Origin of the sequence: Bacteroides sp. 2_2_4, from assembly GCF_000157055.1 — a bacterium.
Lineage (GTDB): Bacteria > Bacteroidota > Bacteroidia > Bacteroidales > Bacteroidaceae > Bacteroides > Bacteroides ovatus.
In genome coordinates this window covers 44,859-102,529 of sequence record NZ_EQ973361.1, presented here as the reverse complement: position 1 = coordinate 102,529, position 57,671 = coordinate 44,859, and the positions used below count along the sequence as shown (strand labels likewise).

The following is a 57,671-nucleotide window of genomic DNA, read 5'->3' as shown; positions in this document are numbered from 1 at the left end:
TTATACCCAAATGAGCCAATATGTACATTTACTATCGTCAATGCCCATTGCCATGCCTACGGATTTATGGGTTCCGGTCACTAAAAAGATCAAGCCAATGCGCTCCCACCAATATTCATTGGGCGGATACTATACGGGAATCAAAGGATGGGAATTCTCGGTAGAAGGGTATTATAAGGATATGTATAATGTGCTGGAATATAAGGAAGGCGTCAGTTTCTTCGGTTCTTCCTCCGGTTGGGAAAACAAAGTGGAAATGGGCAAAGGACGTTCGGCCGGCATTGAGTTTATGGCACAGAAAACCCTTGGAAGAACAACAGGATGGTTGTCCTACACTTTATCCAAAAGTGATCGTCAGTTTGCCAAAGGCGGTATCAACAACGGTGAACGGTTCCCATATAAATATGACCGAAGACACAATATCAACCTGACAATCAACCATAAGTTCAGCGACCGTATCGACATCGGTGCTTCCTGGGTGTTCTATACAGGTGGAACAAGTACAATCCCTGAAGAGAAAACCGCTGTCATCCGTCCTAGTGACGGCACAAACAACGGATTTGGGGGAGGATATGGATATGGAGATTATTTTGATTCAAGCATAACTTCACCCACCATCGGAGAAGCTTCATATGTGGAGCATCGTAATAATTACCGGTTACCAGCCAGTCACCGGTTGAATGTGGGAGTCAATTTCAACAAAAAGACCAAACATGGTATGCGTACCTGGAATATCAGTCTGTATAATGCATATAATGCGATGAATCCTACCTTTGTATATCGCAGCACCAGCAAAAACGATCCCAACAAACCGATTATCAAGAAGTATACTATACTTCCATTAATTCCATCATTCACTTACACTTATAAATTCTAAACCCATTATGAGAACTCGTATATGTTATCCATTTATCCTGTTAATAGCATTGCTGACAACAGTTTCTTGCGAAAACGAACTCCCTTTTAGTGTAAAGGACAATCCCCCCAAACTAGTGATGAACGCACTAATCAACGCAGACAGTCTGACCAACGTTCTCTATCTCAATTTCACGGGAAGAGGATACGCCACTCATGTAGAAAATGCCACGGTGGAAGTACGCGTTAACGGACAGTTATCAGAAAGTTTACGTCCGCTCCCACCCCAAACGGAAGGAGATATGCAATGCCGCTTCCATATTTCCAGCAAATTTACTCCCGGAGATGTAGTTCGTATCGACGCCCTCACAGACGACGGACAATATCACGCATGGACTGAAGTGACCGTACCACAGCGTCCACATGAAATAGCTGATATCGATACGGTCACCATTCCAATGACAAAGTATTATTATACGCAGAATTTTCTCCGATACAAAATCAATATCAAAGATCGATCCAACGAAGATAATTACTACCGGCTTATCATGGATAAGCAAATGACAGTGAAAGACTATAATGAAGAAACAGGGGAATTTGTCAGCCGGACAATACATCGCTATCATTTTATATCCCGCGAGGATATTGTGCTGACAGACGGACAGCCCACCAACAGCGATGACGAAGACAACGGCATGTTCGACACCGTAAAGAATATATATGGTGTATTCGACGACTCACGATTCAAAAATACATCTTACACAATGACGGTTTACAACCAGACAGATATTGACGGATTTCCTGAATACGGCACCAATGTAAAGATGGATATTATTGTACGTCTTTTAAGCATCACGGAAACAGAATATTACTATCTGAAAGCACTTAACCTGGTAGATTCCGACGCTTACGATGAAACAATAAATGAACCAATCAAGTACCCCAGCAATGTACATGGAGGAATTGGGATGATTGGAATCAGTACGGAGACAAGTAAGATCATTCATATAGAAAAACCACAACGATGAAAACAAATCATAAATTATGGATAGCAGACTGCGATAAACCGTAGTTTTGAAGATTCACCGTCTGTCAATGCCGCTTGCGTGGATGATATGGTCGAATGTCTGTCAATAGCCATGAAAGAAATCGTGGAAGAGATTAGCCAAGATTTACATTTAATACTATCTTTGCAGCCAAAAAGCAGGCACTAACTATGTTTATCATTATTGGAATTATGCTGACAGGCATGCTTCTTGGCTACTTGTTACGCAGTAAAAGACTATCATGGATACACAAGATAATCACTCTCCTTATATGGATTCTTCTCTTTCTTCTCGGAATAGATGTAGGGGGTAATGAATCTATCATCAAAGGATTACACACTCTTGGACTGGAAGCTGTTGTCATCACGGTAGCTGCGGTCATAGGAAGTACTTTATGTGCATGGGGCTTGTGGTACCTATTATATAGTAAAGGAAAGGAGACAAAAGCATGAAAGGTAGTTTGATTATTGTCTCTTTTTTCATTATCGGCACTCTTTGTGGAGTTTACCATCTTATCCCATACGACTTCACCGACAGTAAACTTAGTTACTATGCCCTCTGCGGACTCATGTTCTGCGTAGGTATCAGCATCGGTAACGATCCGAACACCCTGAAGAGTTTTCGGTCCCTGAATCCCCGGCTTGTATTCCTTCCTATCATGACGATACTCGGCACATTAGCAGGCTGCGCCATAGCGGGAGCTTTTATGAGCCAGCGAAGTCCTTTAGACTGTATGGCAGTTGGAGCCGGATTTGGTTATTACTCGCTCTCCAGCATATTTATCACCGAATATAAAGGTCCCGAATTGGGAACTATCGCATTACTTTCCAATAATCATAAAGACATATATAAAATGAAAACAAGTTCCAAATAAATATAGATAAATCATCTATATATCAATAATTTATATACGAGTTTTTATTTTCGGTTGTTTTCTACGTTTTCAGTTGCTTTGCTCTTTTTAGGTGCATTTTTGTTTCTTGTTTGTTTCTTGATTTCGTTTTTTATTTGTACCTTTGTGATAGGAAATAACGAATAAAAGGACACAAATATGCCAAGGACCAGAAAGCCAATAAAAGTAAAGGAGCCGATTCGTCTTCGGACGAAGGAGTTGGCCAATGGCAGCAAGAGTTTGTATCTGGATATATACCGTAATGGTAAGCGGACATACGAGTATCTGAAAATGTATCTTATTCCGGAAACGGATCGTAATGCCCGCCAACAGAATGAAACGACAATGGCTGCCGCAAATGCAATCAAATCGAAGCGTATCATAGAGTTGACAAGTGGTGAAGCCGGTATCATGAATCACAAGGATAAGGTTTATCTGCTGGACTGGATGCAGCTCTATAAGGAGGAACAGAAGAAACGTGGCAAGAAAAACACGGGTCAGATAAAATCTGTTACCGATATCTTGAAAGAGTATGCAGGAGAAAGGTTCACATTAAATCAGATTGACCTCACTTTTTGCCACGGCTATATCGACTATATGCTGACAAGCTACCGTCCCAAAGGAAAGCCCCTCTCGGCTTCTACGCGTAATACCTATTACCAGATTTTCAACGGTGCGTTAAATGCCGCTGTCCGTGCGAAACGCATCTTAAAGAATCCATTCAACGAAATGGAAAAATCGGAGAAGCCCAAGATGCCGGAAAGTGTGCGTTCGTATATGACTATTGAAGAAGTGAGATCATTAATCGCTACACCAATGCAGAACGAGGGGGTAAAAAGTGCCTACCTGTTCTCCTGCTTCTGTGGACTACGTATCAGTGATATTATCGGATTGCAATGGAAGAACGTGTTTATTGACAACGGCCAATACCGCTTGGCAGTAGCCATGCAGAAGACAAAGGAGCCGATTTACCTTCCGCTCTCCAATGAAGCGTTGAAGTGGATGCCGGAACGTGGGGACAAGACAGCAGACGACCATGTGTTCGATTTGCCTTCAGGTATCAACCAGCTTATCAAACCATGGGCCAAAGCCGCCGGAATTTCCAAGCGATTCACCTTTCACACGGCCCGCCACACGTTCGCCACAATGATGCTGACATTGGGAGCAGATTTATACACTGTATCTAAATTGCTCGGTCATACATCTGTAAAGATGACCCAAGTGTATGCCAAAATCGTCAATAAGAAAAAAGACGATGCAGTAAATCTGACTAACGGTTTATTCGATTGACAATGCGATGAGCATCAGACCAGATATCTAAACACTTATTTAGGGTGTTGTTCCGGCAGGATTTTCTTTCGGGAGCAACACCCTTATAATATATTATAAATCCAATTTAAAGTATTTCATCATGAAAAGACCTAACAATGGCCCTCTCTCTTTTTGGAGGGAAGAAACATCTGCACCATTTTGTTGCAGAACAGGATGTAGCGAAAGAATTTTTCGCATTGCTCGTTGAAGCAAAAACAATGTATCTCCGTGATGTCGTGGCGGGTAGTAAGCAGTACCACCGTTACGTGGAGGATTTTGTAAACAGCCACCGGTATATCGACTGCAACCATGCGGTCTGCCGGAACTGCCATGAAATGAACATTCATATCGTCAAAGGATTATTAAACGATTGTTCCAATCTTATCCGATCACTTTTTACCGAAGCAGACTTCTCGTTCGAGAAGTGTATGGAACTGAAACGAATGTATGATATGTTTGTGCCACCATCACAGTCCATCACGTGCTGCAAAGACGGCCCGACAAGGATTTATCCTCTTTCTTTTGGATGCAATCTCACTCGTAAACAGATGATAGGTATTACGGCTTGTGCCAATGCTTATCATCTGTTTTGCGTTTCTACCCTACACGTGGAAGATATGGAAGCCCTGCTTTCCTGCAAGGAAGGATTCTGTATTCGTGTAAACAATATCCGTCATGTGGCCATCCTGTTCGATACACTCCTTGAGCACTCGTTCATCCAAGCCAAATGGCAGACCGTTCTCAGTAATGGACGGTTCTTACAAACCAAGGACGGAAAAGGATTCGTTTCAGCTTCAAGCCTTTCATCCGCTCTGTCTGCTCTACGCAACAACATGACATCAGCAGGTTACGGTATCAGGCGAGCCATTGATGAACTGAGAGAGTGGTAAGAAGTGCCAATAAGCGAAGTATGTGAAAGGTAAAAGCGTGATAGTTGCCGTGATACGTGGTTACTATCACGGTGCAAATTCATGCTGCCCTTTTGGGTTGTCCTATCTTTGCCCTCCGTTAGCGCGCTACATAACGGAGGGCATACTTCCATTGTCTAATTTTATAATAACTCATTTATGCAAAATAATAGATTGACATTCATGGAACGGCTGAGTGAACGGCTTACAAGCGTCGAAGCCATCCTAAAGAAATTAGATCCGATAGAGGGTCTGTTGGAACGCATCGCATTGCTGGAAAAAAATATATATACCACCAAACAGGTGTTTACCTTCCAAGAGGCTTGTATGTATATCGGAATATCCGAGAGTATGCTGTACAAGCTAACATCAGGCAAGGAGATTCCGCACTACAAGCCACGTGGCAAAATGATATATTTCGCCAAAGAAGATCTGGACGAATGGCTTTTGCAGAATTATGAACCAACCGTAGATGAAGCAGCACGTATGGCAAACGAGGCCGCTGCCACACAACCTTTCTTTAATCAAAGACGCCATGGAAAACGAAAGAAGAACTGAATATAATGTGGATATGAGGCCGGAGGAGGATTTCTTATCGGATATCCTCTCCGCCTCGCAGATTCGGGCGACGGATACCTATGAAACGCCGCCACAGATTATCTGGATAGACAACTCGACCATTGCTACGCTCGGCAACTTCAGCGCATCAACCGGCAAGGCGAAATCAAAAAAAACATTTAACGTTTCGGCCATTGTCGCTGCATCGCTGGCAGGGAAACAAGTGCTGAACTACCGGGCGCACCTCCCGGAAGGTAAACGCAAGATTCTGTACGTGGACACGGAGCAGAGCCGCTTCCATTGTCATAATGTACTGGAACGCATCTTGCGGCTTGCCGGACTGCCCACTACAACCGACAGTGAAAACCTCGACTTTATTTGCTTGCGCGAATACTCTCCGGCCATACGCATTGGGGTCATCGACTACGCCTTACGCCAAAGAAAAGGATACGGACTTGTAATTATCGATGGTATCCGTGACCTGATGCTTGATATAAACAGTACCGGTGAGTCTGTGGAAGTCATTAACAAGATGATGGAATGGTCATCAAAGTATGACCTGCATATCCACTGTGTGCTACACTTGAATAAAGGAGATAACAATGTACGCGGGCATATCGGTACGGAAATGAGCAACAAAGCGGAAACCGTACTGGTCATCAGCAAAAACAATGATTGTCCCAACATCAGCGAGGTCCATGCGTTACATATCCGTGAGAAAGAGTTTAAACCTTTTGCTTTCACTGTCAATGAGGGTGGGCTCCCGGTTCTCGCAGAAGGGCATTTGTTTGAGAATGCCCCACATCAGAAACCGAAACAACGGACGGGTTTTATGGAACTAAGCATCGAACAGCACCGTGAAGCCCTTTCCGCTGCGTTTGGAGACAAACCTATCCGTGGGTTTGAAAATATGCTGCAAGCCATGATGACTGCTTACGAGGCAATCGGATTTAAGCGTGGGAGAAACGTAATGGTCAAACTGCTGCAATATTTGACTGACACCTTAAAACTGGTTATCAAACGAGATAAACTTTTTTATTATGACATGACACAGGCAGAAACCATGCTTTTCGATGAAGAATGAGAGCGGGCGCGGGCCTATATAATTCAGTTTAATTTAGTATTTATATATATAGGGGCGCAAACTAAACTAAACCGCTTTTGTACAAACAAGTGAAAAGAAATTTAATATGACCATAGACGAAGCAAAACGAGTGCGTATCGTGGACTTTTTGGCCCAGCTCGGCCACCGTGCGCAGTATATGAAATCAGAGCAATATTGGTATCTTTCGCCTCTCAGGAAAGAGGTGACGCCATCGTTCAAAGTCAATGACCGGCTGAATGAATGGTATGATTTTGGTGAGGCCACCGGAGGCGACCTTGTGGAACTGGGTAAGTACCTTTGCGGAACTAAAAGTGTGAGTGAAGCATTAGCATACATCAAACGGTATGTCAATGGTGTGTCGCTGCCGAAAACCCGGGCGTTGCCCGCAACCTCTCGACCAGTGGAAGCCGACATGAAGAATTTGATTATCGTGCCGCTGCGACACCACGCACTGCTCTCATATCTCCATTCACGTATGATTGATTCGGATATCGGACGAATGTTCTGCAAGGAAGTGCATTACGAACTGCGCCAGAGACGTTACTTTGCACTGGCCTTTGGCAATATATCCGGTGGATACGAGGTACGAAACCCTTATTACAAAGGATGTATCAAGAACAAGGACATTTCCTTGATACCCCAATCGCGTGGTGAGGCACAGAGCCGTGTCTGCCTATTTGAAGGATTCATGGACTTTCTGTCCTATCTAACCCTAAAACAGACGGACGATAGTGCCATTTGCATTAATGCCCCCTGTGACTACCTTGTTATGAACTCGGTCAGTAATCTGAAAAGGACATTGACGTATTTGCAAAAATACACGTATATTCACTGTTACCTTGACAATGACCTTGCCGGACAAAAGACAGTGGAAACCATAGCCGGGATGTATGGCAGATGCGTCTATAACGAGTCCAACCGTTATGCCGGTTACAAAGACCTGAACGACTACTTACGTGGGAAGAAACAATGAAAAAACCGCTCCCTAAGCCCTCCTTCATCACGGAGGGCTTTTTTTTATATCCCGACTTTTCCTGTTTTCTTATCCAAAATCATATTTGAATATGATTTTGAAATATGATTTTTAGATTTTGAAAAAATATTATATTGAAACGATACGTTTTATAATCAATAATTTTATCTTTCAAATTATCCATTCTTATTTTGCACATACAACAAAATATAAAAATCATATTATACAAAAATATATGAAATCATATTTTATTTTCACCATTGTCCTGACGGTTGCCTATCTCGTCTATTATGCAGTTATCATCGTGCAGGACCTTTATGGAAAAAAAGGAAATGGCAAGCCGGAAGAAGAGGTATTTGACCTCGGTGCGCCAGAAGATGAACAGAGTGTGTACGTGACGGAGAGCGATACGGGATTCAATGTGGGTAATGAGAAATATGAAACAGATGTTGCCCCTACCGCTTCGCCTGCACCACAGGAGACGGAAACCGCAGACAATAATGGCGAGATAGCCGTGGCGGAGAAGCTAAAACGCCTGAAAGCCCAAGCGGAGGAACAGATGGAAGAAACCGAGACCTACCTGTCGGACGCATACACGGCAGACGAACTGTACAAAGCGATGCTTGCCAAAGGAAAGACGGGCAACCGTCCGGAACTGGTGTGGAAACCTCTCAAAGACCGATTGTAAAATGTCGAAAGCAAAAAAAATATTATGTGCATTGTGCTTTGTCCCTTATGCGGCATTCGCCAAAAGTGGCAGCGTAAACTACAGTTGGGGTGCAGACGCACTGGCAACGATGCACGACTTCGTGGTGACGATGATGCTGTACGTGCTGTACATCTGCTACGCTGTCGCCTCGGTTTTCGTAGTCGTTGCCGCGCTCCAGATCTATATCAAAATGAACACAGGCGAGGACGGCGTGGTGAAGTCTATCGTATCACTTGTCGGTGCGTGCCTCTTCATCATTGGAGCTTCAATCGTGTTCCCTGCTTTCTTCGGCTACCGCATATAGGTGGCTGATAGAAGTGTAAAATAAATTCAAAAACAAGAGTACCACAAAAATGTAATAAATATGTTTCAGAAATTTAAAAGAATGTGCCGAAAGGCAAAGAAAACTATCATGCAAGTTTCCACCAAAGTAAGAATGTTAATCATTGCCCTGTTGGGAGGCATACCTGCTATGGCTCAAAGTACGGCAGGCGATTACTCGGCCGGTACGACAGCTCTATCAACCGTAGCGGAGGAAATCGTGAAATACGTTCCTGTCATGGTCAAACTCTGCTATGCCATTGCTGGTGTCGTGGCCATCATCGGAGCCATTTCGGTGTATATCGCCATGAACAACGAGGAACAGGATGTCAAGAAGAAGATTATGATGGTAGTTGGGGCGTGCCTTTTCCTGATTGCGGCAGCCCAAGCATTACCTCTATTCTTCGGAATTAACGCATAAACAGCCAGGAGGAATGACTAAAAACGGACGTTATCCGGATTACCCGCTGTTCAAAGGACTGCAACGGCCTTTGGAACTGATGGGATTACAAGGTCGCTACATCTATTGGGCGGCAGGCGTGGCTGGTGGGGCCATTGTGGGCTTCATCGCCGCCTACTGTCTTATGGGCTTTGTGGCCGGACTGGTCGTATTGGCAACTGTCTTATCTGCGGGAATCGTGCTTATCATCCTCAAACAGCGAAAGGGGCTGCACAGTAAAAATGTAAAACGTGGAGTGTATGTGTATGCCTATTCGCACAAAGTATGACTATAAGAAAAACCATCACGGCAATGTGTGTGGCTGATTGATTGTTGAACGCGGGCGGGTCCGTCTCCAGCCGAGGCAGACCTGCCCCTATTTAATGAACGAATATCGGAATGACCCTATATATCATTTTATTTTTCATCGCTCTATGTACGGGTATGGCCTTGTCAGTCTATACGTTCGGTACGGGCGGCAAGCGCAAGCATATCTTTCAGAACATCTATTTCTCTGTGGAAGATACAGACGGTGTGGGTGTGCTGTACACCAAGACGGGTGAATATTCCGCCGTCTTGAAAATCGAAAATCCGGTACAGAAGTATTCGGCGGACATTGACAGCTATTACGACTTCACGCATCTATTCTCTGCCCTTGTGCAGACGCTGGGCGAAGGGTATGCTTTGCACAAACAGGACATCTTCGTAAGGAAACAGTTCGCGAACGAACCGGAGCATAATCAAGAATTTCTCTCGTCATCGTACTTCCGTTATTTTAATGGGCGTCCGTACACGGACAGCCTTTGCTATCTGACTATCACACAAGAAGCCAAGAAGAGCCGTCTTTTCTCTTACGATAGCAAGAAATGGCGCGATTTCCTCGTGAAAATTTATAAGGTTCGAGACCTACTACGCGACAGCGGTGTACAAGTGAAATTCCTGAACAAAGCCGAGGCAAGCGAATATGTGGACCGTTACTTTGCGATGAACTTCAAAGACCGTATGGTCTCGATGACGAATGTCAAGGCTGACGACGAAACGGTATCTATGGGTGACAAACGCTGTAAGGTGTACAGCCTCGTGGACGTAGACTGCGCCGCGCTCCCCTCGCTGATACGTCCCTATACCAATATCGAGGTGAATAATACCGAGATGCCAGTGGATCTTGTCTCGGTGGTGGATAATATTCCGAACGCAGAAACGGTGGTGTACAACCAAATTATTTTCCTGCCCAGCCAGAAGCGGGAACTGGCATTACTCGATAAAAAGAAGAACCGGCACGCAAGCATCCCCAATCCGAGTAACCAAATGGCTGTAGAGGACATCAAACAGGTACAGGACGTAATAGCCCGTGAAAGCAAACTGCTCGTGTACACGCACTTCAACATGGTGGTGGGCGTGCCTGCGGACACCGAGCTTCAAAAATGCACGAATCACTTGGAAAACGCTTTTGGGCGCATGGGCATACACATCAGTAAGCGTGCATACAACCAACTGGAACTGTTCGTCAGTTCGTTTCCGGGCAACTGTTACAGCCTGAACGAGGAATATGACCGTTTTCTGACCCTCTCCGACGCTGCGGTATGCCTGATGTACAAAGAACGGGTGCAGCATAGTGAGGAAACACCGCTAAAAGTTTATTACACTGACCGCCAAGGTGTTCCGGTAGCTATCGACATCACGGGAAAAGAGGGAAAGAACAAGCTGACCGACAACTCGAATTTTTTCTGCCTGGGGCCTTCGGGCAGCGGAAAGAGTTTCCACATGAATTCCGTCGTGCGCCAGTTACATGAACAGGGGACGGACGTGGTAATGGTCGATACGGGTAACTCATACGAGGGGCTATGCGAGTATTTCGGCGGCAAGTATATCAGCTATACCGAGGAACGGCCCATCACGATGAATCCGTTCCGCATCAATCGAGAAGAGATGAACGTAGAAAAAACGGGATTCCTGAAAAACCTCGTCTTGCTTATCTGGAAAGGTACGCAGGGAACGGTCACAAAGACGGAAGACCGTCTGATAGAGCACGTCATCACGGAATATTACGACGCCTACTTCAACGGTTTCGAGAGCTTCACACCCCAACAGCGTGAGGACTTGCGTAAGAGCCTCGTTATTGATGACCGCAACAGCAGTGAGAAGCGGCACGAAAGCGAACGGGAACGCGCGGCCCGCATCGAGGGTATCATTGACGAGATAGAGGGTCGGCGCAAGGAACTGAAAGTGGAGGAACTGTCATTCAACTCTTTCTATGAATATTCCGTGCAGCGCATCCCGGATATCTGTGAGGAGAACCGTATCACGGGCATCGACCTCTCGACATACCGCTATATGATGAAGGACTTTTATTTGGGCGGCAACCACGAAAAAACGCTGAACGAAAACATGGACAGCTCGCTGTTCGACGAGACGTTCGTGGTCTTCGAAATCGACAGTATAAAAGATGACCCGCTGCTTTTTCCTTTGGTCACGCTGATTATCATGGATGTTTTCTTACAGAAAATGCGCATCAAAAAGAACCGCAAAGTCCTTGTCATCGAGGAAGCGTGGAAAGCCATCGCCAGCCCGCTGATGGCGGAATACATCAAATTTATGTACAAAACGGCACGTAAATTCTGGGCCAGTGTAGGTGTGGTGACACAGGAGATACAGGACATCATCGGCAGCGAAATCGTGAAAGAGGCCATCATCAACAACTCGGATGTGGTGATGCTGCTTGACCAAAGCAAATTCAAGGAACGTTTCGACACCATCAAGGCGATTCTTGGCCTAACGGACGTGGACTGTAAGAAAATTTTCACCATCAACCGCCTCGAAAACAAGGAAGGACGCAGCTTCTTCCGCGAGGTATTTATCCGCCGGGGCACGACCAGCGGTGTTTATGGCGTGGAGGAACCGCACGAGTGCTACATGACCTACACGACTGAACGGGCAGAGAAAGAGGCTCTGAAACTTTACAAGCGCGAGCTACAATGCAGCCACCAAAAGGCTATCGAGGCATATTGCCGTGACTGGGATGCCAGCGGTATCGGCAAGGCATTGCCGTTTGCACAGAAAGTTAATGAAGCGGGACGTGTACTGAACTTAACCACTAAAATAACATCATAATGAAAACGAAAAGGATTTTAATCACCCTGTCACTGGACTACGGAATAAATATGATGGGGTTTGAAAGCAGCTTGACGCGCGAACAAATTTCTGTCAATAATCCGGAACTCACTGTTTTGTCCCTCCGGGAGTTTTGTATGCTATCCAAGGAGAACCTGCTCCGTATGGATGACATGACACCGGACAAGGTAGCTGCCATCGAACGGCTATTGGCGGAGTATTCCCTTCGGTTGGGTATGTCCGATGTAGAACTGGAAACGTACTTGAACCGATATTATGAAGAAAACCCCAAAGAAAAGGAGTTTTACGATATGTGCGACAGGCTGTGTAGCAGCAAACCTGCCTTCGATGAAAACAGATTTCGTGAAGAACTATTCCGGGAACTGAACAGCAGTCCGATGAGTGAAAAAAGACTGAGTGACTTAGGATGGCTACGCTATCAGACCGTGCGCGAAACTTATCTAAACCAGCCTTTCTTCTTGAGATGGTTCGGCTCCCAAGAAGCCCGGATCAAAAGGGCCATCAAGGATACTACCATCATACATGATATGTTCTGCCGACTTGTCACGGAGAATTGTATCGAATCTGAGCGGTGGTATTTCAATCACAAGGAACCGGAATACATAAAAGAGGTCTGAAACGATGAAACGGCTGTTTATCTTTTGGGTTATCCTATTGCCTGCCCTGACACAGCACGTTCACGCACAATATTACAGCGTGAACTATGACGCACGTACCGTGGCGGCCATGGCCGCCGCATTCGGCACGGAGGTAGTGGCTGAAAGCTACTACCGCGAGCAGGTGGATGATATTCTGAAACACTATACGGCAGCAGAGGTGGCAGCAGCAGGGATATTTTCTTCCAAATTTTTGGAACACAAGGCTCTGTCCGACCTTGGCATCTGGTGCAGCAGCACGGAAAATTACTACTATCGTCGAATTTATCATATGGTGGCGGAGAAAATCATGCCGAAAATATGGGTGGTAGCGAAACTGATGCTACGCTCACCACAAACAGCCATCCACTGGGGCAGTTACCTGATGAAAGTCTGCGATGATACGAAGAGCCTGTGTATGCAGTTCGAAAGCGTTGTGACCAACAGCACACTGACGTTCTCGGACATCGCTTTTCTGGAGATTGACCGCGACATCGCCAGTTTGCTGAACCTCGCAGAACTGGGCGGTACCGATTGGCAACGGATGTTGGACAACTTGGCCAAAGTGCCGGGCAATTTCACCATCGAGAACTTGAAAGGCGATATCGACAACCTTTATAACATGGGCGTAGGGCTGGCAACATCTGGTATGGAGAACCTCGGTGACGCTCTACTGCAAAGCAGTGCGTTCCATGACCTGTTGGGCGGCAAAGCCAATGAAATCGGCAACCTGTATGAACACTACGGTACTCTCTTCGAGCAGGCGGAACATGACATCGGTAGTCTGCTAATCGACATGGTGGGCGGTCAGGATAGCGTGGCCGCATTGTTCAATTTCAGCAACTACGACCTCACATCGTGGATGACCGACTACATGGACAATGCAATCGGGAACTATTACACGCAGCGGTGGTACATCGCACGGCGTGAGCAAGGAAGCATTTCTCTATGCGACTACTACCCACCGACAGACGACAACAGCATATTGAACGGGGGCGCATGGACACGCTTTAACACGAGTGAACCGGGATTTTATCCGAACGCTTCGCAACGGGAGCAGGCCCTCGCCAATTCAGAACGGTATGCCGGATGGTCAAGAAGTCGAGTACAACAGCTCAACAATAGCAACGATGGCTACACCTATACTATCAATACCCGACAACAGGCCTATATCATCAGTAAGGGTAACAAGCAGACAAAGAAGGCATACGCCTACGAGATACACGTGACACAGAGTTGGAATCGGACGGAGGTGGTCTATGAGGATGTCTTCGACTCCTATTCGATGGATTTGAATACGTTCAAAGCGCAGCTCAATGCCCGCCTCTCGGAGTTCAATGACAACGAGGAAGGCTATGTCTATTACATAGCATCCGATGCACGGAACTATTATCAGGCGACGGATGCCGCAAAATTGCAGGGATGCGAAAGCGTGACCATCAGTGTAACCTGTTCAGACGGGGCGACGCTGGGACAAGGCTCGACACAATACAAGTGTCGCAAGTGTGGCAGCTCACTGGATGCCCACTCCAAAGAGTGCGTCATGCAGACCTCGGTAACGGAGAACGAACTGGATCTTTCAGAACTGGACGCACTGATACGGGAAGCGGACAATCAAGTCGCCGTTCTTCAATCTCAGATTAGTGCCTTGGAAAAGGAAAACGCCGACCTTCTGAAAAAAATTGCCGAGGCGAGCGTGGAAGACGCAGCAGCTTACCGGCAACAATATAACTCCAACCGGACACGTATCGAGGAACTGAAAAGCGAACTTGCCGAGTGGCAACAAAAACAGAAGGAGTACGCAGATGCGAAGCAGGAAGCGGAAGCAGAGAACGATGTGCCGACAGATGATTACTACCGCCTACCGGCTATCATGCAGGATTGCAAGACAGCCTATAGCCTCACTTGGCAGGACGGAGGTACATGGAGCGGCTATACGTTCGTCCGTAAGGCGACGATGCCGAACATCAATGGTATCATTACGTTCCGTGCGACTATTTCTATCGCACGGAAGCCGAAATACTTTCTGGGTATCAAGATTCACCGTGCCATTATCCAAATCAGTTGGGAATTGACTTCGGCATACACAGACACGCACGTTGCCGATGTACTGACACTCGATCCGAACCTGCCGAACGAGGAAAAGACTAAAATCGTGAATAATCGCATATCGGAAATCGCACGGGAATATCCCAACTGTAAAATCACTACCGAGTATGCCCGTACAGAACCTATGGAAGAAGTACCGAACAGCGACGTGTACCACCTGCTTTGGTCAAGTGACCGCCTCGAAATCGCACGAGAAGTGGATTCACGTATCACGAAAATATACGCCGACCTCGTATCCTTGGAGAAGATGATGCACTACAAGCGGAACATCATCGACGTACTGAAGGATGTGCTACCGGGACTCGATACGGACGAGGGTCGTAGGCTGACACTCGTGGAAGAGTGCCATGACCGCTGGGTAGAAAACGCACGGACATCCCGAAGTGGCAGAAAGGAGGTACGGCCATGAAACGCACTATACTGATAGCCATTACGTTGCTTGCGCTACTACCCGATGTCGCCAAGGGCCAATGGACATTCGATATCGTGTCGGTGGAAGCGTACATAAATGACCACAAAAAACAACGCAGCCTGTTGCTGGCCCGAAGCACGCTGGAATACAGCAACCAACTGCTGCATGAGTACAGCCGTGAGGAGACGGGCAAATACAAGGAAGTAAATATCGACCTTGACCGCTATACCCGTGCCTTTGATGTCATCGACGTGATGTACCAATCCCTGCGGACGGTGCTGAACGTGAAGGATACCTACAGCTCGGTAAGTGACCGTATCGGTGACTATAAGACCATGCTGGAGGCTTTCCATGAGAAAATCCTGAAACATGGGAACATCGAGCCGTCAGACGCACTGATACTGACTATCAATGAAAAAGCAATACGGGACATCGCCAACGAGGGAGAACACCTCTATAAGTCGGTGAGCGACCTCGTACTGTATACCACGGGCGCAGCGGCCTGCTCGACCAGCGACCTGCTGATGGTACTGGAGTTCGTGAACAAGTCGCTGGACAGCATTGAGCAACACTTGAACCGGGCATACATCGAGACATGGAGATACATACAGGTACGTATCGGCTACTGGAAATCGAAGATTTACCGGGAACGTACCAAACGGGAAATTATTGACGGTGCTTTCGGACGATGGCGCAATGCGGGGCGACTGGATTATTGACGGTAAAAGAGGAAGGAGGTAAATAATGCCACAAGTTAGATTATGACTTCTATGTACCGAAATTGATAAGGAATATCTTAAAACGCAGGAAAAGCGTTTCGTCCTGAATGTTCGGAGAAGTACAAACAGAGAAAGAAACTTTAAGTACAAACAAGTCTATCTGGCCTATAACCAAGAGGCAAATGGACATTTGGATTAATAAAAGATGTAATGAAAAAGATCGTTTTTGAAAAAGACATTACGCTATATAAAGCCGATTGCCTTGAAGTAATGCCTCTTCTCCCAGAATCAAGTATTGATTTAGTTCTATGCGACCCACCTTTTGGAATTACAGCCTCGCAATGGGATAAGATAATACCATTCTCGAAAATGTGGGAGGAGATTAGAAGAGTGAGAAAGGATAATGCGCCTACGGCTTTATTTGGCAGCGAACCGTTCAGCAGCCTTTTACGCTGTGGCAATTTAGCCGAATTTAAATATGACTGGGTATGGGAAAAGTCAAAAGCAAGCAATTTCCTTCTTGCTAAAAAGCAACCTCTAAAAGCACATGAGCTAATCAGTATCTTTTGTAACGGCAGAACTCCTTATTATCCAATCATGGAGGAAGGTGAGCCTTATGAGAATCGTACAAAGAGAGGAAGTAACTGGACAGGAGTAAACAAGGTACCAAATCCTACATTCAGAAATGAAAACAAAGGAACGAGATACCCACGAAGTGTGAAATATTTTAAAACTGCGGAATCAGAGGGCAAAACGATTCATGTTAATCAAAAGCCAATCGCATTATTGAAATATCTGATAAAAACATACACGAAAGAGGGTGACACAGTCCTTGATTTTGCCTCTGGAAGCATGAGCACTGCAATCGCCTGTATTCATACGAATAGAAAATGTATTTGTATTGAAAAGGATGATATGCACTTCTTGCGGGGAGAGGAAAGGATTAGAAATGAATATAATATAAAAAGAAATGTGGAATAATCCTGGTGATTAACTGATTGAAACACATTGAGTATTAAAAGATTAATAACAAATAACCGAAAGTAAATATGGACAGAATACTCTTACTCGTGACGGTTACAATAATTGCAACCACGGCGGCAAAGGCACAATCCGTGACCTATAACCACGATTCGCCGAAACAAAACCAAGTAACAGTAATGGAAACCGGTACGGGAGCACTCTCGCCCGACCTCTACTATTCCATACTGCACAACAAGTATAAGAAGTCGGCAGCAGTCAAGAACAAACTGTCATTCCGCACACTGGCGGGCGTCAACCTATACAACCAAACGGACGAAGCTGAAGCCATCGACTCGGCATTGGTGAGCCGGGCAAAGATAGAAGCCTTGAACGTGGCTGACCGTCAAGCGGACATCGCATGGGTCGCTGAAGGCGATAAGGTCAACGGACAGATGGTACGGTTCAAACGAAACATAGACCGCATCTTGCCTGTCGGGGGGACACCGGAGGATAAAGACAGATGGACGGAATATTACCATATCTACCAGTGCGCCATTGATGCAACGAAAGATGCCTATATGCCCAACGCACAGCGGAAGAAAGAGTATCTGCGCATCTACGAGGATATAACTCGACAGAACGAAATCCTTGTCGGCTACCTTGCCAAACGGCAGAATACTACGATAACAAGTACGCTACTGAATGCTACCGCTGACCGTACTCTGGATAAGGAGAGTATTGTCCGCGATGCGGTGAACCGATGGCACGAATCGCGCTTTGCCGTGCGCGGCCCGCAATCAGGCAATAACACGGGTGGCAACGGCGACGGAGATGAAACAGTAAACAAAGGGAACTGAAAAAACAAAAACGTATGGCAGACGGAAATATACTCTCGGATTTCGGTATTAATATCCTTGAAGAAGAAATTGACGATGTGATTTTTCAAACGAACGAGTTCCTGACTGATGCGACTTTTACCGGCTCGCAGGGACCGTTCTGGTGGATACTACAAATGTGCATGGCACTGGCTGCCCTGTTCGCTATTGTGATGGCAGCGGGAATGGCGTACAAGATGATGGTGAAACATGAGCCACTGGATGTGCTGAAGCTGTTCCGTCCTTTGGCTGTTTCAATCATCCTCTGTTGGTGGTATCCGCCAGCAGACACGGGTATGGCTGGCAGTGGGAGCAGTTGGTGTTTCCTTGACTTCCTGTCTTACATCCCGAACTGCATCGGCTCGTACACGCATGACCTGTACGAGGCAGAAGCCACCCAAATAGCGGACAAATTCGAGGAAGTGCAGCAACTTATCCATGTACGTGACACGATGTACCAAAGCTTGCAAGCACAGGCAGATGTCGCTCACACGGGTACCTCCGACCCGAACCTGGTAGAAGCGACCATGGAACAAACCGGAGTGGACGAAGTGACGAAGATGGAGAAAGACGCAGCCGAACTGTGGTTTACCTCACTGACGGCAGGAGTCATCGTAGGTATCGACAAAATCATCATGCTTATCGCTCTGATTGTGTATCGTATCGGATGGTGGGCGACCATCTATTGCCAGCAAATCCTACTGGGCATGTTAACAATATTCGGACCTATACAATGGGCGTTCTCGCTGTTGCCCAAATGGGAAGGTGCATGGGCGAAGTGGCTTATAAGGTATCTGACAGTACATTTCTATGGTGCAATGCTCTACTTCGTCGGCTTCTATGTGCTACTGTTATTCGACATTGTACTGTGCATACAGGTAGAAAACCTGACGGCAATCACAGCAAGCGAACAGACAATGGCGGCCTACTTGCAAAACAGCTTCTTCTCCGCCGGCTACTTGATGGCGGCAAGTATCGTGGCACTGAAATGCCTAAACCTCGTGCCGGACTTGGCAGCATGGATGATACCTGAAGGCGACACGGCCTTCTCTACACGGAACTTTGGAGAAGGTGTGGCGCAGCAGGCCAAAATGACGGCTACAGGCGGTATCGGCTCGATGATGAGATAATGATAAACCTAATATTAAATATCCAAAAGATGAATGTACAACAGAAAATTGAGAAATGGTGCAGGAACGAGCGTTTCGTGCACTATGCAAATGAACGCATAAGCGAAGAACTCGTTTATGCACCTAACCACCGAATTGATCCGGAATATGAAGAACTGGACGAAGCCATTACATGGGACAACCGATATATTGTCCCTATGATGACTTACCTTACCTATCGTCTGCAACTGGTCAAATTGCAGAAAAATGCCAAGAATCGAAACCGCCGTGTCTGGTGGATATTCGTGCATGTAATCATGCGGGAAGATTACACACAGCTTTTTGACGGGAAGTTCGAAAAATTTCTGACGGAGTTGCATGATACAGTCATGACAATGTTACATGACGAATACACACGATTGTCTAACAAGTAAAAATAGAGGTATATGGTCATCAAACATTTGGAGAATAAAATCCGACTGGTGGGCATCATCTGCACTGCTTTTCTTGCAGGGTGTATCATCATCAGCGTATCAAGTATCTGGACTGCCCGGACAATGGTGACGGACGCGCAGAAAAAGGTGTATGTGCTGGACGGAAATGTACCTATACTCGTAACCCGCACGACGATGGACGAAACACTGGACGTGGAGGCCAAGAGCCACGTAGAAATGTTCCACCATTACTTTTTTACTCTCGCACCGGACGACAAATACATCCGCTATACGATGGAAAAAGCGATGTACCTGGTCGATGAGACGGGACTGGCACAGTACAATACCCTCAAGGAAAAGGGATTTTACTCCAATATATTGGGTACGAGCGCGGTGTTCTCGATATTCTGTGACAGTATCTCCTTTGACAAAAAGAATATGGAGTTCACCTACTATGGTCGGCAGCGAATCGAGCGCCGGAGTAATATCCTGATGCGCGAACTGGTTACGGCAGGGCAACTTAAACGTGTGCCGAGAACGGACAACAATCCGCATGGACTGCTCATAGTAAACTGGCGCACATTGCTGAACAAAGATATCGAGCAAAAAACAAAGAGTAACTATTAAATCACCAAAGATATGAATATCAAAGGATTCAAACGGATGTTGTTCGGCGAGAAGATGCCGGACAAAGATGACCCGCAGTACAAGGAACGCTACGAGCGAGAGGTGCAGGCCGGGCATAAATTCGCCAAGGCGACACGCATCGACCAAGCGGCGGCCAAGGTGCAGGGCTTTGCCAACGCACACCGGACGCTGTTTCTGGTCATCGTCTTTACATTCGTCATCGGAGCTTTCGTATGGAACGCCTACCGCTTGGTAACTGTGTACAGACACAGTCCGGTAAGTCGCACGGCGACGGAAAAGCAGGATTCAGTGCTTCGGGAACGGCACAAGCTGTTGCAGGAAGTCGAAATAAGGGAACATAAAAACAGAGGGGACAAACCACAATAAAAGAATACTTATGAATACACGGCTTGGAAAATCAGTCCGTTCGTCAGACGAATGGTACACGCCAAAGGAGATACTGGACGCATTGGGCAAATTCGACCTTGACCCTTGCGCTCCCATCCATCCGTTGTGGCCGACTGCCGAGGTCATGTATGACCAGAACATAGATGGGTTGTCCCAGATATGGGAAGGGCGTGTGTGGCTCAATCCTCCCTATTCGCGTCCTCTTATCGAGCTATTCGTCCGGAAATTGGCAGAACATGGCAACGGCATTGCATTATTATTCAACCGTTGCGATTCCAAAATGTTTCAGGACGTCATCTTTCCAAAAGCGACGGGAATGAAATTCCTACGCCACCGCATCCGATTCTACCGACCAGGCGGAGCACGAGGTGACTCTCCCAGTCGCGGTAGCATCCTATTAGCTTTCGGAGAAGACAACGCAGAGATACTGAGAAATTGTGCCATTGAAGGCAAATATGTACAACTCAATTAAAAGATGTATAATGAAGATATTGGAGAAAATCAATTTTCGCCAGCCGAAATATATGCTTCCCGCCATCCTTTATTTCCCCCTGCTCGGCACGTCTTATTTCATCTTCGACCTGTTTCAGACAGAAACGATAGAAATACAAGACAAGGCGTTGCAGACGACGGAGTTCCTGAACCCCGAATTGCCGGGGGCACAGATCAAGGACGATGGCATAGGCAGCAAATACGAGAATATGGCGAAATCATGGGGTAAGATACAGGACTACTCCGCTGTAGATAACATAGACCGGGAAGAACCCGATAAAAACAAGGAAGAGTATGAATCGAAATACACGCAGGACGACATCGACCTGCTCACGGAAGAACAACAGGAAAAAGCTGCGGCAGCGGAAATTGCCTCTGCCAAGACACGAGAACAGGAAGCACTTGCCGAACTGGAAAAAGCACTCGCAGAGGCGAGACTGAGAGGGCAAAACGCGACTGTACCCCCGGCAGAAACGGACACGGCCAACATTGCTCCACCACAAGGAGCAGCAGCCTCCGGAACCATCAACGAAGAGAGCCGGGCTGTGAAAACGCCATCAGCGGACGAACCGCCCAGCGAGGTGGTACGCAAGGTGAAGACAACCTCGGACTACTTTAACACACTGTCGAAGAATGTCCGTGAACCGAAACTCATCCAAGCCATCATTGACGAGAACATCAAAGCGGTGGACGGCTCGCGCGTGAGGTTGCGCCTGCTTGACGATGTGGAGATCGGCGAGTGTGTGATAGCAAGGGGAACATACCTGTACGCTACGGTAAGCGGATTCTCATCCGGGCGCGTGAAAGGTAATATCAGCAGCATCCTCGTGAATGACGAATTGGTGAAAGTGAGTCTCTCACTCTATGATACAGATGGCATGGAGGGGCTGTATGTGCCCAACAGCCAATTCCGGGAAACGAGCAAGGATGTAGCAAGCGGGGCAATGTCGGGCAATATGAACATGAGTATGGGAAGTACAACAGGAAACAGCCTTGCACAATGGGGGATGCAGGCGGTGAACAATGCCTACCAGAAAACAAGCAATGCCATTAGCAAAGCTATCAAGAAAAACAAAGTCAAGTTGAAATACGGAACTTTCGTGTATTTAGTGAACGGACAGGAAAAAAGGAATTAAAACGATGATGACATGGAAACAGATTTATCAGAATATCACAAAGGTACGGATGGGCTTTATTATGCGGACTATATAGCCCCCAATAAAGCCGAAACATTTATCGGAAAACTTGTGAGTACCGAATGGTGGCATCACAGAGGGCAGTTTGCCCTAATATGCAACTTCCGAACAGAAGACAGACGGAGGATTGCCTTATTCGCTTTTCAAAAACATACCGGTTTTTACGGACCAAGATACGGGAATGTTAATTTCAAAACAGTGGAGAAGGGCACTCTTTGGCAATGTGAAATCCAAATGACCCGGACGGGACGTTGTACTTGGGCGCGTGCCAGGCAGATAAAGAAATGAAGCGAAATAGGGAAAAGAAATCAATATAAATATTTTTAATCATGTGCCTATGAAATCTTCAAACTACTTAAAAAAATTATACGGGAATCCGACAGATGAAAAATATACACCGGGATATGGTGTATTACCCATTATCAAATATATACCCGAAGGCAAGATAGTCTGGTGTCCTTTCGATACGAAGCGCAGTGAGTTTGTGCAGAAATTCAAGGATGCCGGTTTCCATGTCGTGTATTCCCATATCTATAACGGACAGGATTTTTTCAACTATGAACCGTCCCAATGGGATATACTCGTATCCAATCCTCCTTTCAGCCGGAAGGTGGAAGTCTTTGAACGCTGTCTGAAACTCGGAAAACCATTCGTCTTGCTGATGTCCAACTATTGGCTGAACAACGTAGCACCCTGCCGACTTTTCCAGAATACTGATCTGGAATTACTCATGTTCGATAAACGTATTCAGTTCGGAAAAGGGAAAAACGTACCGTTCAACAGCAGCTATTTCTGCCATAAAATACTTCCGAAACAAATCATATTCGAACAGATAGATGTTACGGACAAATCTCCAAGTTGTATGCAGGATGACATCCCAGATAAGGCAAATATCAATTCGCAAGAGAATAAAGCAATCATGAATTTTCAATTATAACTCTGTATTTCAATGAAAAGGAATTTATTTGGCATTATGCTTCTATCAGGTATTTCCATTTTACCGAAAGCTAACGCACAAACTACCTACGAAGAAATGGAACAACTGACGGTGAACGAACAGATAACAACTGTCATCACGGCATCGGAACCGGTGCGTTTCGTGGATATTTCCACTGACAAGGTGGCGGGCGATCAGCCCATTGACAACATCATTCGCCTAAAGCCCAAGGAAAGCGGACACGAGGATGGTGAAATACTCGCCATCGTCACCATTGTGACGGAACGATACCGCACACAATACGCACTGATTTATACCACAAGGATGAAAGAGGCAGTAACAGATAAGGAGATATTGCTACAAGAGCGTAATGCGTACAACAATCCGGCAGTCTCAATGTCCACTGCCGACATGACACATCATGCACGGCGCATCTGGAACTCACCTGCAAAAATCCGCAACGTAGCTACCAAAGCACACCGCATGGTGATGCGTCTGAACAATATCTACTCGGTGGGTGACTACTTCTTCATAGACTTTTCCATCGAGAACAAGACGAACATCCGTTTTGACATTGATGAGATACGGATAAAGCTGACAGACAAGAAACTCGCCAAGGCAACCAACGCACAGACTATCGAACTGACACCTGCCCTGGTTCTGGAATCGGGCAAGACATTCAGACACGGCTATCGGAATGTGATTGTCGTGAAAAAGATGACCTTTCCCAATGACAAGCTACTGACCATCGAAATGACGGAGAAACAGATTAGTGGCCGTAACATCAGTCTGAACATCGACTATGAGGATATACTGGCGGCAGATTCGTTCCATGCAGATTTATTGGAGGAGGAATGACTATGAAAAAGACAATCATCGTGATAATTACCTGCGTGTGTATCGCTGCAAGTGCAAATGCACAACAAGGTAGCGGACGCCTCTCGCTTGGCACAGGGCTACTCTACAAGAACGGCATGGATATAACGCTCGCCTACGAACACGAAATGAACTATCGCCATATGTGGGAGTTTTTCGTCAACGGCTATCTACAATGGGCAGAGTGCGCTTCGTGCGGGCATATCTGCCCGGAATCATTTTGGCGAAACTACCGCAGCTACGGTTTTGGCGTGGCCTACAAGCCGTGCATGACGCGGGGACGCAACCACTATGGCAGTCTGCGTATCGGAGCTTCAGCCGGAAGCGACATGAATAAGTTCCTCGGTGGCCTGCACTTCGGTTACGAACACAACTATGTGCTACGGGCCGGATGGACACTGTATTGGCAAGTGAAAAGCGATGTGATGATAAAAGGTGCGGACGTGCTGCGAGCAGGTGTCGTGCTGGGTGTGAAACTACCTATAAAATAGGGAAACAAAAAAGAAAGCAATATGATACGAAAGATACATTTGGTGGCAGCGGCAACGGCTGCCGTGCTTTGCGCTGCCTGTGACACGCATATAGACGTACCCGATACAGCAGTTCGTCCAGGACATATCCTCTGCGAGGATGGAACAGCCTTGCCTTACGCACAATATGAACAATCGGGGAAAAAAGCGATAGCGGTGGTCTTCGATACCGAAAAACGCGGAGATACGGAGGGGGACGGTTATGCAGTTTACCTGTGGGACATTGCTCCACAGGCATTCGCCGACAGCCTCGGCATCGCACAAGGCACATCGGCTGACATCATGGCTTATGATGGCAATGAGAATACATTCGCACTGTATGATACACAAGAAACCGCTTCGCCAATGGCAGAAGCGGTTTTCGGCCTATGGCGGTACGGGCAGAGTGCCTATGTACCGTCCGTGGCAGAGATGCGGCTGCTCTACACCATGCGAAAGATAATCAACCCTGTCATCGAACAATGTGGCGGTGAGCCGTTACCACTGGATGAAAACGACTGTTGGTACTGGACATCCACAGAAGTCGAAAAGCAACAGACAGCCAAGGCATGGCTCTATTCCATGGGGAGCGGCGCAATGCAGGAAACACCTAAAGTACAGGCGCACAGAGTACGCCCCATAATTACCATAAACGAATAAAAGATAGAAAGATATGAAAGATACGGATATATTTTTCAGCATAGCATTGATGATATTGGGAATTGTCCTCATGTATAAGTCCATGAAAGGTAATTCATGCCGACAAATACTGGCAAAACTCGCAGATTCCATAGCATCGGATAAAGAAGATATTAATTTTCAAATTAAAAGGTTCGGCTACCTTTTGGACGAAATGGCTGCCGATAATGAAAAAAATTCAATCTTGAAGTGTCATGCCGACAGACTGGAGGAACTTGTCACGCAATTAGACCGCACACGAAACGAACTTGAAACAAGTAATCTGTCAATGGCGGATATTAACGGAGAGTTGAAAAGAAGTAATGCCGAACTTGTAAAGAGAGCAACCCAATTACGCAATGAGATACAGCAAAACGAGCTTGTCATCCAAAAGATGCAAGAACGCCTTGATTCTCTCAAAAGAATCAAAGTGGGGCTTGAAATAGCCCTGAATAACATTCAGGCAGAAGAAGTACATTATCTCTCGGAACCGGTATTCAGTTTGGGTATTACCCCATCCATCAAAAGGCATCTTGAATCTCATGGAATATTATATATCGGGGACCTGATTCATCTTAACGAGCAATATCTCATGGAAATCTGGGGTATCGGTCCGGTAACACTTGATAAGATAAAAACAAAACTGAACGAGAATGGTACATGGTTCGGTATGGATGTAATCAGAGTAGGTAATCATTGGTATCGTAGAAAACAAGGACTAATAACAGACTGACTTATGGAAGAAAGTAAGGAATTGCAAGGGTTCTATAAAATATTCCGCACAGTGGTATATGTGTCCGTACTGCTGGAGTTCTTTGAATATGCCATTGACCCTGCAATGCTCGACCACTGGGGCGGCATACTGACCGACATTCACGGACGCATCAAACAATGGATGATTTACCACGACGGCAATCTTGTGTACAGCAAAATCGTAACGGTACTGCTTATCTGCATCACTTGTGTCGGAACGCGGAACAAGAAGCATCTGGAGTTCAACGCACGCCGGCAGGTGGTGTATCCATTGACGAGTGGGTTATTGCTGCTCGTACTCTCCGTATGGATGTTCGGCCATACGATGGAAACAAGGCTTTATACCTTACCTCTGAATATCATTCTCTATATGATTGCCTCCATTGCTGGCGTAGTACCGGTACATATTGCATTAGACAACATTTCAAAGTTCATCAAGGAGGGACTGATGAAAGACCGTTTCAACTTCGAGAATGAAAGTTTTGAACAATGTGAAGAAAAAGTCGAGAATGAATACAGCGTAAATATCCCCATGCGATACTACTATAAGGGTAAATTCCGTAAGGGGTGGATTTCTGTAAGCAACTGCTTTCGAGGAACATGGGTAGTTGGAACACCGGGATCGGGTAAGACCTTCAGTATCATAGAGCCGTTTATCCGACAGCATTCGGCCAAAGGTTTCGCCATGGTGGTGTATGACTACAAGTTTCCTACATTGGCGACCAAGCTCTACTACCATTACAAGAAGAACGAGAAACTGGGCAGAGTACCCCAAGGGTGCAAGTTCAACATGATTAATTTTGTGGATGTGGAGTACAGCCGTCGGGTGAATCCAATTCAGGCAAAGTACATCAACAATCTTGCGGCGGCCAGCGAAACGGCGGAAACATTATTGGAAAGCCTACAAAAGGGTAAGAAAGAGGGAGGTGGCGGAAGCGACCAGTTCTTCCAAACCTCGGCGGTAAACTTCCTTGCCGCTTGTATCTACTTCTTCGTGAATTATGAACGTGAACCCTACGATGCCAACGGCAAGCCTCTATATGCGGAAAGACAGCAAGATCCGCAGACTAAATTCTGGAAACCGACAGGTATCGTGCGTGACCGTGAAGGCGGCAATATCGTGAAACCTGCCTACTGGCTGGGAAAGTATTCGGACATGCCACATATTCTGTCATTCTTGAATGAAAGTTATCAGACGATTTTCGAGGTACTGGAAACTGACAATGAGGTTGCTCCGCTGCTTGGCCCATTCCAGACAGCTTTCAAAAATAAGGCAATGGAACAACTGGAGGGTATGATTGGCACGTTACGTGTTTATACCTCGCGTCTGGCAACCAAAGAGAGCTACTGGATATTCCACCGGGATGGCGATGACTTCGACCTGAAGGTGAGTGACCCGAAGAATCCGAGTTACCTGCTGATTGCAAATGACCCGGAAATGGAATCCATCATCGGTGCATTGAACGCTCTTATTCTAAACCGTCTCGTTACCCGTGTGAATACCGGGCAGGGGAAAAATATTCCTGTGAGTATTATAGTGGACGAGTTACCGACACTCTACTTTCACAAAATAGACCGTCTGATAGGTACGGCGCGAAGCAATAAGGTGAGTGTAACGCTCGGCTTTCAGGAACTACCGCAACTGGAAGCCGATTATGGTAAGGTAGGTATGCAAAAGATCATTACGACGGTAGGTAATGTGGTAAGCGGCTCGGCACGTGCCAAAGAAACGCTGGAATGGTTGTCAAATGACATCTTCGGCAAGGTGGTCCAGATCAAAAAAGGCGTGACTATTGACCGGGACAAAACAAGTATCAATCTCAATGAGAATATGGATAACCTTGTGCCTGCCTCGAAAATCTCGGATATGGCAACCGGATGGATATGCGGTCAGACGGCACGGGACTTTGTGAAGACGAAAACAGGTATGGGCGGTTCAATGAATATTCAAGAATCGGAAGAGTTCAAGACGACAAAGTTCTTCTGCAAAACAGATTTTGATATGGCAGAAATCAAGAAAGAAGAAGCGGCGTATGTGCCGCTGCCGAAGTTCTACACTTTCAAGTCGAGAGAGGAACGGGAGCGCATCCTATATAAAAACTTCGTACAAGTGGGACAAGATGTGAAAGAGATGATAAAAGACGTTCAGAATAAGCGCAACGCGAAATAAAAATCCGGCTGTCTGATATAATGTAATATGTAATAAAAAGAACAAAAACCGCCAGTACGATTGTACTGACGGTTTACTTACTACTAACTAATCTCTTTTTCTGGTTTATCAGGAGAGCTACCTGCTTAATAATTGGGTGAGTTGCTGATGGCATTTTTTTTCGTATTCCTCTTTGTCAGTACCGCATTCAATTGCCCTGTCAATGACATCCCCTAACTCGTTGTAACAAACTTCTTCATTGACACACTCTGCATCTTTGCCTTTCAACAGATATACCTCATAATAGTCCGACCCATTAAGTGCAATAATGACGTATCCGGTGTGTAACAGTCCGTTTACTTTGATACGAAGTGCAGGCAGGTCTTTGAAGATGGTGGCTGCAAACTCTGCGATACCCCATGACATGAGGACGGGCATAGGGGTAAGTCCTATCAACTGCTCTTGAATGGTCTGTGCTATTTGCATTACATACTCTTTTTCCATAACTATGCTATTTTTAAGATGATTATTGTTTTTTATTCGAACCATTCCGGGTTGTCCTTTTTCAGTTCGGCAACCAATTCTACGTCTGTCAGTCGCAGGTTTGCCATGTCGGTAAAGAAGAAAACCTCGTCATAGATTCTTTCGGCTTCCTTGCTTGCGAAGCCTTCGTTTTCATCGTTGAAACTACCGGGCTGAAGGGCATCGAGCAAGGTAATCGAGCCGATAAGGAGTTCTTCACCCTCGTTGGATTCCACCACACGGCAAGGATAGTTATTGCCGCCAAATTGTACTTCTTGTGTTTTCATACGCTTGTTATTTTATTATTTTAATGGGATATGCTTTCCATTTGTCTTGAGGTATTCCATAAGACACTTTGCTTCTTCATGTGATGCACGATTGCGGTCATCATAGCGACGTGTCTCATCCGCCATCACAATGATGCACTCCTTAAACAACCTATAGAGGCTCTGTTGCAGTGTGGGGTGCATATCAGGTATAGCGGCTGCAAAACGCTTGGGATTGAAACTAAAACTATTCACTGCCATTTCCCATTCTTTGGCAAGTTTGTACTCTTTGCTTTCTTTGATGTTGTCCATTGTCATGAAATTTTAATGATTTATTTTTCTTCCCTCTGTTCGGTTCTATATTCTGTCTGAACCGCTTGGGATTTACAGATGCTTTACAGGACTGACGAACAAGCTACTTCCAACGCTTTTTTTGGAAAATTACTCATTCACAGAAAGGAAGAATTTTATAAAAATGCACTTCAAAGCGATGGAATCAAGCGCGGCAGTCCACCTTCGCGTCTGGAAAACCAACCGGCGAGGACAGGAAGGGACCGGAGAAGGAATAAGATAGAAAAGATAAAAAGGAGGAAACTGATAGGTATAAATGGAGACGGGTGGCGGCGGGGTATCGGGAGGTAGCTATAAATGGGATAGAAAAGGCATAATTGCGCGGATGGCGGGTTTGCCCGGCAGACGCGCCGCCCGACAACGGTTTGGAGCAGTTGTCCGTGAACATCTTCACCTTAATCTAATTACAAATTAGGAACGAATAGAGGACAGATAACTCTACCCTCTATTCGTTGGTTACTGATTATGGTTAAGCTGCAATATCTTCCTCTTGTGGCTGTTCTTCGGTCTGCATCCCTACTTCGGATTGCTGTTTGTCAGATTGCTCCGCTTCCTGCTTTGCTTGTTCCTGCACCAAAAGAACGGCTTTTTTCTCTTCGATACGTTGGTGACGCTTCTCATACACTTCATTATGTCCGTTCTTGATGTCTGCCAACAGGTCGGGCATATGTTTTTGTGCGAAGTCAAGCAAGAGGGATGCAATGGCATTGTTGCCGTATGCGTTCTTGAAATTAGCAATTAGAAAATCCCTGCGAATAATCGCTTTCTGCTTGCTCGTGAGGTTGGCAATGATATTTATCTTTTCTTCATCTGTAAGGTAGGAATAAGGCTTTTTTTCCTCGATACCTACCGCTTCGAAATGCTCTTTGCGGAGGGATGATAGCAAGAAGAAATAAATCATCTTGTCCTCGTCTTGCCCAAACTTGCAATCGGACATATCAACCTCCAAAATCTGTTTTTTTGTGTCCTCTACAGTTTTTTCAAGAGCAATTTCCCTGTTGCGTTTGTCTTGCTTTTCCAACTTCTCTACCGGTGAAAGCGTCTGCTCCTGTTTTGTGTCATTGGTAGTACAGGTAACTTTCGGAACATAACAGAGTACGATGTCCTTGCTCTCAATACGGAAATAAAGGATGATTTCACCTGCTTCACTTCGGGTACGGATTTCTTCGCATTCTTCTGTGTAATCGTTCAAATCCTGTTCGAACTCGCTCTGTGCCTGTTCGTATTCTTCGGTGGTGTCGTACTCCTCTTTTCGAGGTGCTTCGGGCTGTTCGGGATATGCCTTTGCATAATAGTTAAGGCTTTCCACTTCGTAACCCATGGCGGTAAGACGTTCTACTACGGCTTCATTGCTGTTGAAGCTTTCATGGCAAAGGGATACCTCAGGGCGTTCTTCCATAAGGCGCACGGCTTTCTCCGTGAGATATGCCGCATTCATTTCAGCAAGGCAAGTACGATTGGCGCAATTTCCGCAACCACCCTCGCAAAATAACATCATATTATTTGTATTGTGAGGACAGGACAGACAGAGGGTCTTGTCAAATGCGTATCGCTCCAAGTCGGTGGTATATTGCCGTTCGATGTTCCGTGCAACATCAGAGGCTTTCATTCCTCGCCAACTATTGTACTGCACCCCCTCTTTAAGATGCTTGTTGTACACCTCTTTCTGAATATCTTCCCCATAACGGCAAATTTCGCTCGCTACGCTGATTGTGATTTCGTCCTGTTCCAAAAGCTGTGCGATTTCGGGCATTAAGGAAACGAATTTAAGCCGTGTGCGGATATAGCTTTCGTTTTTACCGAACTGCACCGCCAAAGACTGCACATCATGGCGACCACTGTCAATAAGCTTTTGGTAGGCATTTGCTTCCTCTATCGGGGTAACATCCTTGCGCTGGAGGTTTTCAGTTACCGCCATTTCTTCGGCAACTTCGTCTGAAATTTCCATAACGACAGCCGGAATGTCTTCCAATCCTGCCATGAGGGAGGCACGATATCGGCGTTCTCCAAAAACAATCTCAAAGCGGTTGTCTTCTATCGGGCGTACTCCAATAGGCTGTAACACACCCTGCTGACGAATGCTCTCGGAAAGTTCTGCAAGGCTCGCTTCGTCAAAATTCTTACGTGGGTTGTAATTGCTCGGCTGCACGTTTGCCAATGCTACCATTGTGATGTTTTTCTCTACTGATTGAATTGCTGTTGCTTCCATAATCATAAAAATTTAATTGGTTTAATATTTAATTTTTTATTTTCCCTTTGTTCGGTTCTCTTTTCTGCCTGAACCGCTTGGGATTTACAGATGCTTTACAAGGACTGACGAATAAGCGATTTCCGACGCTTTTTCCGGAAAATTACTCTTTCGCAGAAAGGAAGAATTTTATAGGAAATGTACTTCAAAGCGACGGAATCAAGCGCGGCAGTCCACCTTTGCGTCTGGAAAACCAACCGGTGATGGCAGGAATGGACCGGATGAGTGGCATTAAAAGAATATAGAAAAGGAAGAATACGCTGAAAGGCGGATGATAAAACGGATGGAACTATAAAGGGATGATTAACGATACAACGGGACAAGCGGAAGGACGTAAGACCAGACGGTGTAAAACAGGAATGGAGCTTACCAGATAAAAATCCTTTGAGCCATTTCGCTAAATAAATCTGTATCAATTGCCTGTTTTACCAGAAATTTGCATTATTTTTGCAGTAACGAAACAGCCGTTTCGGAAACAGCCGTTTCGGAAACAGCAATAAAAAAGGATAAGGATATGAGATTTTTTGACAGGACAGAAGAAATAGCCTCTCTTCGCAAGATTCGCGAAATGGCCAAAAACAATGCTCAGTTTACAGTGGTAACGGGACGTCGCCGTATCGGTAAGACATCACTCGTGTGGAAGGCATACGAGGACGAACCGATTCTCTATTTCTTTGTTGCCCGGAAAGCCGAAGGCGATTTGTGTGAGGACTACCGGCTTGAAATAGAGAACAAGTTGGGGGTCCCAACCATGGGGCGGGCCGAACACTTCACCGATGTGTTCGAGTATCTGATGAAACTTTCGGCAGAACGTCCCATCACACTCTTTATCGACGAGTTCCAGGAGTTTTTCCGTGTGAACAAATCGGTGTTCAGCGATATGCAGCGCATCTGGGATCTATACAGCCCGAAGTCCCGTATTAACCTGATTGTCTGTGGTTCGATTTATTCCATGATGACAAAGATATTCAAGGATAAGAAAGAGCCGTTGTATAACCGGCAGTCGCGCTTTATGACTGTGCGTCCGTTTACCCCAACTGTTCTGAAAGATATTCTTTCGGAATACAACCCCGGCTACACGGCGGAAGATCTGCTGGCCTTGTACGCTTTCACGGGCGGTGTGGCGAAGTATGTACAACTACTCATGGATGCAGGAGCAACAACCAAAACGACTATGCTCGACCAGATTATAAAGGCCGACTCCATATTTTTGGGCGAGGGTAAAGCGATTCTTATCGAAGAGTTCGGCAAGGATTACGGAATCTATTTCTCCATACTATCGGCCATTGCACGAGGAAAAACATCCCGTTCGGAAATTGAAAACGTGGTAGGCAAGGAAATCGGCGGTTATCTTACCAAGCTGGAGAAAGAATACGAAATCATATCGAAGAAGCAGCCGCTGTTCGAGAAGAGTTCAGCCAAGAATGTCCGGTATGTCATCGAGGACAATTTCTTCACGTTCTGGTTCCGCTTCATCTACAAGTACAGCTATATGCTGGAGATAGAGAACTATGGAAGTGTGAAGATGATTATAGGTCGGGATTATGAAACTTTCAGCGGTCTGATGCTTGAACGTTACTTTAAGCGTGTACTGATAGAACGGCAAGTCTATACGCGTATCGGAGGCTGGTGGGACCGCAAGGGTGAGAACGAAATAGACATAGTAGCTGAAAACGAACTGGACGATACGGCGACATTTTTCGAAGTCAAACGCAAGGCCGAAAATATCGACATGGAAAAACTGGAAGCGAAAGCAGCCGCTTTCATGCGTGCAACGGGAGAGTTCAAAGGTTATTCCCTGTCATACAAAGGGTTGTCAATGACTGATATGTAGCAATACATATCGGCATAACGTACTAACAGAAGTCACAGATTTAAAAGAACGGGAAGCGAGGAACATACCCTCACTTACCGTTGTTTTCCAAATACTCCTTCATCGCCTCATTTACAATGTCTCTCAATGACATATTCTTCTCAATAGCAAGGAATTTCATACGCGTATGAACACTCTTGTCAATAACAAAATTGCAATGTACAGCAGGCTCTTTTTCTGTCTTAACTGATGTAGTTTCCTTCTTTTGCGGAGATTTCTTCGTGGATGACAGCAATCCGTCCAGTCCGCTTTTCATGCTGTCTTTCAATAAATCACTCTTGCCCATATTGTCTTATTTTAATTTCAAAACCTCTTGTGCCAAAGCCATATAATCTTTGGCTCCGTTGCAGTTCTTATTGTATTCAAAGACATTCTTTCCCTTTATAGGAGCTTCGGCCAGTGCCACATTGTCCCGCACAATCGTTTTGAAGACTTTGTCACAGAAAGAGTCATTGATAATTTCAGCTACACTCTTGTTGAGTGTCTTGCGCTTGTCGAACTGAGTAATAACAATGCCGCCAATACTCAGGTTCGGGTTCAGGCGTTCCTTAACAATCTCAATCACGCTTGTAATCTTCGCCATTCCGCGCATAGCGAGGAATTGTGCCTGTACCGGAATAATCAGAAAGTCCGCCGTGGTAAGGGCGTTGAGTGTCAGCAAACCCAGTGAGGGCGGACAATCAATCAGGATGTAGTCAAACTTCCGACTGTCAAGCAATTTCGTAATCAGGCCTTTCAGTATCAACTCACGTCCCGGCTCGTTTATCAGTTCGGATTCTGCCGCCGACAGGTCGAGACAGGACGGCACAACAGCAAATCCGTTCTCCAATTCGATAACCGGCAAGGGATATTCACCTCTCATTGCCCCATACACCGTTTGTTCTTCCTCAATGGAGAGACCACACGATTCTGTAAGATTTGCCTGCCCGTCCATGTCGATAGCCAGTACACGCTTTTTCTTCTGTCGCAAAGCAGCGGCAAGATTGATGGTGGTAGTTGTCTTGCCAACCCCACCCTTATGATTCAAAACAGCTATAATTTTTGTCATAATTTGATGTCTTTATATGCGATACAAAGATAATACTATTCTTAGTAAATACTATAATTAGTATATACTATTTTACTAAAAAGAGTATTTTAGTATTTACTACTATACTAAAATACTAATAAACTAAATGTAGTAAATACTACTTTCAGTAATAGCTAACTTACTACTTTACTATAATTAGTAAATACTACATTTAGTATTTGTTGTTTTTCAATACTATATGCACATCATCAGAACGGCAAGTCTTCCTTGTCCTCTTGCGGCATAGCTACCGGTGGTACAGGTACATTGCTTGCGGCATCTGTCGGACTCTCTGCTTCTGAAGTTGTACCCTCCCGTTTTCCGGTATTGATGAACTCCAATGTGTCTGCCGTAATGGATAGTTGAATCTGGGAGTTTTCATCTTTATCCTTCCATAGAGAAGCCGATAATGTCCCCTCAATGAGCAATAACCGTCCTTTGGTCAGGTATTCGGATAGCCGAATGTGGTTCTCTTTCTTACTCCGTACCCTTATCCAAGTAGTAACGCTGTTTCCGTGTGAATAGTCATCTACCGCCATATCAAATGCGATGAATGAACCGTGTGTTCCAGTAATAACCTGGCAATCCTTACCAATGCGACCAATTGTGTGAACGTATAACATAATAAATTCTTTTTGTGGCAGGTGGTTAGTCCTACCGTTACCTTAGTTTATCATTTTTTTATTTTCCCTCTATTCGGCCTGTTTGCGACCTCCGGGATGATTTTTTCTGCATCCAAAGGTGGCAGGAACAATCTGGCAAGGCTGAAGAGGAAAAATACGCTCACCAGCGGAGAGGAAGATTTTTGCGCTTCACTTGCGGCTGAATGCCGGCATTGACACGACTGGGACTGGCGATTACCTTTGCGGAAAAATTCAATCCACGGCAGGTTGCACGGCAGCAGAAAAGCGATAAATAGAAGTATATAAAAAAGGAATAGAAAACGCTAAAGCAGGGAATAATAAAACAGGAGAACGGACATGCAGGACTAAGCTCCAAAGACTACCTTGAAACTGTGAATAGTGATATAGTTATATCATTATCCGCAATTTCAAGTCTGTTCGTGTACCCTTTGAAAAATAACTTGACGCACTTTATGTAATGCGCTACACAAAGCGTGTCAGATTTTTCTTGTAGCAGGCTATCAGTCCTTATACAGATGGATATAGAAAAAAATATAAAAGTAACCGACAATAGCTAATGTCAAATACCCCTTGCTCCAATGGCCTGATTAGACTATTAAGTCCATAATCACTTATATGTACTTTTTAGACTCTTTTGAAAGTTCTCGTGAATTTCTATGGTTATTTTGAAAGCAGTATTCTCAAGTCATTTTTATTGATACCCATATATTTGCATATTTTAAACTCACTTATGCCGTCAGATAACATTTCTTGAGCTGCTTTTCTATTCCTTTCATACGCTTCCAGTTTGTCAAAAATGGTATCTGTTAGATAATCTATCCATTCGAAAAAGACCTTTTCCCCTTCTTGAGTACTAAAATCTATTGTACAGGTTTTCGCACACCTCCTATGAAGTATCAGATAATAAATTCCTCCAATCAGATTCGCCATAATAGCTTTAATATTGATTTTCGCCGGTTTAAACAGATTGTCATAAAACGCAATCAAATTTAGATTCATAATATCCCGTGTTTCTGCTGTTCTCTTTGTCGTTTCATTGATAACCGACATTTCATAAAGTAACAACTTTTGCATTACAGTGTTATCAGACAAGTTCCTATAAAGGGTCTTGAATGTTTCCGCAAAAAACTTTTTAGGTCCCAATATGTTCAGGCTGGAAACGTCAATAGCATCATTGATCCAGAAATCATACTGCTTGGCAAGCCTGTCGTAAAGATTGTCCATCGAGCCGTATCTTCTATAAAACACATTAGCTTCTATGTTTGCAGCTTTCATCAATGCACTCAAATTGACATTACCAAAACCATATTCAGCTACAAGCTTTTCAAGTTCGGATATTACCTCCTTGTCTATTTGTTCATTTGTCCTCCTATTTCGAGCTTTCTTTTCTTTCTGTTTCACTATTATATAGTATGTTATAAAAATAAATCTGCAAAAATCAGTAAAAGGAAATATTTTTATTTTAGCTTTCGATAAACTTCTTCTTTTCTGAATTGACGATAATATCCCAAGGTAGGCTGTAAGTATTTATGCAGCTATTCCATTCTCTTTTCATTTGTTTTGATATAGAGCAATTGGGTCTGTTGCAAATATACATTTTTATGCTTTACAAACAATAGACAGAATATAAAAACTACGTTGCCAATAAATTTGCATTTCAATAATAGACGTATTAATTTGCTTATTTATTGCTATATTATGGGAAAAAATCTCCAATTTGAAAAAAAGAACACTTTCTACATGAAGAAAACTTACAGCACATCTACATCAAACCCCTGATAGTTTCCGATTGCGATAAGAGAAGTCAATTTAAATGAGACCCTAATGATTTCATATAAAGAAAACTTCATGTTAGATTATTCATGTGAGAATTATAAGAATAAAGAAGCATTATATCAACTAATATAACTAATATGGTAGTCAACAAGAAAAGAAAAAAAATATTTTTATATTTTTTTCTTTGTGGAACAGACATCAGTCTAAAGTCATGTTCCAATTTTTGATATTTTTTCTCATCATATATTTTTAAATTGATAAAAGATAATATTATCAACAATATAAGCATGGGAATAGCTATAGGTTCTGGTTTGTCATATATGCAAAGTTGAACTTGGTCATCAAATAGAGTCAACAAAATAGAAACAAAAAGCAACACATAAGAAAATTGACATACCGTAACAACTACAAAAGAACGGTCAGGAAACCCCTTTGACGGTACAGTTGTCCAAATCCAATAAAATATATTATCGAAAAATGAAACTCTATTTTTTTCTTTGAAAGAGGATGTATTACGTTTTATATTCATTGTATTGTGGTATCATTTTCCTTGTCTTAATATATGTTTTTTATGATTGGGCCTGACTCTCATTGGTTCACAATAATAAGGACGGTCAACTCTTGTTGCATCTGCGGGAGTAATAGTACCATGTATTTCTTCATAACTTGGCGGGGAAATATATGGACGTTTTGAAACACTGGTTATGAACCATAAAATACCAAGAGCAATTCCAACTGGAGGGCAATAAGCACCGATAATATAAATACCCGTGTTCACTCCCATATTTAATGCCGCCTCGGAAAAAGTCTGTTTACCAGAAATCCATAGTGCTGTATCAATAATAAGCCCTGCAAAATAGATTTTCCTACCTACACCTTTCGCAACTTCACCTTTTGTTGTATATACTCTATTGGGATTACGAACCAAAGTACCTTGTCTGTTTATCTGAATATACTTTTCTCCAATGACAATAGGTTTTTGAGATAATTGCTCAAAAGAATTTGCAATACCATATAAAGACAAAGCAGTAGTTCCCTTGTCTATCAGCCCCTCTAATGGTTGCAATCCACTTTCAATATTTTTCTCATCCTTTATCACTACCAATTCATAGAAAGGTGTGGAAAATGATTCAGTAGATGTGGTATCAGATGATATGACATAGCGAGACCGCCAAAATACACATCCTAAACCTTCAACATAACCATTATGTAATTGTCGATTTTGGCACATTGCCTCAAATTGCTGCAAAGTAATTTCCATTTCAGACCTTTTTATTATATGAACGAGAAATATTTGTCTAAAGTGGCAAATATACAACTCGTTAATGTTTTACTTATTCTTGATGATATTTACCGTCCAGTATTGTACCTTCATAGCAACCAATCCTTATGGCAAGCTGCATAAATAATGCTTTTTCTGTGAATATGCGATATAGCATGAGGCTAAAAGAGTATGGCTCCTTTGGCTTAACCCTCGTTCACTTTTACATTAAAGTGTGCAAGAGCTTGTCCGATTTCGCCACGCTATTGAGGATACTCATCTGATCGGACACCTATTCTTATCCAATACTCTTTCTTTTCTTTATTCAAATAAGTGAATAAATGATTTACAGATGGACATACATTATGCCCATCTGTAAATTCAAAATTATTCAATACTATTCTTGATGATATTCGCTTTCCCAAATAGCATCTTCCGGATTATCGCCTTTATGACCGGCAAGCTGTATCACGAAGCTTTTTGCCGGGAAATACGGTGTGATGTGGATGTCAAGAAGCACACGGTCTTTCTGATTCGGGTCTTGTTCAATCTTCATAACCTTGAAGCGTTCGATGAGCTTGTTCGGGCCCATTACACTATCGAGGAATTTCACAACCTGACCACGTAGATCTGCTTCCGTGCGAGTAGTCCAATTTTCAAATGCCCGACGGTTCAGGAAGTCAATCAGTACCTTCGTTATATAGTCGAATACACGAACTACGGAGTAGGTCTGCAAGCCAAGATTATCTCCATTAAATAATGTCTTGGCAGAGAAAGCCATAACCTTGCTGTACTCGTTCACCATCGGCACAAGACCCATACGTTCAAGCTCGGAAATCTCGCTCTTGCGAAGGTCGAAGCGTACACTTTCTACTTCATTAAGTCCACCAAATTTCTTTCCGGCTACTACCTGAGACATTAAGGTGTTGTATATTTTTCCGGCAAGTGAAGAAGATGGCGGAATATAAAGATTTTCTTCTTCTCCAACGCTTTCCTCTCTTTGACGACCAAGCAACCAGTTACAGGTCATAATAGTATTCGATTTGAACACATCTCCACTCGTATGATTGGCATTGAAGAATATATCTACTACATCGTCCGGAGTTTCAAGGTCTTGGAAGTCTGTAACAAGAAAAACCTTGTTCTCGTATGCCATTTTAGACCACTTATCCAAAATGGCATTTGAGCCTATATATCCAGGAACGACAAGCAAGGAGTAGTTGCGACGCAGGTCAAGACGGTCAAAATTCTGTTTGAGTTCGTTGCTAATGTGGTCAGCGAAAATGGTATTGTCCAAATCCTGAAGCTGCTCCATGGTCGCATTGACAATGGTGACATTCTTCACCTTATCACTTTCCGTGTTCTTGTAAAAGAACGCAATAGTGCGATATGCGCTTTCAAGTTCCCGTGTCCTGGCAAGAGCATTCTTCAAGTTATGATTAAGAAGGTTCTCGGCGTTTTCTGCGGTTTCTTTGGCCTTGTCCCGCATTTGTTCGGCAGTGTCATTCTCACGTAAGAGTTTGAGCCATACGCTTAAGCGATTAACCAAGGCCTTACGTTCATTTTCCCACTGTTCATCCGTGAGGAAGATGTTGCGACGGGCCTTTCGTGCCGGATTAAGATTGGAATACCCATCTATGATATTTTCAAGAAAAGCGAAGCCACCAAATTCTTTGAGTTTGTCTATTGCCGATGCAGATGACTTTTGCGCCTGTTGTGATACGACTTTCTGTGAGGTTGTCGTACTGGCTGTCTGTTGTTGAGTTTCCTGCTTCATCTTAGTAAAAGATTAAAGTTCTACTTTCTTTTGATTTGCCAGAATCTCCTCGATTGATGATTCAATCACGTCCATAATGGCATTTTTGACTTCCGGATTTTCAAGTGCTTTCTGTAAAGCGCGGTTGGAAGTAAGCTGGCGAGTTATTCTGACACCCTGCTCTTTCTCAATGTCAAGTTTACTCAAGAAATCACTCTTCTCTTTAATCTTCTTGGCTCCGAAGTCTCCAAGTCCGGTGAATGTCATAATTTCCTTGATTTCATTACCTTCCGCATCCACGTGGCATAAGTCAACTGTTGGTTCAAAACGTTGGAACACATCTTCAATGGTTTCCAAACCATACACGCTTTCCGGAGCCGCAGGAGCTTCATCTGTCAGTTTTTGAACTATCAAAGTTCGGTTGGAGGGGATTTCCGCGATGGATTCGTTCGCATCGACTTTTACTTCGTTGCCTCCAATTCCATAATTGTAGATTGCCATAGAATTTACTTTTTAATATCATACTTTTTTTATAGCTCTCTTTTGGTTTTGTGACCGTGCGCAATATATGAATTATTTCTGAAACCGTCAAATTTTTAGGAGCATTTTATTGGCATCTAACAAGGAAAAGAGTATATTTGCGAAATAGAATAAAATAAAAGAATAGTATGACTTACCTGAAAATGCCATTACAATTGCAATCGGCTGTTGCCAAGAAATTGCAAAGGTGTTCCTATCAGGAATCGATAGCCCAACACATCATGCTACTGATTCTTTCTCACCATGGGGAAGTTATCGGCCGAGAAGACTTTGGTTCCATGATATGGGACCTTGAGTTCAACCAACTTGTGAAAATCAGCGATTGGGAGGAAGGAGTAAAAAACTCCTTAATAAAAACGATAGAGAAATATGAAAAGAGACTACGGAATGTAGATGTGAACGTCACCCTTTTGGAAATAGAAGAAGAAAATATAGATAAAGTATCTCATATCCGAAGAAAGGCACAAATAACCGTGACCGGAATAATGGATAGAACCAACGAGAAATTCAGTTTTAACACCTCATTATATATAAGCCCTTTATCACAATAATCGAACTATGTCAGACAAGAAACAAATTGCAATAAAGGAACGAATATTAAAGCAGGCTATGGAGTTTTGGGGTGTATCCGATATACGCGATATGGACCCCGTGATAGATTTGCTGCTTGAAGTTTTTGCCCATGAGTCCAACAAGCTGCATCAAGAAATAGATCAGTCCGATTCACGGATACTTCACCGCCTGTCCAGAATACTCATAGGAAACAAATGGTCGCTGCCAAAGCCGGCCCATGCGCTTATGACTATTACCCCCAATCATGGGGAATGTTGCGAACTTGATGCCGAAGATCATTTTTATGCAGAGAAAAACATATTTGGCAAAGGAGATATTCAAGTCTTTATAACCCCTTTGTTTTCCTATAAACTGGTTGATGCAAAAGTCAAAGCAATCGCATACAACGATAGTATAAGGCATTCAACCGATAGCTTTAGCACTCCAACACGCTTCCTTGGCCCTAAAAACCGGATAGCGGATTATTGCGTCTGGGTCGGGCTGGATGTGTCTAAAGAAGTCCTGCAAAAAATGGACTCTGTAATGTTTTGTATCAAGCCTTCCGATATGGGGTTGCTTCCGTTTATGAATATGGCTTTCTTCTATGACTGCACAGGAAACCGATTGAATACAAAAACAGGCCTTCATGTTGAAGATCCATATAGTAATGCGCACTACTTTGATGAAATCCGCGATTTTTATAGTGACCTATATTTTAATGTGAGTATAAAAGATGCTTCCAAAGAGAAACATTCCTACCGGGAAATGTTTCCCGGTTATGTGGCCGACTGCGAGGTCCCGGATGACTCTGAGAATCTCTTTTGGGTCAAGATAGTCTTTCCGGAAATATTCACGAAAGAAAGTCTTGAAAATCTGGAAGTATATTTGAACACATTTCCGGTTGTAAACAGACAAATCGTTTACAAACAGCATAATTTCCGTTCCACCGGACGAATTATACCCCTGAAATGTCCGGACCGTACACAATTCTTGAACATACGCTCGTTTCAAGACAACAAAGGCCGGGAATATGTAAACCGACTGAACCAGTATGAGGAAAATCCGACAGGTATATTCAGCCTGTATTTTGGCGACCTTGAACGATTTGATTCGGACAGTGCCCGCTCACTAATTTCAAAAGTGTTACAATTAATGAAAGAAGACGGGAGTGCTTTTGCCTCAATGAATCCGGATGCACTTTCGACGCAGCTCAAAGAGTTGTTCAACAAGATAAATGATATAGAGAAAGGATTGGAGGCCACGCTAAAAGGAGATAACAAAATAAAGGCCTTTGTTTTAAGTGTCCCCCAAAAGGATGCGACCAATGCCGAGATAAAATATTGGGTGACTTCCGGTTCTCTGGCGAACGGTTTCAATGAACGCACACTGATACAACAATTCAACATAGAAAAATATGACGCTTCAGGCATCATGTTGCGCACTTGTATGCAAGGAGGAACAACGCATGATAGCGAACAGGAACTTATTAATAGTTTAAGGTACGGTCTGTTGTCCCGGGAACGGATTATATCTAAAGAAGACATCAAAAGCTACTTGTTGCACAAGCTGGGAAAACACGTTGAATCAGTCGAAGTCGGTAATGGCGTGACTATATCTCCTGACAGCAAAAAAGGATTAATCAGAGTGACAGAGGTCAAGATAAAGTTTGGACAATTTGATAAAGATGAAATTCCCAATCTGGAAGAATTGGCCCATTATCTTGAAAAAGATTTGACTGAACGCTCTGTATGTAATTCAAACTATAAAATCAAATTCGTATGAATGATAGCAATTATAGCCCAAGTTTGGTGTCTGCCCTTAAGATAGCAAGAGGAATGGCACTTCAAGACAAGCATAACACGTTCGGCGTGTCACATCTTGTCATGGCCATGTTTGCAGAAAACACGGGTCTAAAGGAAATTTTATCCTCGATGCAGAAGGATGTCGGCTACATAATGGAATGGTTTGACACCCACCGCGAAATGTATAGGTCCAGTGGCACTTCCACAGAAGAAGTGGAACCTGATGAAGAACTGTCAAAGGTTTTGGATGAATCCGAACGGTCTAAAATTAAATTAGGAGCGGATTCCATAGACTCCATCTGTGTGTTTACCGCCATATTGCGTGAAGGTGTCGTGTATTCGCATCAGCAGATAGAGATGCTGGATGTTTCGGAAGATGACATATTGTCCCACTACAATGCCCTTACCCCGTTGCATTCTTATCAAGGAGAGGAAATGCAGATAACAGCAAGCGTTCCTTATGCCGACAACCTAAAAAAGCAAGAAACCATCAATGCCGGTGGCTTTGTCGTCGGTAGGGAAAAAGAGGTCCGTACTATTTTAGAATGCCTCGAACGCTCAGAGAACAAGGGCATACTGATTGTCGGTGAATCCGGTATCGGAAAGAGTTCCATCATCAACGCCTTTGTCAAAGATATTTGTGAGAATGAAGATGAGATGTTAAAGCAAATATCTATTGTCGGACTCAATACGGCAAAACTGCTCGCATCAACCTCGTCTGAAACGGAGATAGCACAAAAAGTTGTCAATCTGATGCACAAGCTCAACCAATTGGAACAAGCTGTGCTGGTGATTGATGATTTACAGGTTCTTTTGGAGAACAGCGTATCAGGCAAAGCATCCACACTTATCAACATATTAAGTGCGCAAATCAGCGAGGGAGCCGCAAATCTTGTTCTCACACTCACGAACGATTCTTACCGGAAGAACATCGAAAAGCATCCGATAGAAGGGCGTCTTGATATCATAAAGATTGAAGAACTGGATACGGCTACACTTGAAAGTGCCATACAATTACATAAAAAAAGGATTGAAAACTATTACGAGCTGAGAATTTCAGATGCGTGTATTAAAGATTCAATCGCACTCTCCAAACGATATTTTAAGGAACGCAGCCTGCCATCTGCCGCCATCGACCTGCTTGACAGAACCGCTGCTGCCGTCCGGCTATGCAATAAGAATGCACGAGCCAGTGTTTCTGATTTGGAAGCGGATTTTGAGGAAATAAAGAGTCTCGACGAAAAAATATCTGAAGGGCCGCTTTACTTACTATACCGTTCTGTATTCAGCAAAATCAGTGTCGTATTGACCACCAAACTGTCAGACAACTATGTATGGGATAAAGAAGATGACATCGCGATAAAAGCAGGACGTTTGTCGGGCATCATCAAAGAATTAAAGGCACTATCCGACCAGTCTATTGAAGAGATACGCTCTTCGGAAATAGAGGCGATTGTAGCGGAGTGCACCAATATACCTATCGGAAAAATACAAGCCCGCGAGAAGGATCGACTTTTGAGCATCGAGAGCAAATTGCAAGAACGGGTCAAAGGACAGAACCGGGCTATTACGACTTTATCAGATGCCATTATAGAATCACGCAGCGGACTGAGTGACCCCAAGAAGCCTATAGGTTCATTCTTCTTCCTTGGCCCTACCGGAACGGGAAAAACAGAACTCACAAAATCACTGGCCGAGTTACTGTTTGATGACGAATCAGCCATGATCAGATTTGACATGTCCGAGTTCAAGGAAGAACATTCGGCTGCATTGCTGTATGGTGCACCTCCGGGATATGTAGGATATGAGGAAGGTGGTTTACTGGTCACTCAAATCAGACAGAAACCTTATTCGGTAGTGTTATTCGATGAGATTGAGAAAGCCCACAGCAGCGTTTATGATGTTTTCCTGCAAATGATGGATGAAGGCAAAATACATGATAAACTGGGCCGGGAAGGAGATTTTTCAAATTCCATAATCATTTTCACCTCCAATATCGGAAGCCAGTGGATTGTGGAACAAATACAATCCGGACATATTCCTGATTCCGGAAAGCTCATCGAGGTTATGGCACAGTATTTCCGACCTGAATTTTTGGGACGTCTCACCGAAGTGGTTCCGTTTGCGCCAATAGATGAAAATGTTGCCAAACAGATATTCAACCTCCATTTTGGAAGATTGCAAGAACAACTGATGAAACAGAAAAATATCCAGTTGAATTTGTCGGATGAAGCATTGCAACATCTGGCAAACAAAGGGTATTCTCCCAAATACGGCGCACGTCCGATTGCTGGAGTCATAAGAACTTATATCAAGAAGTCCGTATCTCGTCTGATTGTCTCAGAACAAATCAGGCCGGGTGACAACATCGTCATAAACTATCGAAACGGTGAACTGATATGGGAACAATGTTAGCGCAAAAGAAACCCTTGGAAAGCATCCAACGAAGTCAGGCAATAAACTTTGTCGCAGAAATCTTTTATGATGAACTTCAGTTTATTCTTGACCGGCGGCTGTTGGACCATACTATGGTTAATTGCCATGGTATGAACAGTCGTGTGAAATCCAGAGATGTATTAAGCGTTTCGGTACAGCATATCGCAACGACAAATGCCGACAAAGAATATATATTGCTGAATCTGGCAAGAAACAGCATCTACCATCAATTGCCGGAATTACTATTTCATCCATTGGTGCTTAGCACACCGGGCATGAGCAACAAGGAGATAGTTGAAGCCATCCGAGCCAATGAAAAACAGGATAAAGAGCTTATACAATTCTTTGCACCCTTTGATACAGAGTTTTTCAAAGAAAAGGTCCGTATCAATAACCGCCATCTGAATTTCTTTTCAGACCCGGACTCCAAGAAGAACTTCATCAAGATGATTGAAGTAATGGAAAATGTCGAACTATCCATTACTTCCCATCAGAAATATAAGCTGTTCCTATTCCTCTGCAATGCAGAACGGTATAAAGAGAACCTGCCTGCTATCGAGCAACTGCTTCTTATCGTTTTGGGATTGAAGGTGAAACTGCGACTGGAAGTCCATGAGATTAATGAAACGGTTTACCTTTCCGTCGGTTCCGGATGTGTCGGACAGACATTAGGCCTTAATGGTCTAATGATAAGTGAAACCGATGATTTGACGGCGACAATCATCCTTGATACTCCGACAGATGACTATGAGGAGGTAAAAACGCATCTATCCAATGTCCGCCGGATACTTGAATTTTTCATCCTTTCAACAAGAAATATCGAAGTTGATTATCTGGTACATGGAGAAACGGATTTTATACTCGGAGAAAACCGATTAGGATATAATATGAACTTATGAAAAATCTAATAATATGAAGATATTGCTATATTTCTTTGCACGTTATTTATTGGCTCCATTATTTGTAGCCGTGATGATATTTGTCTTGACCGGAATAAAAACGATCAAGAGCAAACTTAGCCTGAAGAAATTAATCATATTCATTCTTCTGGCTTCCATTGCTGTCTCTTTACCCAGCCTGTTCGGTTTCCTAAAAAACGAATACGTCTGGGGAGGCTTGACATTCACGATATTGTCCTATATCCTCCTTGGAGCATTGTTCTGCAAACTGTCAACCTCCGATTTGTTCGGAGCAATCGGTATTGGCAGTTCCCGAACAGCGGTCATTCTCACTCTAACCACAATATGCGCTTTAGGCGGATGGTGCTACTATCTGCTGTTTGAACTGATAAGCAAGCTACCTTATTCGCTATGGAACACAACAAATATCCTGTGGTTTGCAATCCCGTATCTGATTATGTACAGCAGAACCCTGTTCCTGGACATCCCGCATCCGATATATACCCCATGGGAATTGAGCTATGGTACCTTTGACCGGAAATATTGGGACAACATAGACAACTTCGGCTTCCGAACGGTCAAAGTCAAGATCAAACGGAATATAAAAGACCCGACATACGCTTCGTTGGTTGTCCGCCTACCCAATGAAATATCCCTTGGGAATTGGTTCAATTGGGTTATCGAAGACCAAAACAGGCGTTTCCCCCAAAACAAGATTGAAACAGAGAAGGAAGATATGCAAATCGGATGGATGTTCTATACCTCAAAATGGTTTAACTTCCCGTTGTTCATAAGAATACTTGACCCCACTCTGACGAGTGAGGGCAATAAGATTAAGAATAATCAAACGATATATATCCGGCGTGTACAAGTAGAAACAAAAACATCATAATATATGAAAACACTAACATATTTGCCTGTAAACTGGGTCAATGGTCTGAAGCTGACCAGCCAGCATTTCTTTGCAAACCAGTATTGCCAAACCGAAGCTCTCAACCGCGAAGCAGGAAGGAGTCTGACCAGTTATAACTATGGTCTTGGAGAGGTCCTTGAAGGGATAGGTGACAATCTTGAAATAGAGATTTCAGGTGATACCATGTCCACTCTCTGTGTCCGCCTGAAAAGCTGCAACGCAATCACCAAAGGCGGTCTGCCCATCGTTTATTACGACGGTTTATACGGGGATGAGAAACCCTGTGCAACCATTTCAGAATCCGGTCTGCAAGCCGAGGACAGCGAGTATATGGTACTAATATCCGTAGATCCGTATCACTTGATACCTGTCGGTGAACCGGACCCGGAAGAGGTGCCTTTGCATCACCCGTATGTCTTGCCGAGCATAAAACTCCATATCGTTCCCAAAAACCAAGTCAACAAATCTTTCTACAGCCAGAATTTTTTGCTGGTGGCAGAGGTATGCAGACAAGGGAATACCTATAAAATCAATCATCAATATATTCCACCGGTACAACATTCCGCTTGCCACGATGGGATTAAAACATTCATTTCCCAATTGGCACGTACCCTACAGTCGATAAAAGAAGACGTGAAACTCATTTACAGCAGGAATGTTGCTGACAAGCGTAGAGATACGCTTGCCAACAATACTTTTGAGCTGTGTAAGGCTTTCTCTGCCTTTTACAACTCAAGAATCTTCTTTATCGAGCAAATTGCCTTAGAGCAACCGCCGATATATCTTGTGCAGGCCGTGAATGAGCTTGCAAACGGTTTGAACTCCGCTCTTCAAAGTCTTTCCGAAACGGAAAGAGAACAATTGCTCCAATACTTCTATGAATGGACCAATGTCACACCCTCTGAATTTATCACGAAGATAGAGAGCGTAACCAAGCTTATGTATGACCATACCAATATAAACCAATCATTGCAGGCGGCAGGGGCATTTGTGACACTGCTCAGCAATATGTTCCACAAAATGAGTGAACTGGAATACATCGGAATGGTTCGTGAGAATATTATAGTAGGAGACGAAAGTCACGAAACAATAGAGGCTCAAAAGAAACGATCATGGTCGTTTATAGGTTGAGCGATTAAATCATAGCAAGTATGGAAGCAGAAAACAAAATAGCTCGTTTGAAAGCGAAACTCCGATTTACTTTGGTATTCGCTATCGCACTGATTGTTACCACAACCGGAGGTATCGTAACGATTGTGACTGCACAAAAGGGAATATCCCTTCTTGAAAGCAAGAAGGCCGAATATGACAATGTGTTCAAGAAACAGGCAGAACTTAACTTCCAGATAGAAGAATTGTTCCGGGACTTGAACAATCTGAAGACCAAGCGGCGAAATTCGAGTGAACACAAGCACATGCAAAAATTGATAACCAAAAAACGGTTATTAATGGAAAATGACATTGCGATGCAGGCCGATAAAAGCAAGTACGAAGTGTATAAAGCTATGCTTGAACAGATCCGTGTCATCCAATCATCAATGGATGACCTTGACCGCGAAAGCAAAAAGCGTGAAAGCAACATGGAGCAACTTGAAAAGTGTAGAATCAAATATCAGGAATTAACCAAGAATAAACTGACGAAGCCATGACAAAAGACGAAATGCTATGGGGAAACATCCGTTTCCTCCTGCTGCTGATTTTCTCAGTAGCCGCAATTTATATCATACTTTGCCGGTATATACTCAACGTACCGACAGAGGACAGTTCGGAGTTGATAAACGAAATCAACCATTCCGAACGCATTTTTGAAATCCAGCATACACATATGCAGCAAGCGCAGAACATCTGGAATGAGATTGACTCTCTGGACTTCAACATTCATCAGGTACAAAAGATGGACGAGGTGAAGGATGGGATTTACCAATTGCAGCATATATACAAGGAAAACAATATGAATACGAAATTCCTTTTCGGCGTGTTGTCCTCCAGAATGCTTAAATGCCAATTCGACATAAAAGAGGAATTGAACAGTCTGGTACATAACAATGCACTGATTGAACGGGATTTGGAAGAATGTAAAGCCAATTTATAAAACATTCGCGATGGATAATAAGAAAACTATAACAATCATCATATTGGGACTGGTTGCCATAGCAGGTATCCTTTTATTTTTGTTCTTGCCTTCGAAGTCGCACCTTGCCAATATTGACTTTTATGTGTATGACACCAATGATAATTTTCATTATGAGGTCAATGAGCGGTTGGAGCTATTAGTCAACGATACGGCAGCGATTAAAGGCAAGCGACTCATTTGGGAAATGGGAAACGGTGATACACTGATGAGAAATACGGATGTGTCATACACTTACCGTAAGGCCGGCAAATATCTTATTACTTTGAAAATAGACGGAAAACACTCCGTAAACAAGTATATCAAAGTTATCTCAGGGCTGGAGCATGAGGCCATTGATTCCATACCCCGTATAAATGGAGTGTCAGAGGGTTATCAAGGTGAAGAACTGGTCTTTTCGGCAGAAGGCTATGGTATGGACACATGGCTATGGGAATTTGGAGAAAGCGGTACTGTGGACGCATACGAGCAGCAAGTCGTGTATTCGTATGATATTCCGGGAGAATACACCATCTCATTACAAACCAATACGACGAAATATCCGGTGAAGCACCGTATAATCATTCTCCCACGCTTTGAAAAAGCAGAGGAACTGGTCACGGTAGATTCGTTGGTACTGGTACAGAATGATATTAAAAAACACTTGCAAGCCATAGCTGACGCTAAAGTCTCACAAAGGTCGGTCTATTACGAACATACGAATTATATCCGTAACAAATATTTTTGCATTGATGCAGACCAGGTAGTGGTCGTCATCAATGATGAAAAATACAATGACTTCAACGGCTATTGCCAAGGACTGCATTTTCTTGAAAGCAACAGGAAAAAGCGTGTGAGTATTGATGATGTGAAAATTGACGATTTGAATTGCGTCAAGTCCATCCATGTGACACAAAGTTATATTGAAAAATGAAACAACTGAATCTCATACGAAATCTGTTTTCTGTGGCCGTGATGATTACTCTTGCGTGCAACGTATCTGCCCAAGTGTCCATCCGCGACAGAATACAAATAATGGATAGGGATATATTCAATTATCCGGAATCAACAGACGCTCCTGTCAAAACAAAGAAAAGCAAGACAAACAGAATTGTCTATTCGGACAGGACCGGAAATCAAAGTTATGAAGACCCGTATTTCCAGCGTAAGCGGTCTTCACACGGGATTGGCACACCCTATTACATAGTAGGTGAAAAGAACGGAACCTACAAGCTCGTTCAGGCTGACCCAGACATTACAGGCAAGCCCAAGTCGATAATAGGTTTCCTGTATAACAGCAAGAGACACTTTAAGGAACCCCGTAAAGTCAATTATGCCGGATGGATACCATCGGAAAATGTACTGATGTACGACCATGCCCGCATCAATCCCCGCAACAACCAGCCGATAAGGTACCGTATAGGCATAAACAGCATTAACAAGCTGTTCGATATCCATCAATTCTTCAATGGAGATACCCTGAAAATATACGGAGAGCCGTTTTTGAAAACAACAACGGATGCGGTAGTTGTCAGCGGAGAGGTTGTTTACCTATACAAGTTGGACAAGAGCGGCAAATCCGCATTGATTTCCAATGTTCCCGCATTATCAGACAGTACCAAACGCTTTTTAGGGTGGGTTCCCGCTGACCTTCTTGCAGAAGTCGGCCAAAATGAGGTGTATCATATTGATTATTCACGATACCGTGATTCTTTGTTGTGTGCTGTCAACCTAATGTATCCCGATACGTTGGCATTACATAATGCGAATATTCAGGGTACGATGTTGTTCAACCTGGATGGAAACCCGGCAGGGCCTATGACGAATGGGAATATCCGGCTGAACTATCCTTTGTCCGTCTGGGACAAGAACTGGAATAAGATTATCAATATCAAAGGCGGAGACATCATGGTTTCCGATGTCCGAAAGATGGAAGCGGAAAACAAAAACGTGAACATACATCTACTGTTCAATGATGCCGACCTGCCTTATCTATCCCCATATATCAATGTGCTACAGAACCTAAAGCTGAAAATGAGGCCCGGGTATGACTACACTTTCTCGGCAACCTGCATATCCTCCAACGGAGAAAACAGACATTTGGCCCCAACCAAGGACTTTTCAGCCTGGCTCGACTATATCAAACAATCCATTTCTTCCAAGCGGAAAAACGAACAAGAGGAACAATCATCGTTTTACGGTTTTGGCGGGGCTATCAAACAAATCTCCCGTTATGATAACGAAAGCCGTTTCAGCAACAATGTATTTGTCATTTTAGGGTCAAAACAAACTTTATCCTTGCACGAGCAACAACTCTCGTGGCTGGCAACCCAACCGGCAAGGCTTCTGTTTGCCCAGATAGACAGAGCATCAGGCACTTCTTATCAGGACTTCCTATTGCAGGCCAAATCCATTCTGGACAGCCATTCTACGAAATACATAGACCATATATCCAATTATATCGCAGACAGCAGACTGGTAAAGACGGAGCTGTTCAAGAACATAGAAGCTACGGATGCCAACTTATACCTGTATGATGCTCCATACAACAGCCTTACGGTAGGAGGAATCTTATTCCCTAAAGGTAGAAACAGACTGGAAAGCAACGCTTTGGAAACAGCCTTGGATTCCGTATTATGGCAATCTTTCGAGACGGACAGCCTACTGTTGCACTCACTTAAAGATTATGAGCGAAATATAGGTGTCCTAAGAAGCCGTCCCACATCCGAACTGACGCATATATTCCATCATACGGAAAATCCTGACAGTATGAGCCTTGACGATATAGATAGAAACAGCGTGAATGACACCTACTATATAAAGGCCTCCGTAGCGGACAGTATAATGGACGGGTACGAATATGGATATCTACTCGATGACAAGGAAGTGATGGAACTGCTGCAAAGCTACAGGGGACTGCTCCCGGAGTTCTCAGATAACATAGGGAAAAAGGAGCTAAGAGTGCTTCGCAAGCAATTTAACCGGCAAAAGAAAAGCATAAACAGAAGTTTCTATCGAAAAGTATTGCCCAGAAATCCATATTTGGCTCAAATCTTCTATTGTAAGACGGGAGTCATGGCCAATGACAGCCTTTTAAATTCAACAAAGGTGAAGAAACTAAAGAGAAGAAAGGTTGAACTGACGGACTTTAATAGTGGCTATACAGCCCTGATTTCAAAGATGAAGAGACTGGAAGACATGTATCAACGCAACCTTTTCAGACCTGTATTCATCGCCGGCAAGAAATATTATTTTATTCCGAAACAATTAATACTGTAAATAAAATGGAACCAACAAGAGAACAACTACAGGCAGAGATTCTTGAAATCCTATATCAGAAGTGCCTCCAGAAGCCAATATGGGTATCTTGTGCAGAAATATTTTGGAGCATCAGCAACCTCAAGGTATCAGAACGGAGTGTCAAGGACGTTCTTGACTGGCTGGTAAAAAACGACCTTGTAATTTATCAAGCGGATAAATACCAGATTGCCAAGCGCGAATTTATGGATATATCAAGACGTAAGGCTCTTGAGAAAAAAGAGACCGAAGAAAATGCCGAAGTCCGGACTGTAGAGTATGGAACATCCATTCCGCCTCACACGATGAACCATCATCCATGGCTTGAACGAGAGTACCAACAACCTGTCGCGAAATCATCAAACACAATGTTTGCCATCATAGCATTAATAGCCTTTCTGATCAGCGGCACACTTGTTGGTATACTCCTGTTCAACAGCTTCGCAACGGAACGGCGCAATAATGCAGAACTGACATACCTTCCGGACAGCATACAGGTTCCCTCGTTACAGGTAAGCACGCCCGGATATATCCGTGACGCATATACGACCAACCGCAACTTCAAGAACATCCAAAATTCGCTGGAGACACAGCAACGGATTAATGCTGAACTTATGGATATCTGCAAGGCACAACAATCCCAGATTAATATACTGACAACTTGCTCCAAACAACAAGCGGCGGACATCGAACATTTGGAAAAGGAACGGAAGATCTACACATGGATGATTGCCCTTGCACTCCTGGTATTAAGTTCATTGCTCATCTGCCGATATGGACGTAAGAATTAGGATATACGCAAACATTCAGACTGCATAGTCAATCTGCTAACGGTATCTGCCACTTTCATGCGGTGGATACCGTTTTTCTGCATTCCGGCAGCAGTTTACTTTCCGACGGTTTCGTCCGTTCCTGATGAAACTTCTTCTACAAGTGTTATTGTACAATGCCAGGAATCAATTTAATAGCGACACATCATCAACGGGGCGTGTTTCTAATCATATAGGACAGTGGCTTTATACACGAACATTAGTTTAAAACGTGTTAAAATGAAAATAACAGCAAAAAAACGCGCTAAAAAATTTGGAAAAATGAATATAAGCACTTATATTTGCTCACATCAAAGATGATGTTTTATTTTCTTCTCTTTTTCCCACAATAAAACTGAGTCATCCGGAGGCTGAGAGGAAATTTCAAAAAATCGTTTTTGAGGTTTTCTCTTTTTTGCATCTATACCGGTTAGGGCGCAAGGACGGAGAAACCGAAGTAAAATAATTAAGTTTAACCCATTAAATCCAAGTATTATGGCATTTAGAGCATCATTGGAACTTAACAACAAGGAATTTGACGTCCTTTATTCAAACTATGAGTTTAGTCGTAACACGGACCCTAAAGGTATGCCCTCTTCAAGCGTATTGGGTGGTAGAGTAAAAGCAACCATCGAATCAACAGAAGACACTTCGGTCATCGAAGCGATGTTGAACAGTCCTTTCAAACCTGTAGAAGGAAAGATTATCTACAAAAAAACGGAGGAAGATGCCAAGATGAAGGAGATCCAGTTCAAGAACGCATACATCGTTCACTACTCGGAAACTCTGGACGCGAACAACGATGTGCCTATGACAATCACCATTACGTTCTCCGCTGAAGAAATCATCGTCGGCAGCGCAGCTCTTGACAACCGTTGGCCGAAGAAATAAATCGGCGTACATAGGTAAATCCTAAATCAAAACATTTGTCAGGCCGTCCGACGGACTTCCGCCGGGCGGCTTTGGCAATTTGGATATAAACCGTCAAATATAATGCCGCCATGCTGGAACAAAAAAAAGTCACATTGGAAATAGCCGGCATACCTATGCCGTCGTTTGTGCAGTTGATGCTCAAACAGAGCATCAATGAGCATCACTACTTTGAGATAACACTGGATATCCAAGCCATAGAAGCCTATGGCGTAGAAATCCCGGAGGCGTCAAAAGACTGGGTTGGGAAAAAAGTAATCATGGACTTCGGCGGCACTATTTTTGTCGGCGTGGCCACCATGGTGGGACTTCATCGTTCCGGTGGAACACACGGAAATATAAAAGTGACGGGATATTCGTCAACATTCCTATTGGAGTCAGACCACACTTGTGCCTCATGGTGCAACAAATCCTTGTCTGACATCGTTAAGGAACTTACAGACAAGGCGGGAGTGCAAGCTCTTGTCAATCCGGAAACGAAATCGAAGCTGGAATACGAATGCCAGTACGAGGAAACCAACTTCAGATTCATACAACGGCTTGCCCGCCAATATCAGGAATGGCTCTACTACGACGGACAGAACCTTGTATTCGGGAAGCCACAGGCCGGCTCGACGACCAAGCTGACATACGGCGAGGAACTATCCGTGCTCGATGTCTGCTCGCAGACACTTGCCCGACCAATAAAGGGAAGTTCTTACCATTCGGTGAACGACCAGACCTATAACGGTCAATCCCCCGATACCGCAGCCGGACAAAACACATTGGGACAAGCGGCCTTTGACTCGTCATTGGCTTTGTTTACCGCTCCCGCTGTCCAACGGGCGGAACCGCGCATAACCAATAAGGGTGAACTTGACGCCTATTTCCAACGCAGGCAGCAAAGCGACAGCGCCGCATCCAGTTTCATCACCGGGGAAAGCGATTGCCGCATCCTTACGGTGGGCAGTATCATAGATGTTCATACCGCTATCCATACAGGAATAGGTATCCACGTAAAAAATAGCATCGGTACCTATATCATTACAGAAATAACCCACGTAGCCGGTATGGGTGACAGTTACCAGAACTATTTCACCGCACTTCCGTCCTCTATTCCCACCCTTCCATGCCCGGATGTACCTCTGCCTGTCGCTCATACACAGCAGGCCGTGGTTGTCAGCAACGAGGACCCGAAAAAGTTAGGCCGCGTCCAAGTCAAGATGAACTGGCAGACCGGTCCGATGCAAACCTCGTGGATACGGGTGCTCACTCCCGACGCAGGTACAAGCGACAAAGTGGCCACAAACAGAGGATTTGTATTCATACCCGAAAAGGGAGACCAAGTCATGGTGGCATTCAGATATGATGACCCGAACCGTCCGTTTGTACTTGGCAGCTTATTCCATGGAAAGTCAGGCACCGGTGGCGGCAGTTCAAACAAAACAAAAAGCCTGACTACCCGCAGCGGTTGTACCATAACGCTTGATGATGAAAAAGGAAGCGTTATGATGAAAGATAAGGAAGGCAACAGCTATACGGCAGACGGAGAAGGAAATATCACAATATCTGCCTCTAAAAGCATCACCTTATGTGTTGGAGAAAACAAAATAATGATTGATAGCGAAGGCAATATATCATCTAATGCGGAAAAGGACATAACAGAGTCCGCGGGTGCCAATATTGCGCAATCGGCAGAAAATATTGATTGTACAGCAGGCAGCAATTATAATATCTCCAGTACTGATTTTACAGCAACCGGCAGCAGCAGTGCCACGGTCAGCGGTACAACAAAGGCTACGATAGATTCTTCCGGAACCACAGCCGTAGCCGGAACTATTGTCAAATTGAATTAACAACATATGAGCAACGCCATACAACAAATAGCAGACAAGATGCTCTACCAATGGGAAGATGCAGTCAGGAAACCGGTCAAGTTAATCCGTATCGTCATCAATCCGGGAGACGAAAGTATGCTTGATGCTTTCTATGACTATATGCTTGCCCTTGATAGCGAAGAGGAAGATATGGTGTTCCTCATAGAACTTCCGTTCAGTTCCAGAACCGATTTCTCAAAAGATGTTGTAGGGTATATTGCACAACAAGTAGAATACTGGAATAACTCAAAGAAACCCGAAGATATTGTCTTTGAACGTGTTGATTGGATAGCTGATTATAAGTCGGAAGAAGCGGAAAACGATGCCTCCGTCGCAGTTGCCAACTTCAACAAGCTGACAGAATCCCTTGTAAAAGGGACTGATATGAAATGCAGTTTTGTCTTTAACCTAAAGAACACATACGACTATGACGGATGTCGTGAATGGTTTGAAAAGGCTCTTGCTCTGCCATTCCACAAGCAAATGGTATGGGGGATATCCGACATAAAAGACTATGAACAGTTTGGCAAACTAATGGCCAAACACTCCAATGACGCGGTGTCTATTTATCCACCAATAGATTTAGACGGTGCAATGGAGCAACTTGCGGAACAAGCGGCGAATGAAGATAAGAGCGACCCGGCAGCCTCGAATTTCAGGCTGGCATTAATCAAACTGATGAACAGTGTGAAAAAAGGGAACGCAGCGCAAACAGAGGAATTTGCGAAGAAATGCCTCGATATCGCTCTCGAAAATGTGAAGAAAGACATTAACTGGATCAGTCAATTTGTAACCGTATATACAATTCTATATACAGACCAGATTTCCCGTAAGGACTACAAGACGGCCATGTACTTTGCCGACAAAGCCGTAGAAGCCGCTGAAATCGGGGAAGAAAAATTAGATCTCTCTTTAGCTTGCCGATTGCTCGGAAACACCTTATTGGGGAAAGCCTCCATCTATGTACGGGAGTCGCTTTGGAAAGAAGCGGCAGAGACGTACTATCGCGGTGCTGAAGCATACTCCAGATGCAACGATTACCTAATGCAAAGTGAAGCATTGAGGCTGTGTGGTTGGTGCCGGGAAAATAATTATGAGAAATCGTTAGCTGCGGAATGTTATGTGGAAGGTTTCAGACTTTCAGACAAACTTTCCATAGACCTGATAAAGAACTCCTCTTATCCTCTCCTGTTATTAAGCCTGTTAAACAGTTCGGCACGCTCCAAGCTGGTCAGTGACGATGAAATAAATGAAGTTCTGACCAAAGTGTTAGGAGATAACTGGGAGAATTATTTGTATGAGTATAAAAGAAATTTAGGAAAATACAATGGAATGGCTGAACAACATATTGCGAAATCTTGAAAGGCTGTTTACTAATGCAACCGAATATGCCTATGCGAACCCTAAAGTGGGGTACTTAGTAGTAATCTTTCTGCTATTGGTTTGGCTTGTCGGACTGATATTCGACTGGAAATGGACATACGCCAGACCCGGAAGCTGGGGAGGAAATTTCTTTCTTGACTTATTGGGTCCAATCGGATTCCGATTTTGGCTCGGTGTAATTATTATGATTGCCATTGTTGCATCTGCCTATTTGTATTTTCGAGTTAAATAATGATAAAAACTGACAG

60 protein-coding genes and 1 pseudogene (1 of these 61 only partly in view) are annotated in these 57,671 nt (G+C 44.0%); 49 read left to right on the top strand and 12 right to left on the bottom strand.

Going from position 1 to position 57,671, the window contains the following annotated elements; all coding sequences use genetic code 11:
• From BSCG_RS12270 to BSCG_RS12420, 32 genes and pseudogenes are all read left to right on the top strand, one after another.
• Positions 1 to 877, top strand: the end of a protein-coding gene (locus BSCG_RS12270; RefSeq protein WP_008776243.1) for a TonB-dependent receptor. 1,826 nt of this gene lie to the left of the window's left edge; 877 of the gene's 2,703 nt are visible here — the last part of the coding sequence; its start codon lies beyond the left edge, outside the window; its stop codon occupies positions 875 to 877.
• A 7-nt stretch (positions 878 to 884) separates the two neighbouring features.
• On the top strand, positions 885 to 1,883 hold the full coding sequence (locus tag BSCG_RS12275) for a DUF4249 domain-containing protein (protein WP_008776242.1): 999 nt from the start codon (positions 885 to 887) through the stop codon (positions 1,881 to 1,883).
• A 188-nt stretch (positions 1,884 to 2,071) separates the two neighbouring features.
• Entirely contained in the window at positions 2,072 to 2,353 is a 282-nt protein-coding gene (locus BSCG_RS12280; RefSeq protein WP_004321999.1) for a LysO family transporter, read from the top strand.
• A pseudogene (locus BSCG_RS12285) lies at positions 2,350 to 2,748 on the top strand (lysine exporter LysO family protein); the annotation flags it as partial. The gene BSCG_RS12280 and the pseudogene BSCG_RS12285, both read left to right, overlap by 4 nt.
• Before the next feature lie 204 nt (positions 2,749 to 2,952).
• Positions 2,953 to 4,083, top strand: a complete 1,131-nt coding sequence (locus BSCG_RS12290; protein ID WP_008776240.1) for a site-specific integrase — start codon at positions 2,953 to 2,955, stop codon at positions 4,081 to 4,083.
• A 137-nt stretch (positions 4,084 to 4,220) separates the two neighbouring features.
• On the top strand, positions 4,221 to 4,994 hold the full coding sequence (locus BSCG_RS12295; RefSeq protein WP_032849557.1) for a hypothetical protein: 774 nt from the start codon (positions 4,221 to 4,223) through the stop codon (positions 4,992 to 4,994).
• A 177-nt stretch (positions 4,995 to 5,171) separates the two neighbouring features.
• Positions 5,172 to 5,570, top strand: coding sequence for a helix-turn-helix domain-containing protein (locus tag BSCG_RS12300; RefSeq protein WP_008776237.1), 399 nt, complete (start codon positions 5,172 to 5,174; stop codon positions 5,568 to 5,570).
• Positions 5,548 to 6,654 carry an AAA family ATPase gene (locus tag BSCG_RS12305; RefSeq protein ID WP_005777412.1) on the top strand — a complete coding sequence of 369 codons (1,107 nt, stop codon included), beginning with the start codon at positions 5,548 to 5,550 and terminating at the stop codon, positions 6,652 to 6,654. The genes BSCG_RS12300 and BSCG_RS12305 overlap by 23 nt, the downstream gene beginning before the upstream one ends.
• Before the next feature lie 106 nt (positions 6,655 to 6,760).
• Positions 6,761 to 7,648: a toprim domain-containing protein gene (locus tag BSCG_RS12310; protein ID WP_008776236.1), complete on the top strand. Its 888-nt coding sequence runs from the start codon at positions 6,761 to 6,763 to the stop codon at positions 7,646 to 7,648.
• 235 nt (positions 7,649 to 7,883) lie between these two features.
• Positions 7,884 to 8,336, top strand: coding sequence for a hypothetical protein (locus BSCG_RS0127535; RefSeq protein ID WP_032497462.1), 453 nt, complete (start codon positions 7,884 to 7,886; stop codon positions 8,334 to 8,336).
• Between the two features lies 1 nt (position 8,337).
• Complete coding sequence (locus BSCG_RS12315; RefSeq protein ID WP_004310187.1) at positions 8,338 to 8,661, top strand: DUF4134 domain-containing protein; 324 nt, start codon at positions 8,338 to 8,340, stop codon at positions 8,659 to 8,661.
• 60 nt (positions 8,662 to 8,721) lie between these two features.
• Entirely contained in the window at positions 8,722 to 9,099 is a 378-nt protein-coding gene (locus BSCG_RS12320) for a DUF4134 domain-containing protein (RefSeq protein WP_004322059.1), read from the top strand.
• 13 nt (positions 9,100 to 9,112) lie between these two features.
• Complete coding sequence (locus tag BSCG_RS12325) at positions 9,113 to 9,406, top strand: hypothetical protein (RefSeq protein ID WP_008776235.1); 294 nt, start codon at positions 9,113 to 9,115, stop codon at positions 9,404 to 9,406.
• A gap of 110 nt (positions 9,407 to 9,516) precedes the next feature.
• A complete protein-coding gene (locus BSCG_RS12330; protein ID WP_008776234.1) occupies positions 9,517 to 12,228 on the top strand; it encodes a helicase HerA domain-containing protein in 2,712 nt (903 codons plus the stop codon).
• Positions 12,228 to 12,866, top strand: coding sequence for a hypothetical protein (locus BSCG_RS12335; RefSeq protein WP_007761274.1), 639 nt, complete (start codon positions 12,228 to 12,230; stop codon positions 12,864 to 12,866). Before BSCG_RS12330 ends, BSCG_RS12335 begins: the two co-directional genes overlap by 1 nt.
• Before the next feature lie 4 nt (positions 12,867 to 12,870).
• On the top strand, positions 12,871 to 15,402 hold the full coding sequence (locus BSCG_RS12340) for a hypothetical protein (protein ID WP_008776233.1): 2,532 nt from the start codon (positions 12,871 to 12,873) through the stop codon (positions 15,400 to 15,402).
• The gene (locus tag BSCG_RS12345; RefSeq protein WP_008776232.1) at positions 15,399 to 16,124 is read left to right on the top strand and encodes a hypothetical protein; all 726 of its coding nucleotides are present in this window, start codon (positions 15,399 to 15,401) and stop codon (positions 16,122 to 16,124) included. The genes BSCG_RS12340 and BSCG_RS12345 overlap by 4 nt, the downstream gene beginning before the upstream one ends.
• A gap of 210 nt (positions 16,125 to 16,334) precedes the next feature.
• The gene (locus tag BSCG_RS12350; RefSeq protein WP_008776231.1) at positions 16,335 to 17,105 is read left to right on the top strand and encodes a DNA-methyltransferase; all 771 of its coding nucleotides are present in this window, start codon (positions 16,335 to 16,337) and stop codon (positions 17,103 to 17,105) included.
• Between the two features lie 68 nt (positions 17,106 to 17,173).
• Positions 17,174 to 17,944, top strand: a complete 771-nt coding sequence (locus BSCG_RS12355) for a DUF5045 domain-containing protein (RefSeq protein ID WP_004310178.1) — start codon at positions 17,174 to 17,176, stop codon at positions 17,942 to 17,944.
• A 14-nt stretch (positions 17,945 to 17,958) separates the two neighbouring features.
• Positions 17,959 to 19,092, top strand: coding sequence for a hypothetical protein (locus BSCG_RS12360; RefSeq protein WP_004310177.1), 1,134 nt, complete (start codon positions 17,959 to 17,961; stop codon positions 19,090 to 19,092).
• Between the two features lie 29 nt (positions 19,093 to 19,121).
• Positions 19,122 to 19,505 (top strand): hypothetical protein, encoded by a 384-nt coding sequence (locus BSCG_RS12365; RefSeq protein ID WP_007218156.1) that lies wholly within the window; start codon positions 19,122 to 19,124, stop codon positions 19,503 to 19,505.
• 12 nt (positions 19,506 to 19,517) lie between these two features.
• Positions 19,518 to 20,132: a conjugative transposon protein TraK gene (gene traK / locus BSCG_RS12370; RefSeq protein WP_004310175.1), complete on the top strand. Its 615-nt coding sequence runs from the start codon at positions 19,518 to 19,520 to the stop codon at positions 20,130 to 20,132.
• 12 nt (positions 20,133 to 20,144) lie between these two features.
• Positions 20,145 to 20,519, top strand: coding sequence for a hypothetical protein (locus BSCG_RS12375; protein ID WP_008776229.1), 375 nt, complete (start codon positions 20,145 to 20,147; stop codon positions 20,517 to 20,519).
• 10 nt (positions 20,520 to 20,529) lie between these two features.
• On the top strand, positions 20,530 to 21,012 hold the full coding sequence (locus tag BSCG_RS12380; RefSeq protein ID WP_008776228.1) for a DNA N-6-adenine-methyltransferase: 483 nt from the start codon (positions 20,530 to 20,532) through the stop codon (positions 21,010 to 21,012).
• Between the two features lie 10 nt (positions 21,013 to 21,022).
• Positions 21,023 to 22,168 carry a conjugative transposon protein TraM gene (gene traM, locus BSCG_RS12385; protein WP_004310172.1) on the top strand — a complete coding sequence of 382 codons (1,146 nt, stop codon included), beginning with the start codon at positions 21,023 to 21,025 and terminating at the stop codon, positions 22,166 to 22,168.
• A gap of 12 nt (positions 22,169 to 22,180) precedes the next feature.
• Complete coding sequence (locus BSCG_RS12390) at positions 22,181 to 22,516, top strand: hypothetical protein (protein ID WP_004322067.1); 336 nt, start codon at positions 22,181 to 22,183, stop codon at positions 22,514 to 22,516.
• Between the two features lie 49 nt (positions 22,517 to 22,565).
• Positions 22,566 to 23,165, top strand: coding sequence for a hypothetical protein (locus tag BSCG_RS12395; RefSeq protein ID WP_008776227.1), 600 nt, complete (start codon positions 22,566 to 22,568; stop codon positions 23,163 to 23,165).
• Between the two features lie 12 nt (positions 23,166 to 23,177).
• A complete protein-coding gene (gene traN, locus BSCG_RS12400; RefSeq protein WP_007218152.1) occupies positions 23,178 to 24,023 on the top strand; it encodes a conjugative transposon protein TraN in 846 nt (281 codons plus the stop codon).
• Positions 24,020 to 24,532, top strand: a complete 513-nt coding sequence (locus BSCG_RS12405; RefSeq protein ID WP_007218151.1) for a hypothetical protein — start codon at positions 24,020 to 24,022, stop codon at positions 24,530 to 24,532. The genes traN and BSCG_RS12405 overlap by 4 nt, the downstream gene beginning before the upstream one ends.
• Before the next feature lie 21 nt (positions 24,533 to 24,553).
• Positions 24,554 to 25,210, top strand: coding sequence for a DUF1566 domain-containing protein (locus BSCG_RS12410; RefSeq protein ID WP_007218150.1), 657 nt, complete (start codon positions 24,554 to 24,556; stop codon positions 25,208 to 25,210).
• A gap of 13 nt (positions 25,211 to 25,223) precedes the next feature.
• Positions 25,224 to 25,961: a DNA-directed RNA polymerase subunit alpha C-terminal domain-containing protein gene (locus BSCG_RS12415; RefSeq protein WP_007218149.1), complete on the top strand. Its 738-nt coding sequence runs from the start codon at positions 25,224 to 25,226 to the stop codon at positions 25,959 to 25,961.
• Positions 25,962 to 25,964: 3 nt separating this feature from the next.
• Positions 25,965 to 28,151: a type IV secretory system conjugative DNA transfer family protein gene (locus tag BSCG_RS12420; protein ID WP_008776226.1), complete on the top strand. Its 2,187-nt coding sequence runs from the start codon at positions 25,965 to 25,967 to the stop codon at positions 28,149 to 28,151.
• Between the two features lie 117 nt (positions 28,152 to 28,268).
• Here BSCG_RS12420 and BSCG_RS12425 read toward each other — a convergent pair whose 3' ends face one another.
• The 4 genes from BSCG_RS12425 to BSCG_RS12445 form a co-directional block, all read right to left on the bottom strand.
• Positions 28,269 to 28,634, bottom strand: coding sequence for a hypothetical protein (locus BSCG_RS12425; RefSeq protein ID WP_007218147.1), 366 nt, complete (start codon positions 28,632 to 28,634; stop codon positions 28,269 to 28,271).
• Between the two features lie 32 nt (positions 28,635 to 28,666).
• Complete coding sequence (locus BSCG_RS12430) at positions 28,667 to 28,939, bottom strand: hypothetical protein (RefSeq protein WP_004310164.1); 273 nt, start codon at positions 28,937 to 28,939, stop codon at positions 28,667 to 28,669.
• A gap of 15 nt (positions 28,940 to 28,954) precedes the next feature.
• Positions 28,955 to 29,230: a hypothetical protein gene (locus BSCG_RS12435; protein ID WP_004322070.1), complete on the bottom strand. Its 276-nt coding sequence runs from the start codon at positions 29,228 to 29,230 to the stop codon at positions 28,955 to 28,957.
• Positions 29,231 to 29,738: 508 nt separating this feature from the next.
• Complete coding sequence (locus tag BSCG_RS12445) at positions 29,739 to 31,478, bottom strand: ParB/RepB/Spo0J family partition protein (RefSeq protein ID WP_007218146.1); 1,740 nt, start codon at positions 31,476 to 31,478, stop codon at positions 29,739 to 29,741.
• Between the two features lie 47 nt (positions 31,479 to 31,525).
• Between BSCG_RS12445 and BSCG_RS30010 the strand changes: the two genes are divergently transcribed.
• Together BSCG_RS30010 and BSCG_RS12455 are read left to right on the top strand one after the other, a co-directional pair.
• Entirely contained in the window at positions 31,526 to 31,762 is a 237-nt protein-coding gene (locus BSCG_RS30010; protein WP_008776224.1) for a hypothetical protein, read from the top strand.
• A 269-nt stretch (positions 31,763 to 32,031) separates the two neighbouring features.
• Positions 32,032 to 33,351 carry an ATP-binding protein gene (locus BSCG_RS12455; protein ID WP_007218145.1) on the top strand — a complete coding sequence of 440 codons (1,320 nt, stop codon included), beginning with the start codon at positions 32,032 to 32,034 and terminating at the stop codon, positions 33,349 to 33,351.
• 70 nt (positions 33,352 to 33,421) lie between these two features.
• Here BSCG_RS12455 and BSCG_RS12460 read toward each other — a convergent pair whose 3' ends face one another.
• From BSCG_RS12460 to BSCG_RS12495, 8 genes are all read right to left on the bottom strand, one after another.
• Positions 33,422 to 33,676 (bottom strand): hypothetical protein, encoded by a 255-nt coding sequence (locus tag BSCG_RS12460; RefSeq protein ID WP_007218144.1) that lies wholly within the window; start codon positions 33,674 to 33,676, stop codon positions 33,422 to 33,424.
• Positions 33,677 to 33,682: 6 nt separating this feature from the next.
• A complete protein-coding gene (locus tag BSCG_RS12465) occupies positions 33,683 to 34,438 on the bottom strand; it encodes a ParA family protein (protein ID WP_008776222.1) in 756 nt (251 codons plus the stop codon).
• Positions 34,439 to 34,668: 230 nt separating this feature from the next.
• Positions 34,669 to 35,082 carry a single-stranded DNA-binding protein gene (locus BSCG_RS12470; protein WP_008776221.1) on the bottom strand — a complete coding sequence of 138 codons (414 nt, stop codon included), beginning with the start codon at positions 35,080 to 35,082 and terminating at the stop codon, positions 34,669 to 34,671.
• Between the two features lie 681 nt (positions 35,083 to 35,763).
• Positions 35,764 to 36,504, bottom strand: a complete 741-nt coding sequence (locus BSCG_RS12475; RefSeq protein WP_008776219.1) for a TetR/AcrR family transcriptional regulator — start codon at positions 36,502 to 36,504, stop codon at positions 35,764 to 35,766.
• Between the two features lie 445 nt (positions 36,505 to 36,949).
• Positions 36,950 to 37,408, bottom strand: coding sequence for a hypothetical protein (locus BSCG_RS12480; protein ID WP_008776218.1), 459 nt, complete (start codon positions 37,406 to 37,408; stop codon positions 36,950 to 36,952).
• A 12-nt stretch (positions 37,409 to 37,420) separates the two neighbouring features.
• The gene (locus BSCG_RS12485) at positions 37,421 to 38,140 is read right to left on the bottom strand and encodes a hypothetical protein (protein ID WP_005777329.1); all 720 of its coding nucleotides are present in this window, start codon (positions 38,138 to 38,140) and stop codon (positions 37,421 to 37,423) included.
• 397 nt (positions 38,141 to 38,537) lie between these two features.
• On the bottom strand, positions 38,538 to 39,917 hold the full coding sequence (locus BSCG_RS12490; RefSeq protein ID WP_004310152.1) for a DUF5458 family protein: 1,380 nt from the start codon (positions 39,915 to 39,917) through the stop codon (positions 38,538 to 38,540).
• Positions 39,918 to 39,929: 12 nt separating this feature from the next.
• Positions 39,930 to 40,397, bottom strand: coding sequence for a hypothetical protein (locus tag BSCG_RS12495; RefSeq protein ID WP_004310151.1), 468 nt, complete (start codon positions 40,395 to 40,397; stop codon positions 39,930 to 39,932).
• Positions 40,398 to 40,564: 167 nt separating this feature from the next.
• Here BSCG_RS12495 and BSCG_RS12500 point away from each other — a divergent pair, with 167 nt between their 5' ends.
• The 15 genes from BSCG_RS12500 to BSCG_RS12570 all read left to right on the top strand — a co-directional run bounded on the left by BSCG_RS12500 (position 40,565) and on the right by BSCG_RS12570 (position 57,655).
• The gene (locus BSCG_RS12500; protein ID WP_004310150.1) at positions 40,565 to 40,987 is read left to right on the top strand and encodes a GPW/gp25 family protein; all 423 of its coding nucleotides are present in this window, start codon (positions 40,565 to 40,567) and stop codon (positions 40,985 to 40,987) included.
• 7 nt (positions 40,988 to 40,994) lie between these two features.
• Positions 40,995 to 42,770 (top strand): type VI secretion system baseplate subunit TssF, encoded by a 1,776-nt coding sequence (locus tag BSCG_RS12505; RefSeq protein WP_008776214.1) that lies wholly within the window; start codon positions 40,995 to 40,997, stop codon positions 42,768 to 42,770.
• A complete protein-coding gene (locus BSCG_RS12510) occupies positions 42,767 to 45,205 on the top strand; it encodes an AAA family ATPase (RefSeq protein ID WP_008776213.1) in 2,439 nt (812 codons plus the stop codon). The genes BSCG_RS12505 and BSCG_RS12510 overlap by 4 nt, the downstream gene beginning before the upstream one ends.
• Complete coding sequence (locus tag BSCG_RS12515) at positions 45,190 to 46,125, top strand: hypothetical protein (protein WP_008776212.1); 936 nt, start codon at positions 45,190 to 45,192, stop codon at positions 46,123 to 46,125. The genes BSCG_RS12510 and BSCG_RS12515 overlap by 16 nt, the downstream gene beginning before the upstream one ends.
• A 13-nt stretch (positions 46,126 to 46,138) precedes the next feature.
• Positions 46,139 to 47,017, top strand: a complete 879-nt coding sequence (locus BSCG_RS12520) for a TssN family type VI secretion system protein (protein ID WP_008776211.1) — start codon at positions 46,139 to 46,141, stop codon at positions 47,015 to 47,017.
• A 3-nt stretch (positions 47,018 to 47,020) separates the two neighbouring features.
• Entirely contained in the window at positions 47,021 to 48,169 is a 1,149-nt protein-coding gene (locus BSCG_RS12525; protein ID WP_008776210.1) for a hypothetical protein, read from the top strand.
• Positions 48,170 to 48,189: 20 nt separating this feature from the next.
• Positions 48,190 to 48,687 (top strand): hypothetical protein, encoded by a 498-nt coding sequence (locus BSCG_RS12530; protein WP_005777317.1) that lies wholly within the window; start codon positions 48,190 to 48,192, stop codon positions 48,685 to 48,687.
• Positions 48,684 to 49,130 carry a type VI secretion system TssO gene (tssO, locus tag BSCG_RS12535; protein ID WP_004310143.1) on the top strand — a complete coding sequence of 149 codons (447 nt, stop codon included), beginning with the start codon at positions 48,684 to 48,686 and terminating at the stop codon, positions 49,128 to 49,130. Before BSCG_RS12530 ends, tssO begins: the two co-directional genes overlap by 4 nt.
• Before the next feature lie 10 nt (positions 49,131 to 49,140).
• Positions 49,141 to 50,082, top strand: a complete 942-nt coding sequence (locus tag BSCG_RS12540) for a PKD domain-containing protein (protein ID WP_008776209.1) — start codon at positions 49,141 to 49,143, stop codon at positions 50,080 to 50,082.
• A complete protein-coding gene (gene tssR / locus BSCG_RS12545; protein WP_008776208.1) occupies positions 50,079 to 52,427 on the top strand; it encodes a type VI secretion system protein TssR domain-containing protein in 2,349 nt (782 codons plus the stop codon). The genes BSCG_RS12540 and tssR overlap by 4 nt, the downstream gene beginning before the upstream one ends.
• A gap of 5 nt (positions 52,428 to 52,432) precedes the next feature.
• Positions 52,433 to 53,236 carry a DUF5457 domain-containing protein gene (locus BSCG_RS12550; RefSeq protein WP_004322098.1) on the top strand — a complete coding sequence of 268 codons (804 nt, stop codon included), beginning with the start codon at positions 52,433 to 52,435 and terminating at the stop codon, positions 53,234 to 53,236.
• A gap of 513 nt (positions 53,237 to 53,749) precedes the next feature.
• Positions 53,750 to 54,145, top strand: coding sequence for a type VI secretion system tube protein TssD (gene tssD / locus BSCG_RS12555; RefSeq protein ID WP_004310139.1), 396 nt, complete (start codon positions 53,750 to 53,752; stop codon positions 54,143 to 54,145).
• A gap of 110 nt (positions 54,146 to 54,255) precedes the next feature.
• On the top strand, positions 54,256 to 56,019 hold the full coding sequence (locus BSCG_RS12560) for a type VI secretion system Vgr family protein (RefSeq protein ID WP_004314531.1): 1,764 nt from the start codon (positions 54,256 to 54,258) through the stop codon (positions 56,017 to 56,019).
• Between the two features lie 6 nt (positions 56,020 to 56,025).
• The gene (locus BSCG_RS12565) at positions 56,026 to 57,402 is read left to right on the top strand and encodes a hypothetical protein (protein ID WP_032849556.1); all 1,377 of its coding nucleotides are present in this window, start codon (positions 56,026 to 56,028) and stop codon (positions 57,400 to 57,402) included.
• Positions 57,368 to 57,655 (top strand): immunity 17 family protein, encoded by a 288-nt coding sequence (locus BSCG_RS12570; RefSeq protein ID WP_008776206.1) that lies wholly within the window; start codon positions 57,368 to 57,370, stop codon positions 57,653 to 57,655. Before BSCG_RS12565 ends, BSCG_RS12570 begins: the two co-directional genes overlap by 35 nt.
• The last annotated feature ends 16 nt before the right edge of the window (positions 57,656 to 57,671 follow it).

What these genes read in the sequence shown, in the direction of transcription:
- BSCG_RS12360 (WP_004310177.1), top strand. Translation starts at nt 17,959, where the DNA reads ATGGCAGACGGAAATATACTCTCGGATTTCGGTATTAATATCCTTGAA.
- BSCG_RS12375 (WP_008776229.1), top strand. Translation starts at nt 20,145, where the DNA reads ATGAATATCAAAGGATTCAAACGGATGTTGTTCGGCGAGAAGATGCCG.
- BSCG_RS12315 (WP_004310187.1), top strand. Translation starts at nt 8,338, where the DNA reads ATGTCGAAAGCAAAAAAAATATTATGTGCATTGTGCTTTGTCCCTTAT.
- BSCG_RS12495 (WP_004310151.1), bottom strand. Translation starts at nt 40,397, where the DNA reads ATGGCAATCTACAATTATGGAATTGGAGGCAACGAAGTAAAAGTCGAT.
- tssO (WP_004310143.1), top strand. Translation starts at nt 48,684, where the DNA reads ATGACAAAAGACGAAATGCTATGGGGAAACATCCGTTTCCTCCTGCTG.
- BSCG_RS12465 (WP_008776222.1), bottom strand. Translation starts at nt 34,438, where the DNA reads ATGACAAAAATTATAGCTGTTTTGAATCATAAGGGTGGGGTTGGCAAG.
- tssR (WP_008776208.1), top strand. Translation starts at nt 50,079, where the DNA reads ATGAAACAACTGAATCTCATACGAAATCTGTTTTCTGTGGCCGTGATG.
- BSCG_RS12345 (WP_008776232.1), top strand. Translation starts at nt 15,399, where the DNA reads ATGAAACGCACTATACTGATAGCCATTACGTTGCTTGCGCTACTACCC.
- BSCG_RS12500 (WP_004310150.1), top strand. Translation starts at nt 40,565, where the DNA reads ATGACTTACCTGAAAATGCCATTACAATTGCAATCGGCTGTTGCCAAG.
- BSCG_RS12325 (WP_008776235.1), top strand. Translation starts at nt 9,113, where the DNA reads ATGACTAAAAACGGACGTTATCCGGATTACCCGCTGTTCAAAGGACTG.
- BSCG_RS12410 (WP_007218150.1), top strand. Translation starts at nt 24,554, where the DNA reads ATGATACGAAAGATACATTTGGTGGCAGCGGCAACGGCTGCCGTGCTT.
- BSCG_RS12330 (WP_008776234.1), top strand. Translation starts at nt 9,517, where the DNA reads ATGACCCTATATATCATTTTATTTTTCATCGCTCTATGTACGGGTATG.
- BSCG_RS12560 (WP_004314531.1), top strand. Translation starts at nt 54,256, where the DNA reads ATGCTGGAACAAAAAAAAGTCACATTGGAAATAGCCGGCATACCTATG.
- BSCG_RS12395 (WP_008776227.1), top strand. Translation starts at nt 22,566, where the DNA reads ATGAAATCTTCAAACTACTTAAAAAAATTATACGGGAATCCGACAGAT.
- BSCG_RS12525 (WP_008776210.1), top strand. Translation starts at nt 47,021, where the DNA reads ATGAAAACACTAACATATTTGCCTGTAAACTGGGTCAATGGTCTGAAG.
- BSCG_RS0127535 (WP_032497462.1), top strand. Translation starts at nt 7,884, where the DNA reads ATGAAATCATATTTTATTTTCACCATTGTCCTGACGGTTGCCTATCTC.
- BSCG_RS12455 (WP_007218145.1), top strand. Translation starts at nt 32,032, where the DNA reads ATGAGATTTTTTGACAGGACAGAAGAAATAGCCTCTCTTCGCAAGATT.
- BSCG_RS12305 (WP_005777412.1), top strand. Translation starts at nt 5,548, where the DNA reads ATGGAAAACGAAAGAAGAACTGAATATAATGTGGATATGAGGCCGGAG.
- traK (WP_004310175.1), top strand. Translation starts at nt 19,518, where the DNA reads ATGGTCATCAAACATTTGGAGAATAAAATCCGACTGGTGGGCATCATC.
- BSCG_RS12295 (WP_032849557.1), top strand. Translation starts at nt 4,221, where the DNA reads ATGGCCCTCTCTCTTTTTGGAGGGAAGAAACATCTGCACCATTTTGTT.
- BSCG_RS12430 (WP_004310164.1), bottom strand. Translation starts at nt 28,939, where the DNA reads ATGAAAACACAAGAAGTACAATTTGGCGGCAATAACTATCCTTGCCGT.
- BSCG_RS12505 (WP_008776214.1), top strand. Translation starts at nt 40,995, where the DNA reads ATGTCAGACAAGAAACAAATTGCAATAAAGGAACGAATATTAAAGCAG.
- BSCG_RS12425 (WP_007218147.1), bottom strand. Translation starts at nt 28,634, where the DNA reads ATGGAAAAAGAGTATGTAATGCAAATAGCACAGACCATTCAAGAGCAG.
- BSCG_RS12530 (WP_005777317.1), top strand. Translation starts at nt 48,190, where the DNA reads ATGGAAGCAGAAAACAAAATAGCTCGTTTGAAAGCGAAACTCCGATTT.
- BSCG_RS12405 (WP_007218151.1), top strand. Translation starts at nt 24,020, where the DNA reads ATGACTATGAAAAAGACAATCATCGTGATAATTACCTGCGTGTGTATC.
- BSCG_RS12470 (WP_008776221.1), bottom strand. Translation starts at nt 35,082, where the DNA reads ATGTTATACGTTCACACAATTGGTCGCATTGGTAAGGATTGCCAGGTT.
- BSCG_RS12380 (WP_008776228.1), top strand. Translation starts at nt 20,530, where the DNA reads ATGAATACACGGCTTGGAAAATCAGTCCGTTCGTCAGACGAATGGTAC.
- BSCG_RS12420 (WP_008776226.1), top strand. Translation starts at nt 25,965, where the DNA reads ATGGAAGAAAGTAAGGAATTGCAAGGGTTCTATAAAATATTCCGCACA.
- BSCG_RS12550 (WP_004322098.1), top strand. Translation starts at nt 52,433, where the DNA reads ATGGAACCAACAAGAGAACAACTACAGGCAGAGATTCTTGAAATCCTA.
- BSCG_RS12435 (WP_004322070.1), bottom strand. Translation starts at nt 29,230, where the DNA reads ATGGACAACATCAAAGAAAGCAAAGAGTACAAACTTGCCAAAGAATGG.
- BSCG_RS12335 (WP_007761274.1), top strand. Translation starts at nt 12,228, where the DNA reads ATGAAAACGAAAAGGATTTTAATCACCCTGTCACTGGACTACGGAATA.
- BSCG_RS12565 (WP_032849556.1), top strand. Translation starts at nt 56,026, where the DNA reads ATGAGCAACGCCATACAACAAATAGCAGACAAGATGCTCTACCAATGG.
- BSCG_RS12570 (WP_008776206.1), top strand. Translation starts at nt 57,368, where the DNA reads ATGGAATGGCTGAACAACATATTGCGAAATCTTGAAAGGCTGTTTACT.
- BSCG_RS12390 (WP_004322067.1), top strand. Translation starts at nt 22,181, where the DNA reads ATGGAAACAGATTTATCAGAATATCACAAAGGTACGGATGGGCTTTAT.
- BSCG_RS12290 (WP_008776240.1), top strand. Translation starts at nt 2,953, where the DNA reads ATGCCAAGGACCAGAAAGCCAATAAAAGTAAAGGAGCCGATTCGTCTT.
- BSCG_RS12520 (WP_008776211.1), top strand. Translation starts at nt 46,139, where the DNA reads ATGAAGATATTGCTATATTTCTTTGCACGTTATTTATTGGCTCCATTA.
- BSCG_RS12460 (WP_007218144.1), bottom strand. Translation starts at nt 33,676, where the DNA reads ATGGGCAAGAGTGATTTATTGAAAGACAGCATGAAAAGCGGACTGGAC.
- BSCG_RS12280 (WP_004321999.1), top strand. Translation starts at nt 2,072, where the DNA reads ATGTTTATCATTATTGGAATTATGCTGACAGGCATGCTTCTTGGCTAC.
- BSCG_RS12445 (WP_007218146.1), bottom strand. Translation starts at nt 31,478, where the DNA reads ATGGAAGCAACAGCAATTCAATCAGTAGAGAAAAACATCACAATGGTA.
- BSCG_RS12300 (WP_008776237.1), top strand. Translation starts at nt 5,172, where the DNA reads ATGCAAAATAATAGATTGACATTCATGGAACGGCTGAGTGAACGGCTT.
- BSCG_RS12310 (WP_008776236.1), top strand. Translation starts at nt 6,761, where the DNA reads ATGACCATAGACGAAGCAAAACGAGTGCGTATCGTGGACTTTTTGGCC.
- BSCG_RS12485 (WP_005777329.1), bottom strand. Translation starts at nt 38,140, where the DNA reads ATGGAAATTACTTTGCAGCAATTTGAGGCAATGTGCCAAAATCGACAA.
- BSCG_RS12275 (WP_008776242.1), top strand. Translation starts at nt 885, where the DNA reads ATGAGAACTCGTATATGTTATCCATTTATCCTGTTAATAGCATTGCTG.
- BSCG_RS12515 (WP_008776212.1), top strand. Translation starts at nt 45,190, where the DNA reads ATGGGAACAATGTTAGCGCAAAAGAAACCCTTGGAAAGCATCCAACGA.
- traN (WP_007218152.1), top strand. Translation starts at nt 23,178, where the DNA reads ATGAAAAGGAATTTATTTGGCATTATGCTTCTATCAGGTATTTCCATT.
- BSCG_RS12355 (WP_004310178.1), top strand. Translation starts at nt 17,174, where the DNA reads ATGGACAGAATACTCTTACTCGTGACGGTTACAATAATTGCAACCACG.
- BSCG_RS12320 (WP_004322059.1), top strand. Translation starts at nt 8,722, where the DNA reads ATGTTTCAGAAATTTAAAAGAATGTGCCGAAAGGCAAAGAAAACTATC.
- BSCG_RS12540 (WP_008776209.1), top strand. Translation starts at nt 49,141, where the DNA reads ATGGATAATAAGAAAACTATAACAATCATCATATTGGGACTGGTTGCC.
- traM (WP_004310172.1), top strand. Translation starts at nt 21,023, where the DNA reads ATGAAGATATTGGAGAAAATCAATTTTCGCCAGCCGAAATATATGCTT.
- BSCG_RS12350 (WP_008776231.1), top strand. Translation starts at nt 16,335, where the DNA reads ATGAAAAAGATCGTTTTTGAAAAAGACATTACGCTATATAAAGCCGAT.
- BSCG_RS12415 (WP_007218149.1), top strand. Translation starts at nt 25,224, where the DNA reads ATGAAAGATACGGATATATTTTTCAGCATAGCATTGATGATATTGGGA.
- BSCG_RS12480 (WP_008776218.1), bottom strand. Translation starts at nt 37,408, where the DNA reads ATGAATATAAAACGTAATACATCCTCTTTCAAAGAAAAAAATAGAGTT.
- tssD (WP_004310139.1), top strand. Translation starts at nt 53,750, where the DNA reads ATGGCATTTAGAGCATCATTGGAACTTAACAACAAGGAATTTGACGTC.
- BSCG_RS12365 (WP_007218156.1), top strand. Translation starts at nt 19,122, where the DNA reads ATGAATGTACAACAGAAAATTGAGAAATGGTGCAGGAACGAGCGTTTC.
- BSCG_RS12340 (WP_008776233.1), top strand. Translation starts at nt 12,871, where the DNA reads ATGAAACGGCTGTTTATCTTTTGGGTTATCCTATTGCCTGCCCTGACA.
- BSCG_RS12510 (WP_008776213.1), top strand. Translation starts at nt 42,767, where the DNA reads ATGAATGATAGCAATTATAGCCCAAGTTTGGTGTCTGCCCTTAAGATA.
- BSCG_RS12490 (WP_004310152.1), bottom strand. Translation starts at nt 39,917, where the DNA reads ATGAAGCAGGAAACTCAACAACAGACAGCCAGTACGACAACCTCACAG.